The organism is Streptomyces sp. NPDC058880 (genome assembly GCF_042742535.1).
Classification (GTDB): Bacteria; Actinomycetota; Actinomycetes; order Streptomycetales; family Streptomycetaceae; genus Streptomyces.
Window position 1 is genome coordinate 55376 of sequence record NZ_JBHYMC010000015.1, and the last position, 54537, is coordinate 109912.

The following is a 54537-nucleotide window of genomic DNA, read 5'->3' on the forward strand; positions in this document are numbered from 1 at the left end:
CGGCTGCTGGTAGCCCGGTTGCTGCTGGTAGCCGGGCTGCTGCGGGTATCCGTAACCCGGCTGCTGCTGGTACGGGTTCGGCTGCGCGGGCTGTCCCGGCGGCTGCGCGTACGGGTTCTGATGCGCGTCCTGGGGGTTCTGCTCGCCCCCGGGCGGCTGCTGCTGTCCTGGCCACATGGCCGGTAACGATAGTGGGAGGCCCCCCGGGGAGCCACGGCCGCCCCCTGGGGAGCCCTGGCCAATCCTGCCTACTCGTGGGTAACATCGCGTTCTATGAGCGCAGACCAGATGAACGTGGGCGAACTGCTCGCCGCGACCGTGCCGATGGCCCGGACCCTGAACCTCGAGTTCCTGGAGACCACCCCCGAGCGTGCGGTCGTCCGGCTTCCGGATCAGCCCGACTTCCACAACCACGTCGGCGGCCCGCACGCCGGTGCCATGTTCACCCTCGCCGAGTCCGCGAGCGGCGCCATCGTCCTGGCCGCCTTCGGCGAACAGCTCTCCCGGGCCGTGCCCCTCGCCGTGAAGGCCGAGATCGGCTACAAGAAGCTCGCCAAGGGCGTCGTCACCGCCACCGCGACCCTCGGCCGCCCGGCCGCCGAGGTCGTGGCCGAGCTCGACGCGGGCGGCCGCCCCGAGTTCCCGGTCACCATCGCCATCCAGCGCGAGGACGAGGCCGTGACCGGGGAGATGACCGTCGTCTGGACCCTGCGCCCGAACGCATAGCGTCCCGTCCGGTACGTGCCCGTCGCCCATGGGGTGGCGGGCACGTACCGCTTCCGGCGCTAGAGTCCTGGCACGACGGACGATGGAGGGGGTAATCGTGGCCAAGGTCAACATCAGCCTCGACGCCGAACTCGTGGTGGAGGTGATGGTGCTCGCCGGGGTCGGCTCCCCGCAGGACGCGGTGGAGGCCGTCGTACGGGACTACATCGCGCGCGGACACCGCACCGAGGCGCGCATCCAGAGCCAGGACGAGCCCCGGCGCACCCCCGACAGCCTGCCGCCCCTGCCGGAGGGCTGAACCTCGGCGCCCCGGTGGCGCGTCTCGGCCGGGCCCGCGGACACGCGGCCCACAGTGGCTGGGGGAGCGGTCCGGCGCGGGCCGCTCCCCCCGACCCACGCCGCAGGGAGCACCCATGAGCGAGGACGTGTCACGACGTTCGGCGATGCGGCTGATCGCAGCGGCGGGCGGAGTCCTCGGAGTGGGCGGCTGCGCTCCCGCCGGGCCGCCGCCCGGGAGCCTGCGCGGGCCCACCGGCGGCGCACCGGCCGCACCCGCCGCAGGCAGCGGGACCGGTACGGGGGGCGCCGCCCGAATCGACGCCCTGCTGGAGCTGCTCACCCTCGAGGAGAAGACCGCCCTGCTGCACGGGGCCCCCGACCCCGCCCACCGGGGCGGGGCCGGCTACCTGCCCGGCGTGCCGCGACTGGGCATCCCGCCCCTGTGCTTCGCCGACGGGCCGGCCGGGGTGCGGGTCGACCGGCCCGCCACCGCGCTGCCCGCGCCGGTACTGCTCGCCTCCGCCTTCGACCCGGCTCTGGCCCGCGCGTACGGACGCGTCATCGGCCGCGAGGGCCGGGCCCTCGGCCAGGACGTCGTGCTGGCCCCCCTGGTCAACCTCATCCGCACGCCGTACGGAGGCCGGAACTTCGAGACCTTCGCCGAGGACCCGCTGCTCACCGCCGACCTGGCCGGCGAGCTCGTCCGCGGCATCCAGGACGAGGGCCTCATCGCCACCGTCAAGCACTTCGCCCTCAACAACCAGGAACACGGCCGCGACACCGTCGACGTGACCGTCGGCGAGCAGCCGCTGCACGAGACCGAGCTGCGGGGCTTCGAGGCCGCCGTAGCCGCCGGCGCGGGCGCCGTGATGGGCGCCCACAACAAGGTCGACGGAGTCCACGCCTGCGAGAGCAGGCCACTGCTCGACGAACTGCTGCGGAGCAGCTGGGGCTTCGACGGTTGGGTGGTCTCCGACTGGGGCGCCGCGCACAGCACCGTCGCCGCCATCCGCGCCGGCCTCGACATGGAGATGCCCGGCGGAACCCACTTCGGCGGGCCGCTGCGCGAGGCGGTGCGCGGCGGCTCCGTGCCGGAAGCCACCGTGGACCAGGCCGTGCGCCGAATCCTGACCACCATGGACCGCTTCGGGCTGCTCGCGGCCCGGCAGCCCGCCCGCTCCCCACGCGATGCCGCGGCAGGCGCCCGGGTCGCGCGCAAGGTGGCTGCCGCCGGTGCCGTGCTGCTCCGCAACGAACACGGCACCCTGCCGCTGACCGGGGCCGCGGCCCGCTCGATCGCGGTGATCGGCCCCACCGCCCAGATCCCGTTCACCGGCGGCGGGGGCAGTTCGCACGTGGTCCCCGACGGAGCGGCCGCCCCGCTCACCGCCATCCGGCGCCGGGCCGGGACCGGAGCGACCGTCCGCCACGCCCTCGGCGAGGACCTGTACGGGCGGCCGTTCCCCGCGGGGCTGCTCACCCCGGCCGCCGACCTGGAGGTCCGCGAGGTCGGTCCCGGTCGCATCTGGACGTACGAGGGCGATTTCCGCCTGGCGGCCGACGACGAGTGGACCCTGCTGGTCCACTACACCGGGAAGCGGCCCGGCGTACGGCTCGACGGGGAGGAGCTGTTCCCCGTCCGGCAAGGCGTGGCCGAGCACTACGCGGGCGGACTGCTCGGCTGCGCACCCGACGGCATGGCCGTGCGCCGCCGCACCCTCACGCTCAAGGCCGGCACGCACCGGCTCGCCGTGAGCGCCGCCGGCGGGGACAAGGGACAGCGCTTCCGCCTGCGGCACGTCAGCGGGGCGATCCGGGCCGCGGACGTCGCCGAGGCGGTGCGCACCGCGAAGGCGGCCCGCAGCGTGGTCCTGTTCGCCTACGAGGACTCCACCGAGGGCAGGGACCGCACCTCACTGGCGCTTCCCGGCGGGCAAGAGCGGCTGATCGAGGCGGTGGCCGCCGCGAACCCCCGTACGACGGTCGTGCTCAACACCTCCTCCGCCACCACCATGCCGTGGCTCGCGCGCACCGGGGCGGTCCTCCAGATGTACTACCCGGGGCAGGAAGGCGCCGGAGCCACCGCCGACATCCTCTTCGCGGACGTGGACCCCGGAGGGCGCCTCACCCAGACCTTCCCGGCCGACGAGCGGACCACCCCGGTCGGCCGGCACCCGGCGCGCTATCCGGGGGTGGGCGGCCGGCAGGAGTACTCCGAGGGCGTCCACGTGGGCCACCGCTGGTACGACGCCCAACGGGAGGCCCCGCTCTTCCCCTTCGGACACGGCCTGTCCTACACGAGCTGGCACTACGAGAAACTCACGGTCCGGGCGCAGCGCGGCGGGCTGCGCGTGGAGTTCACGGTCCGCAACACCGGCCGCCGCAAGGGCACGGAAGTGGCCCAGGTGTACGTGGGCCCCTCGGCGGAGCTCCGGCTCGACCAGCCGGTCCGCGCACTCGCCGGCTACCGGCGGATCACCCTGGCACCGGGCGCGGCGCAGCGCGTCACCGTCGACATCGACGCACGGACGCTGTCGTCGTGGGACCCCGAGAAGCACGGCTGGGTGCCGGGCGCCGGCCGCCGTGACGTGTTCGTGGGACGTTCCTCGCGGGAACTGCCTCTGAGGTCAAAGGCCGAACCGGGGAGCCGATAGGCTGCGCGTTCGGCGTGTCACAGGGGGCGCGCCGGGGACGACTCGGGAGGACGTACCGGTGCACATCCAGGAATGGCTGGAGACGATTCCGGCGGTCAGCATCTATCTCCTGGTGGGTCTGGTCATCGGCCTGGAGAGCCTCGGCATTCCGCTGCCGGGGGAGATCATCCTGGTCAGCTCGGCACTGCTGGCCTCCCAGCACGGGGACATCGACCCCGTCGTACTGGGGCTCTGCGCGATCACCGGCGCGATCGTGGGCGACTCGATCGGCTACGCCATCGGACGCCGGGGCGGCAAACCGCTGCTGGATCGGCTCGGCCGGCGCTTCCCGAAGCACTTCGGCCCCCAGCAGGTGGCTGTGGCGGAACGCTCCTTCGAGAAGTGGGGCATGTGGGCCGTCTTCTTCGGCCGGTTCGTGGCACTGCTGCGGATCTTCGCCGGACCGCTGGCGGGTGTGCTGCACATGCCGTACTGGCGGTTCCTCGTCGCGAACGTCCTCGGCGGGATCCTCTGGGCGGGCGGAACCACCGCCGTCATCTACTCGGTCGGCATCGTCGCGGAGCCCTGGCTGAAGCGCTTCTCCTGGCTGGCCCTGGGCCTCGCCGTGGCGTTCGGGCTCGTCGTGACCCTGGTGGTGCGCAGCCGGATGAAGAAGGCGGCCGAGTCCGCCGGGGCGGCCGGCGCGGAGATCCCCGCACAGCCGGCGGCCCGCGCCACCGTCGGCGAGTGACGGGGCCGCCCGCCCCGGCGGCTCGAAACCCCGGGCCGTGGCCCGCCGGATCGGCCCGAGGGCGTGCGCGCCGGGCGTCGCGGGCCGGGCGGGACTCCCGCGAACGCCCTAACCCCCGGGAGTGACCGAGGCGCGGTGCTGCTTGGCCAACTCCACGTACATCAGGGCATTGCCCCGGATGTGCTCGCGCTCCTCCTCGGTCAGCCGGCGGCGCACCTTCGCGGGGACGCCCGCGACCAGCGAACCGGGCGGGACGACCATGCCCTGCGGCACCAGCGCCTGCGCGGCGACCAGGGAACCGGCGCCGATCACCGCGCCGTTCAGGAGGGTGGCGCCCATCCCGATCAGGCAGTCGTCCTCGACGGTGCAGCCGTGCACGACGGCGTTGTGGCCGATGGAGACGCGCTCACCGATCGACACGGGGAAGCCCGGGTCCACGTGGAGCGTGCAGTTGTCCTGCACGTTGCTGTCGGCGCCCAGCGCGATCGGGCCGCAGTCGGCGCGCAGCACCGCCGAATACCAGATGCTGGCGCCGGCGGCGAGGGTGACCTCCCCGACCACGACCGAGGTGGGCGCGGTGAAGGCCGTGGGGTCGATGTCCGGGTTCTTCCCCCCGACACCCGCCACGAGTGCCTGGGCCGCCTGGTGCGTCATGTTCTCTTCCTCTGCCGTCCGTCGTACGCCGTCTGGGGTCTGCCGTCCTGGTGCCGCGCCAACAGCACCGTAGGGCACGGGGAGCACGGTGCCCGCGATGGGGTGAAGATCACAGGACCGTCGTCCGGACGGGGGAGGCCCGGCGCACTACCGTGGCCGAGTGCCGAAGAAACAGAACACGTTCTCATCTGTGGCCGCCCTGCGCCGCAGACTGGCGAGCCGCGCGGTCCACGCCGGCTGGCGCTGGATGCAGCAGGCCGGTGCGGTGACCGCGCAGGCTCCCGGCCGGCTGCGGTTCGGTGCGATCGGCGAGGGCACCCGCCTCGCCTTTCCGCAGGGCACGGTCTTCGGCGAGCGGTGGATCAGGCTCGGCGCGCACTGCATCATCGGCGAGCAGGTCACCCTCACCGCCGGCATGATGCCGGATCTCGACCTGGGCGCGGAACCGATGCTGGTGCTCGGTGACGGGGTGGTCATCGGCCGCGGCAGCCACGTCATCGCGGACGCCCGCATCACCATCGAGTCGAACACCTTCTGTGGTCCCGGCGTCTACATCACGTCCACCAACCACAGCTACGACGACCCGCACGAGCCCGTCGGGCGGCAGTGGCCGCGCAGCGCACCGGTGGAGATCGGACCCGGCTGCTGGCTCGGTACCGGCTCGGTGATCCTGCCCGGCGCGCGACTGGGCCGCAATGTCGTGGTGGCCGCGGGTGCGGTCGTGCGGGGCGAGGTGCCCGACCACGCGGTGGTGGCCGGTGCGCCGGCCCGGGTCGTGCGGCGCTGGCAGCCGGAGACGGGCTGGCAGCCGCCGCTGCGGACACCCGCTCCGGTGCCGATCCCCGACGGCATGACCCCGGAACAGCTGCGCGGGCTGGCCGAGCTCGCCGAGGCCGAGCGGTAGGACGCCGGGCGGCTCCGGGCTTCGGGGCTCAGCCGGCGGCCAGCAGGACCGTTCCCGCGAGGGCCAGGCCGGCGCCCGCCGCCTGGACGGTGCGCAGCCGCTCCCTGAGGACGGCGAAGGCGGCCAGCGCGGTGATCACCGGGTAGAGGGAGGAGAGCACGGCTGCCATGGTGACCGGGCCGTTCTGGGCGGCGACCGCGTACGTGCCGTTCGCCGCGACGTCTGCCAGGCCGACGAAGGCGAGTGCGGGCAGCAGCCCCCACAGGATCCGCGGGTGCGTTCCCTCCGGGAGGGCGGGGACACCGCGCCGGGTCTGCGCCCACAGGGCCGCGCCGCCGACGCTGACGTTGGTGACCCGCTGGACGAACAGGGCGAGGAAGAGCCCCGTGACGGTGGTGGAGGCCTGGGCGATCAAGGCCATCACCGCCCCGAAGCCGAAGGCCGCCACCAGGGTGAGGACCACGGCCTGCCGCTGGACGGGGGCGCCGCGCAGCTCGGGACCACCCGCGAGGACGATGCCGACGACGGCCACGGCGATGCCGGCGAACTGGCCGGGTCCGGGCCGCTCGCCCAGGAGCAGCCCGGCGGCGACGGGCACGACCACGCCGAGGGAGCCGAGCGGTGAGACCACGCCCATCGGGCCGAGGGCCAGGGCCTTGTAGAAGCTGAGCATGGCGACCGGGCCGACCACACCCGCGGCGACGGCGAACCACAGCTGGGGGCCTGCCTCGTGCCAGGCCCTCGTGCCGAGGACTACGGCACCGAGTACGACGACGGCGACGACCTGCGAGACGACCACCACGGTGAGCGCCGGTATCTTGCGGGTCAGCAGCCCGCCGCCGAAGTCGGCGAGACCCCACAGCACGGCTGTGGCCAGGGCGAAGAGGGCGGTCATCAGGGGCCTCGCAGTACAGTGCGGTGAACGCCGGAGTGCAGCATCGAATACGGAACACGGTAGTGCACCCTGTTGAACCGCAGCATCCAAAATATTGGACGGAATGGTGTCGGATCTCGAACAGCTCACCCAGGCGCTCGCCCGGAACCTCAAGAGGTGGCGCGCAGAGCGCGGCTTCACCCTGGACTCCCTGGCAGCCCGGTCCGGCGTGAGCCGCGGGATGATCATCCAGATCGAGCAGGCCCGCACGAATCCCAGCGTGGGCACGACCGTCAGGCTGGCCGACGCCCTGGGCGTCAGCATCTCCGCGCTCCTCGACCACGACCGCGGCCCCCGGGTGCGGATCGTCGCGCCGGAACAGGTGGTGCGGATCTGGTCGAGCGAGGCGGGCAGCTCGACGACCATGCTGATCGGCACGGACCAGCGCGGGCCCATGGAGCTGTGGACCTGGCACCTGGTGCCGGGGGAGGGCACGGACTCCGTCCCGCACCCCTCCGGCACCGTCGAGATGCTGCACGTCACGGCCGGTGCGCTGACCCTGGTCGTCGGCGACGAGGAGTTCCACGTCCCCGCCGGGGCCGCGGCGGCCTTCGAGGCCAACCTCCCGCACGCCTACCGCAACGAAGGTTCCGTGCCGATGGAGATGACCCTCGCGGTGTCGGTCCCTCCGGTGTCCGCCCCGGTGCCCGCGGCCACGGCGCACGCACACGGCGCCGCGACCGCGACCGGGAACGGCGAAAGCTAGAGCGCCGGGATCTCGATCGCCGGGCAGCGGTCCATCACCATCGTCAGCCCGGCCTCGCGGGTCCGTTCGAAGGCCGACTCGTCGATCACGCCGAGCTGGAACCAGACCGCCTCGGCGCCGACGGCGGCCGCCTGGTCGGCCACGGCTCCAGCCAGCCCGCTGTTGACGAAGACGTCCACCACGTCGACCTTGAACGGGATCTCCTCCAGCGAGGCGTAGCCCGGCTCGCCGTGCACGGTCTCGGCCCTGGGGTGCACGGGGACCACCCGCTTGCCGTACTGCTGGAGTACCCGGGCCACCCCGTAGGCCGCCCGGTCGCGGTTGTTCGAGAGGCCCACCACGGCCCAGGTGTCGCCGAGCTCGGTGAGGATCTTGCGAATGGCCGCCGGGTCGCCGTACACGTGCGCCGCCTCCTGATGGTGTCTTCCGTCGTCTTCCGCTGCTGCTCAGCCGGATCAACCGCACAGGCGCGCGCCCCATTCCCGCAGGGCCGACGGGGCGCCGCGCACCCCGTCGATCCGTTCGAACGCAGCGGGACGGCCACGGACTAGGGTGGAGCGGTGAAGGCAGACCAGTACGTGACGGTGGCCCGTGAGGGCGTCCACGAGTCGGAGATCAACCGCTCCCGCTTCCTGTGCGCGCTCGCGCCGGCCGCGACCGAGCCGGAGGCGCAGGAGTTCATCGCGCGGATCCGCAAGGAGCACCCCACCGCCTCGCACCACTGCTACGCCTACGTCATCGGTGCCGACGCCGCCGTCCAGAAGGCCAGCGACGACGGCGAGCCCGGCGGCACCGCCGGGGTGCCCATGCTGCAGATGCTCATGCGCCGGGACGTCCGCTACGCCGTCGCCGTCGTCACCCGCTACTACGGCGGCGTGAAACTCGGCGCCGGAGGTCTGATCCGCGCCTACGGCGGAGTCGTCGGCGAGGCCCTCGACGAGCTCGGCACCGTCACCCGGCGGCGCTACCGGCTGGCCACCGTCACCGTCGACCACCAGCGGGCCGGGAAGACGCAGAACGACCTGCGCTCCACCGGCCGGACCGTGGTGGACCTGCGCTACGGGGCCGCCGTCGAGATCGAGGTCGCCCTCCCCGAGGCGGACCTGCCCGCCTTCGAGGCCTGGCTCGCCGACACCACGGCCGGCAGCGCCGCCCTCACTCTCGGCGGGGAGACGTACGCGCCCTGAGCGCCCCGGGGACGGGTTAGCGTAGAGGGGTTCAGCGAGCGGGAGACGACCAGGGGGAGACCGTATGTGCGGCGGGGCCGGCGAGTGAAGTTCCTGCACACCTCCGACTGGCACCTCGGCCGGGCCTTCCACCGGGTGAACCTGCTCGGCGCCCAGGCCGCCTTCGTGGACCACCTCGTCGAGACGGTCCGCACGCACGAGGTGGACGCCGTCCTCGTCGCCGGAGACGTCTACGACCGTGCCGTGCCCCCGCTGCCCGCCGTCGAGCTGTACGACCGGGCGCTGCACCGGCTCGCACGGCTGGGCGTGCCCACCGTCATGATCTCCGGGAACCACGACTCCGCGCGCCGGATCGGGGTCGGGGCCGGGCTGATCGACCGCGCCGGGATCCACCTGCGCACCGACCCGGCGGGCTGCGCCGACCCGGTGGTCCTGGCCGACGCGCACGGTGACGTGGCGCTGTACGGGCTGCCGTACCTGGAGCCGGCCCTGGTCAAGGACCAGTTCGGCGCGCAGAAGGCCAGCCACGAGGCGGTCCTGGGCGCGGCCATGGACCGGATCCGGGCCGATCTCGCCGGCCGCCCGCCCGGCACCCGCTCCGTCGTCCTGGCGCACGCCTTCGTCACCGGCGGGCAGTCCAGCGACAGCGAGCGGGACATCGCCGTCGGAGGCGTTCAGGCCGTCCCCGCCTCCGTCTTCGACGGGATCGACTACACCGCCCTCGGCCACCTCCACGGCTGCCAGACGATCAGCGAACGGGTCCGCTACTCCGGCTCCCCGCTCGCCTACTCCTTCTCCGAAGCCGGCCACCGCAAGAGCATGTGGATGATCGAACTGGGCGCACAGGGAGAGATCACCGCCGCCGAGCGCGTCGACACCCCCGTACCCCGTGCCCTCGCGAGGCTGCGCGGACGGATCGACGACCTGCTCGACGACCCCGCGTACACCGTGCACGAAGAGGCCTGGGTGGAGGCCACCCTCACCGACCCGGTACGCCCCGAGGAGCCGATGGCCCGCCTCGCAGCCCGTTTCCCGCACACCCTCACTCTCGCCTTCGACCCCGAGGGCCGCCGGGAGGAGACCGGGGCCTCCTATGCCCAGCGGCTCCGCGGCCGCACCGACCAGCAGATCGCCGAGGACTTCGTCGCCCACGTGCGCGGCGGCGGCCGGCCGGACGAGGCCGAACGCGCCGTCCTGGCGGGCGCCTTCGACGACGTACGCGCCGACGACAGCCACCGGGAGATCCACCGATGAGGCTGCACAGGCTGGCCGTCACCGCCTTCGGGCCGTTCGCCGCACCCCAGGAGATCGACTTCGACGCCCTCTCCGGCGCCGGCATCTTCCTGCTGCACGGACCCACCGGTGCGGGCAAGACCTCGGTGCTCGACGCCGTCTGCTACGCCCTCTACGGTTCGGTGCCCGGCGCCCGCCAGGCCCCCGGCACCAGCCTGCGCAGCGACCACGCCGCCGCCGGCACCCCCACCGAGGTCACCCTCGAACTCACCGCGGGCGGCCGGCGCCTGGAGATCACCCGCCGCCCCGAGCAGGAGCGTCCGAAGAAGCGGGGCACGGGCACCACCAGGGACAAAGCGCAGAGTTGGCTGCGCGAGCGCACCGGCGCGGGCTGGGAGGCGCTCAGCCGATCACATCAGGAGATCGGCGAGGAGATCGAGCAGCTGCTCGGCATCAGCCGCGAGCAGTTCTGCCAGGTCGTGTTGCTGCCGCAGGGGGAGTTCGCGCGGTTCCTGCGCGCCGACGAGGCGGCCCGCGGCCGGCTTCTGGGCCGGCTCTTCGACACCCGCCGGTTCGCGGCCGTGGAGACCCTGCTCGGGGAGCGGCGCCGGGCCGCCGAGGCCCGGGTCCGGGCCGGCGACGAGAAGGTGCTGCACACCGCCCAGCGGCTCGCCCAGGCCGCCGGGGACAGCGCCGACCTGCGGGCCTGGCCACTGCCCGGACACCAGCCGGGAGACCCCGGGCTGGCCGGAGCGGTCCGTGCCTGGGCGGCCGTCGCCCGCTGCTCGGCCCGGGACCGCCTCGACGTCGCCGCGTACGCGCTCGCCGCCGTCGAAGGCCGGCACGCCGCCGCCCGGCGGGCCGCCGAGGAAGCGCGCGAGCTCGACCGGCTGCAGCGCCGGCACGCGGAGACCGTCCGCCGCGCTGCGCAGCTCGCCGAGGCCGGGCCGGAGCGGGAGCGCGTGCGCGGGCTGCTGGACGGGGCCCGGCGCGGAGCGCTGGTGGCCCCCGCCCTGGAGCTGCGCGGCGCGGCCTCCTCGGCACACCTCGCCGCCGCGCACGCCGAGACGGCCGCCCGGGCGGAACTGCCGCCCCCGCTGCGGGAGGCGGGCGCGGAGCAGCTGGCCGGCGTCGAGCAGCGGCTGCGCGAGGAACTGGGCGCGCTCGGCGCCGCGTACCGCGCCGAGCAGCGCAGCGCCGGGATCGGCCGCGAACGGGCCGACCTGGAGCGGGAGTCCCGGGCGGCGGAGGAACAGCACCAGGAGTCCGCCGAGTGGCTGGAGCGCTGGGAGGAGACCCGCACCGCCCTTCAGGAGAAGGTGGACGCCGCCCAGCAGGCCGCCACCCTGGCCGAGCAGCTGGCCGGCCGGCTGGAACCGGCCCGGATGAGCCTGAACGCCGCCCGCCGGCGGGACGGGTTCGCCGCCGAGGAGGAGCGCGCCGAGGGCGAACTGCTCGCCCTGCGCGAGGAGTCGGCGGCCGCGCGGGAGAGCTGGCTGGAGCTGAAGGAGGCCCGGCTGCGCGGAATCGCCGCCGAGCTCGCCGAGGCGCTGGTGGCCGGAGAAGCCTGCGGCGTGTGCGGATCGGCGGAGCACCCCGCTCCGGCACGCCCCGCCCCCGGCCATGTGGACCGCGCCGCCGAGGACGCCGCCCACGCCGTCCTCGAACGGGCCGAGCGGGCACGGGCCGCCGTCGAACGCCGGCTGGCCGCCGCCCGGGAGGCCCGCGCCGAGGCGGCGTCCGCCGCCGGCGACGCCACCACCGCCGAACTCCTTGGTCTCACCGCCGACCTGAGCGCCCGCCACGCCGCCGCCCACGCCGCGGCCGCCGGCCTGCACACCGCCCGCGAGCGGCTCGCCCGGGCCGAACGGGAGTACACCACGCGTAGCGCCGATCGGCTCGACGCAGAGACCCGGGCCGCCGCCAGGGCCTCCCGCCGGGAGGCCCTGGACCGGGAACAGGCCTCGCTGGAGGCCGAACTCGCCCTCGTGCGGGGCGATGCGCCCACCGTCGCGGCCCGTGCCCGAACCTTGGAGGACCGGGTCAGGACCGTCGCCGGTGCCGCGGTCTGCCTGCGCCGGGCCGAGACGGCCGCCGCCCGGCTGAAGGAGGCCGACGACCAGCTCGCCGACGCCGCCTTCAAGGCCGGCTTCGACACCGTCGAGGCCGCCGCCGACGCGGTCCTCCCCGACTACGAACGCACCGCTCTCCAGCACCGGTTGGACGCTTGGCAGGCCGAGGAGGCGCTTTTGGCGGACCGTCTCGGCGAGAGCGGCACCGCCGAGGCGGCGGCGCTGCCCCCGGCCGCGCCGGACACCGCCGAGGCCTACGCGGTCCAGGCCGCGGCGAAGCTTCGTACGGCGGCCTCCGCCTACGACGCGGCCCGGGCCCGCTGCACCGAACTGGACCGGCTCTCCCGCCAGATGGAGCAGGAACTGCGTGCGCTCGGGCCGCTGCGCGAGGAATACGGCCGGGTGGCCCGGCTGGCCGGACTGACCGCGGGCACCTCCGCCGACAACGAGCGCAAGATGCGTCTGGAGGCCTACGTGCTGGCCGCCCGTCTGGAGCAGGTGGCCGCGGCCGCCACGGTACGGCTGCTGCGGATGTCCGGCGGCCGCTACACCCTGGTCCACTCCGACGCGAGAGCGGGCGGGCGGGGGCGTTCGGGCCTCGGGCTGCACGTCGTCGACGCGTGGACGGGCAGCGAGCGGGACACCGCCACCCTGTCCGGCGGTGAGACCTTCTTCGCCTCGCTCGCACTCGCGCTCGGCCTCGCCGACGTGGTCACCGACGAGGCGGGCGGCACGCGCCTCGACACCCTCTTCATCGACGAGGGCTTCGGCAGCCTCGACGACCAGGCGCTGGACGAGGTGCTCGACGTGCTCGACTCGCTGCGCGAGCGGGACCGCAGCGTCGGCATCGTCAGCCACGTCGCCGACCTGCGGACCCGGGTCCAGACCCAGCTGGAGGTCGTCAAGGAGCGCGGCGGCTCCGTCGTGCGCCACCGCACGGCGGCCCTCACGGACTGAGCGGGCGCCGCGGCAGCGGTGAGGAGTAGACGACGCTCGTCGTCACCGGGCCGAGCCCCGAGATCCTGCCGGTGACCTCCTCCAGGTGCCTCATCGAGCGGGCCGCGACCTTGAGGACGAAGCAGTCATCGCCCGTGACGTGGTGTGCCTCCAGGACTTCGGGGGTGGTTTCCAGGAAGTCGTGGAACGGCCGGTAGTTGCCGTGCGGATAGCGCAGCCGCACCAGCGCGAGGATCGATTTGCCGAGTTTCTCCGGGTCCACCACGGCCGTGTAGCCGGTGATCACTCCGGCCTCCTCCAGCCGGCGGACCCGCTCGGTGACGGCGCTCGCGGACATGGACACGGAGCGGGCGAGCTCGGTGAAACTCGCGCGGCCGTCGCGCTGGAGCGCCTCAAGGATCCGCCAGTCGGTGACGTCAGGGGAATATCCGGTCATGCGCCAGGTCTAGCAGGGAATTCCCCGGCCGTACAGCATAAGTGCCGGGGAATCCAACTTCCCGGCGTGATCGACGGATCGTAGATTTCTGGCCATGACGACGACACAGAACGCTTCCTCCGCCCCGGCCGACATCAACCCCGTGCTCCGTGTCCCCCCGGCCTCCCCGGCAGCTGCCGCCGCGTACTTCGCTGCCGCCCTGGCCTTCCACACGGACGTCTCGGACGTCGCGAGCGCCCTCGAAGCCCCGAGCGGGTCGGGAGCCGGGCCGGGTTTCCAGCTCATCGACACCCGCTCCGCGCCCTCCTGGGACCAGGGGCACGTGCCCGGCGCGATCCACCTGCCCACCGCCCTCATCCCGGAGCAGGCCGAGCAGCTCCTGGACAAGAACGTTCCCGTGGTGACGTACTGCTGGGGTCCCGGCTGCAACGGCGCCGCCCGTTCCGCTCTCGCCCTGGCCGAACTGGGCTTCCAGGTCAAGGAGATGCTCGGCGGCATCGAGTACTGGATCCGCGAGGGCTTCGAGGTCGAGACCGGGCAGGGCACGCGGCAGCGCGGCGAGGCCGACCCGCTGACCGCGCCGACCGGCTCGGACGACTGCGGCTGCTGACGGGGCCGCCCCACGCGCCGGGGCCGCTCGTCTCCACCGGGAGACGGGCGGCCCCGGCGGCGCGCGGTGGCACGTGCCGTCAGAGCTTCGAGAGCTCGTCCAGCAGGTCGTCCAGCCCGAGCGAACCCTGCGACAGCGCCGCCATGTGCCAGGCCTTCAGGTCGAAGGAATCGCCGTGCGCGGCACGGGCGTTGTCCCGGCCCAGCAGCCAGGTGCGCTCGCCCAGCTTGTAGCCGATCGCCTGCCCCGGCATCGACAGGTAGCGGGTCAGCTCGCTCTCGATGAACTCCGCCGGGCGGCCGCTGTGCAGGCCGAAGAACTCCTGCGCGAGGTCCACGGTCCACGTCTCACCCGGGTGGAACGGCGAGTCCGCCGGAATCTCCAGGCCCAGGTGCATGCCGATGTCGACGATGACGCGCGCCGCGCGCATCATCTGGCAGTCCAGGTAGCCCAGGCGCTGCTCGGCGTCCTTGAGGTAGCCCAGCTCGTCCATCAGCCGTTCCGCGTAGAGGGCCCAGCCCTCGCAGTTGGCGCTGACCCAGCCGACGGTGGCCTGGTAGCGGGAAAGCCGGTCCGCCACGTGCGTCCACTGCGCGAGCTGCAGGTGGTGGCCCGGCACTCCCTCGTGGTACCAGGTGGACACCAGGTCGTAGACCGGGAAGCGGGTCTGGCCCATCGTGGGCAGCCAGGTGCGGCCGGGGCGGGAGAAGTCCTCCGACGGGGAGGTGTAGTACGGAGCCGCGGGGCCGCCCGGAGGCGCGATCCGGGACTCCACCTTGCGGACGCGCTCGGCCAGTTCGAAGTGGGTGCCGTCGAGGTTCTCGATGGCCTCGTCCATCAGGCCCTGCAGCCAGGCCTGGACCTCCTCCACCCCCTCGATGTGGGTGCCGTGCTCGTCCAGGTGCTTCAGCGCCTCCCAAGGGCCCACGCCCGGGAGGATCTTCGCCGCCTCGGTCTTCATCTCGGCGAGCAGCCGGTGGTACTCCGACCAGCCGTAGGCGTACGCCTCGTCCAGGTCCAGGTCGGTGCCGTTGAAGTACCGGGACCAGCGGGCGTAGCGCTCACGGCCCACGGTGTCCGGCCGGCCCTCGACGGCGGGGGCGTACACCTCGGTCATCCAGTCGCGCAGCTCGATGACTGCGGCGGTCGCGGCGGCGGCCGCCGCGTCCAGCTCGGCGCGCAGGGACTCCGGGCCGCCGGAGGCGAAGTCCTCGAAGAAGGCCGCGGCGGCGCCGTCCTGGCCGGCCCAGGTGGTCAGCTGACCGATCATGGTCCCGGTGGCGCGCGGGCCGCCGTACAGACCGCGCGCCAGACCGAGCTGGAGGGTCTCGCGGTAGCCGGTGAAGGCCGCCGGTACGGCGCGCAGCCGCTCGGCGATAGCCGCCCAGTCCTCGTCGGTGTCGGCCGGGGTCAGGGCGAAGACCTCCCGTACCGAGTGCGCGGGGCTGTGGATGTTGCTGACCGCCCGCAGGTCCTCGTCGGCCTCGTGGACCGCGAGCTCGGCGGTGAGCCGTTCACGCAGCAGACGGCCGCATCGCCGTTCGGCGTCGTCGTCGGCGCCGGGCAGCGCCTCGGCGGCGTCGAGGCGGGCGAGGGTCTCACGGGCGAGTTCGGCGGCGGCCGCACGACCGGCCGGGGAGAAGTCGGGGAGCTTGGCGGAGCTCTCGGCAACACCCAGGTAGGTGCCGGTGATCGGGTCGAGGGCGATGAGGGAGTCGACGTAGGCGTCGGCCACCTGGCGGGGCAGTTGGGGGGCGCTGCTGGTGTGGAGGGTCTCTGACATGCGGCCATCTTCGTATGCGATGCGTCCTCCCGTCATCACCGATTGCCGTCAGCCTCCTGACACGGGCTGGACTACGGCTGCCGGACCCGGCCCGGGACGAGCACCCGACGCCGGGTACAGGCGGCTTCAGGGCCTTCCGCGGAGCGTGGCCGACGAGGGGGCGGCGCGGAGTTTGGCGAAAACCTTACGGAGCCGCCCGCTCCGTCCGGAGCGGGCGGCTGCGGCCGCCGCAGCGGCCGCGGTCAGCGGGTTCAGTGCGGGCGGCGCGGAGCGCGGTGCTCGCGCGGCAGTCCGAGGGGGAGCTCGTGCGGCAGCCGCGGGCCGGCACCGGGCGCGTCCAGCCGTGCCGTGATCACCAGGGTGCCCTCCTCGATCTGGTAGTCGAGGGGGAGCCCGAGACCGCGCATCGCGGCGACCATGCCGGTGTTGGCGGCCTGGGTGACGGCGTACACGCTGTCGCACCCGGCCTCGACGGCCAGGGCGACGAGCCGGCGCAGCAGTTCGGAGCCGATGCCGCGGCGTTGCCAGTCGTCCTCGATCAGCAGGGCGATCTCCGTCTCATCCCCGTCCCATAGCAGGTGGCCGAGGGCGACGAGCTTGCCGGACGCGGTCGTGGCGGCGAGGGTGCGGCCGAAGCGGGGGCCGAGCAGGTGGCCGAGGTAACGGTCGGCGTCGGCCACGGGTCCGTGGTAGCGCAGCCCGAGGGTCCGCTCGGAGCAGCGGTCGTGCATGGCCCGGGCCGCGGGCAGGTCGGAGCCGTCGGCGCGGCGCACGGTGATCTCGTTGCCCTCGGGGAGGGTCAGGACGTCCTGGCTGCGCGGGACGCGCGGGCCGAGCCGCGCGTCGAGTTCGACCAGGGCGCGGGCCCGCGCGAACTCGGTCGGGGTGAAGGGCAGATAGGGCCGCTCCACGGTGATCGCGCCGCCCGAGGGGTCGCGCAGCCGCATGACCGTCGCCTCCAGCACTCCCTCGACCGGGGCGTCCGCGCCCGCGTTCGGGCGGCCGGAGAGGGTGGTCGCCGGGATCGAGTGGATCGTGCAGCGGCCGAGCAGCTGGCGCAGGGCGAGGGGGAGCTCGGCGGCGTCCAGTGCGGTGCGGGTGGCCAGGCCCAGCAGTCGGGTCGGGGTGTCGACGAGGTCGTGGGCGTCGGCGCGCTCGATCCAGGTGCTGTGCCCGCCGGCCCGGGAAACGGCGCGGGTGAGGTCGCCCGAGGGGAGTTGCTGCGGGGCCCGCAGCAGGAACTCGTCCACGGTGCCGCCCTCGGGCAGCGGGTGCGTCTGGAGGGTCAGGATGTCCACGCCGTTGCGGGCGAGCGCGGTGCAGAGGACGGCCAGTGAGCCGGGCTGGTCCCGTACGGTCGTGCGCATCCGCCACAGTGCGGTGGTCCCGGCCGTGCCGGAGGCGTCGGGCGGCGAACCGGCCGGGCCGTCCGGCGGTGGTGTGCCCTTCGGTGGTGTGTGCTGCGGCGGCGCATGGCTGTGGCGCCGGGCCCACCACGTGTGGAAGGCGGCGGTCAGGAGCAGTGCGATGGCTGATGCGACCAGTAGGACCGGGCCCCTGGGGCCGTGTACGACGAGATTGGCGATGGCGTCGGCGACCGTGACGGCGCAGAACAGGGCGGCCAGTTCGACGACGTCGCGGCGCCAGTGGTGGCGGTGGGGACGCTGGGCGGAGGCGTGGGCGGAGGCGTGGGCGCGGTCAGTCATGCACGACACTGTTGCCCAAGGGTGTTGCGTGATCACGAACGATCTGTGACCGACTGGTTAAGTGTCCATCTGGCCTATTTCACCCGGTTTTCGCGGGTGTTCTAGTCAACCTACTGGCCCACACGCCCGGGCTGGAGGGTCCTGGTGAAGAGAATGCCGCCGCCCTGGCGGCGCAGCCGGACGGTGAGCTCGCCGCTGCCGCCGTCGATGCCGACCTCTCCGTAGTACGGGGGGTGCTCGGACGGCGACATATTGGCGAACGGGGCCGACTGTACGAAGGCCGTATGCGGGCCGAAAGTGGCGTCGAGCCGCCCTGCAGGGAAGCCGCCGGCCCCGATGGGGCCGGAGACGAACTCCCAGAACGGTGCGAAGTCGGCGAAGGCGGCGCGCTCGGGGGCGTAGTGGTTCGCGGCCGTGTAGTGCACGTCAGCAGTGAGCCACAGGGTGCCGGTGATGCGCTGGTGCTTGATGTGCCGCAGCAGTTCGGCAATCTGCAGCTCCCGGCCCAGCGGGGCGCCGGGGTCGCCCTGGGCGACGGCCTCGAAGTCCGTCGCTCCGTCGGGGACGACGATGCCCAGGGGCATGTCGGAGGCGATGACCTTCCAGGTGGCCCGGGAACGCGAGAGCTCGCGCTTGATCCAGGCCAGCTGCTCGGGGCCGAGGATGCCGACGGGGTCCTCGGTCAGGTCGCCCGGGGAGTTCGCGTTGCGGTAGGTGCGCATGTCGAGAACGAAGACGTCGAGCAGCGGGCCGTAGCGCATCACGCGGTACATCCGGCCCTCGGCACGGCCGCCCCGTAGGTCGGTGACCGGGAAGTACTCGCCGAAGGCGCGGCGCGCACGGATGGCGAGGGTGTCGACCTCCTTGACGGTGTAGCGGGGGTCGTCGATCAACTGGCCGGGGTACCAGTTGTTGCGCACCTCGTGGTCGTCCCACTGGGCGAGGACGGGGACCTGGGCGTTGAAATCGAGGAGGTTGCGGTCGAGGAGGTTGTAGCGGAAGTTCCCGCGGAACTCGTCGAGGGTCTCGGCGACCTTCGACTTCTCCGCGGTGGTGATGTTGCGCCATACGGTGCCGTCGCGCAGCGGCACCGCCGACTTGATCGGCCCGTCGGCGTAGATGGTGTCCCCGCTGAAGAGGAAGAAGTCGGGGTCGTGCCGGCGCATCTCGTCGAAGACGCGGTAGCCGCCGATGTCGGGGTTGATGCCCCAGCCCTGGCCGGCCAGGTCGCCGGACCACACGAAGCGCACGTCGCGGCGGCGTGAGACCGGGGTGGTGCGGAAGGTGCCGTGGACGGGCTCGGCGGTGCGGCGCGGGTCGTCCGGGTCGGCCAGGACGACCCGGTAGTGGATCTGCTGTCCGGGCGGGAGGTCACGTAGGACGGTGGTTCCGGTGAAGTCGCTGGACGGACCGAGCAACGGGCCGCGGTGGCGGCGTACGGCGTAGCGGAACGCCTCGCTCGGAGAGGTCTCGACGTACATGCGCGCGAGACGGTCGGAACGGGTCCACACGGTGGCCGAGTGCGCGGTGATCTCGCCGGACTGGACGCCCCAGCGCGCGTTCGGCCGACCGGAGCGGGCGAAGGCGGGGGCGGCGAGCGGCGGAGCGGCGAGCAGCGCGGACGACAGGGCGAGGGAACCGCCGATGAGGGACCGTCGGGTGTGTGGATTCGATGCCATCGGAGCGTCTCCTGGGGGGCGGCGAGGACGGGTCGGACCAGCGTGCCGTCGCACACCGGCCCGGCCGCGTCGCCCACGCGAACCACGGATGAACAGCCGCCGGCCGCTGAACCGTTGAGCCGTGCAACCATGTGACCCCGGCTGCTCCGACGTCCTTGCGGGCTCTCCCGTGTCCTCCCGAACCGGGGTCTCCCGCGTCTTCCCGGGCCCTCTCGCGTCTTCCCGGGCCCTCTCGTCTTCCCGCGTCTTCCCGCGCCGTCCCGCGCTGTCCCGTGCCGTCCCGTGTCTTCCCGCTCCCTCACGCGACCGGGACGGCGGCGCTGCGCGCTGTGTCCAGCACCACCCGGGAGACGAGCGCCGGGTCGTCACCCATCGGGACGTGGCCGCAGCCCGGGAGGCGGACCAGCCGTGCGCCGGGGACGGTGTGCTTGGCACGGACGCCCTGTCGGCGCAGCAGCAACCGGTCGCGGGTGCCCCACGCGATGGTGACCGGCAGCCCCGGCACGTCGTCGGTGAAGCGTGCAGAGCCACCCGCGGCCAGGGTGTCGTCGAATCCGGTGGCGTGTCGCAGGGCGAGCGTCTCGGCGACCACGGCCTCCGGCGAACGGCGGTCCGGGCGGGCGTAGATGGTGCCGGTGAGTGCGGTTCGGCCGGCGGCGCTGCGAGAGAGGTGACGGACGGCGGGCAGGGGCAGCGTCCGGGCGCCCGCCCGCATCGCGCGGAGCGCGGCGAAGGCGTATCGGCGTTCCCCCTCGGTCCAGAACCCGGCGGGGGAGAGGGCCGTGACCGAGCGGACGAGACCGCTCCGGCCCATTTCGAGGGCGAGCAGGCCGCCGAGGGAGTTGCCCGCGACGTGCGGTCGTGCGACGCCGAGCGCGGTGCACAGCGCTCCGAGCACCGGGGCCACGGTGCCGAGGGAGTACGGCACGCCGCTGGGCAGCGGCTCCGAGGCGCCGAAGCCGGGCAGGTCGACGGCTATCACATCGTGCTCGGAGGCCAGGATGTCGGCCACCGGGTGCCAGGCCTGGAGGTGGTGGCCGATGCCGTGCAGCAGCAGGAGAGGTTCGCCGGCGCCTTTGCGCTCGTAGGCGACGGTGGCGGTGCGGGGGCCGAGCGGCGCGTCGATCGTGAAGGAGACCGTGGCGGTCATGCTGCTCCTCGTCGGTTGGACTGCTGCGAGACAGGCTGTCAGGAGTGCCCACCGCCATGATTACCGTCGGGTAGCCCTTGACTACAAGCCCTTGCGGCCCACGAGAACATCCCATGAACGGCTTGATACATATGCCCGATCTGCCCGCCAAAGGTATGAGCATTGGTCTTGACCAAGGGGGTGCGCCGTCCTATCGTCGCAGGGATAGTGCAGGAACCTTTAATAAACAAGGGCGCAGAACTGCCGCTGGAACACACGGCGAGTGCAGCGATGGCAGGAGGAGTCAGGGTGGGGACCACGCAGCTGGAAACGGTGCCGGAACCGAAGTACTGGCACCTCAAGACCGTCCTCAGCGAGGCGCTCGACCAGGACTTCGCCGTCGGCGAGGTGCTGCCCAACGAGCGTGAACTCGCAGCCCGCTTCGGAGTCGCCCGCGCGACCCTGCGCCAGGCGCTGGAGCAGCTGGAGCTCGAAGGCCGTCTGCAGCGCCGTCGCGGTGTCGGCACCACCGTCGCCCCGCCGCGGGTCGGCGTCGCCGTCGGCGGCGCGCACCACAGCTGGCCCGGGGAGGCCGCCGACGGTTGGGAGCCGCAGGACACCTCGGAGTCCCTGCCGCCCGCCGCGGTGCTGGGACTCCTCGGCAGCGGCGCGGCGTTCGCCGCCGACCAGCCGGTCCACACCGTACGCCGCACCAGGATGACGAACGGTCAGGCCGTCGCCGCCGAACTGCTGTACGTTCCGGCGGCTTCGGTGCCCGGACTGCCCGCCATCGAGGCCCCGTCGGGACCGGCCCGCGCGCGTGCCGTCCTGCGCGAGCTGCAGCGGCTCGTCCTCGACGGCCAGGACCGCTCGGTGGAGCTCGGCTCCGCCCGCGCCGACGACGCGAAGGAACTGGACCGGCTGCCCGGCGCACCGGTGCTCCTGGTCACCACCCGGTACTTCACCGCCGCGGGTACGGCCGCGGTCTCGGTGGCCACCTACCGCGCCGACACCTGCCGCCTCACCTTCGGAGACACGGGCGGCGTCGAGATCACGCACGAGCCCGTCGCCTCCTGACACCCCGACCGGGCCGGTACGGCCGTGGTCTCCGTCCGGTCCCGCGTCCGTGGGGCGGGCGCGGGACCACGGCCGTACCGCTTTCCGGCGGTGCGCCGGTCCCCGGGTCTGCAGGTCCCCGGGCAGGAGCGCTGCGTCCCACTGCGCGTGGCGTCAGCGGCTGCGGGCCGTGACGGTCTTCTCCACGGCGAAGAGTTCCTCCTCGACGTGGTCGAGCGCGAGCCTGAGGGCACCGGTCGCCACTGCCGCCTCGCCGAGCAGCGACAGGGCCACCCGCGGCGGGCGCAGGCAGTAGCGTGCCAGCTCCCGGCGCAGCGGCTCCAGGACCCCGTCCAGGCCGGCCGCCCAGCCGCCGACGACCACCAGCTCCGGATCCATCGCCAGGACCAGCGCCGCCACGTCGTGCACCAGGCGCTGCAGGAACCGGTCCACGGCGGCGACGGCCCGCTCGTCGCCGCGCTTGGCCTTCGCGAACACCTCGGCGACCGCCGGCTCGTCGAGCGGGTGCAACGGCTCGCCGGTCGTGGACAGCAGCCGCTCGGGCGTCGCCTCACGGCCCAGCAGGTGCAGGGCGCCGATCTCCCCGGCCGCCCCGCCGAAGCCCCGGTGGAGCCGGCCGCCGATGAGCGAGCCCGCACCGGGGCTGAGCCCCGCCATCACGAACACCATGTCCCCGGTGTCCCGCGCGGCGCCCTTCCAGTGCTCGGCGACCGCTGCCGCGTTGGCGTCGTTCTCCACCTGCACCGGGCAGCGGAACGAGCGCCGCAGCCGGTCCCCGAGGGGCAGCCCGGTCCAGCCCGGCAGAGCGGTCCCGAGACGTACCGTGCCGTCCGCCTCCACGATCCCGGGGCTGCCGACCCCGACCGCCCGCAGGGAGTCACGCGGCACGCCTGCCCGGCGCAGCAGGTCGGCGACGGCCGCACGCACCCGCTCCAGCCGCTCGTCGGCCGAGGCCGTCTCGGCGACCTCCTTGGTGCCCGCGCCGATGATGCGGCCGTCCAGCCCGGACAGCAGCACCGCGACCCGGTGCGCGCCGATCTCTATGCCGAGCAGGTGCCCCGCCTCGGCCCGGAACCGGAACCGACGGGCCGGCCGCCCCTGCCGCCGCGCGCCCTCCTCCGCTTCGGCCTCGACGACGAGCCCAGTCCCCATCAGCCCCTCCACGACCCCTTCGACGGTCGGCCGGGAGAGGCCGGTCAGCCGTGTCAGGTCGGTGAGCGTTGGCGACCCGGCCGTGCGCAGTGCCCGCAGCACCACCGCGGAATTGATCCGCCGGAGCAGAGAAGGATCCCCGCCGGTCAGCTGCCCCAACGTGTGTCCTCCCAGCTAGCGAGCTTGTCAGCCGGATCGTACTGCGCGGTGGGTACGGCGGCGAGAAGCAGCCCCCCATCAGCCGGAGCGTCGCCCTGCCGCCCGGGGTCGCTCAGGCGGGTGAGACGAACCCGGACTCGTACGCGGTGATCACCGCTTGCGTGCGGTCGCGGACCCCCAGCTTCGCCAGGATCGCACTGACATGTGACTTGACCGTCTCCGTCCCGATGATCAGCTCGGAGGCGATCTCCACATTCGTGAGCCCCCGGGCCACGAGCCGTAGGACCGCCTCCTCCCGCTCGGTCAGGGCGGCCCGCTCCAGTACCTCCCGCGCCTGCCGGTTGCCGTATTCCGCGGCCAGGGCCCGCACGGCCGCAGGGAAGAGCAGCGTCTCGCCCTCCGCGACCAGCCGTACCGCGTGCACGATCTCCGAAGGCCGGGCCCGCTTCAGGAGGAACCCGTCCGCTCCGGCCCGCAGCGCCTGGTAGACGTACTCGTCGTTCTCGAAGGTGGTCACAACGAGGATCTTCGGCGGGGAGTCCACCGTCCGCAGCACCGCGCGGGTCGCCTCGATCCCGTCGAGCAGAGGCATCCGCACGTCCATGGCCACCACGTCCGGCCGCAGCTGCCGCACGAGCGGGATCACCGAGGCGCCGTCGGCTGCCTCACCGACCACCTCGATGTCGGGTTGGGAGTCCAGGACGGCCCGCAGACCAGCGCGGACCAGGGGTTCGTCGTCGACGAGCAGTACGGTGACCGGCATCTGGTCAGCGTATTCGCTCCAGCGGAAGCCGTGCGCGCACCCGCCAGCCACCCTCGTACGGTCCGGTCTCTGCCTCCCCGCCGAGCAGGGCGGCGCGTTCCCGGATGCCGCGCAGTCCGCTGCCGCCGCCGAGCGAGAGACCGGGCCTGCCCCGCACGGCGTTCGTCACCTCCAGATCAAGCCGGTCCACGGTCACCGCCACCCGCACCCGGACCGGTACCGGCCCGCAGTGGCGCAGCACGTTGGTGAGCGACTCCTGCAGGATGCGGTAACCCTCCCGGGTGACCGGCCCCGGCAGCTGCTCCACCGGCCCGGTGAGCTTCGCGTCCACCTCGGAGCCGGAAGCACGGGCCGATTCCAGCAGCCGGTCGGCCTCGGCCAGTGTCGGCCTTCGCGACGGCGGCTGACCGGACTCCCTCAACACCCCGAGTACTCGCTCCAGGTCCTCCAGCGCGGCCCGGCCCGTCTCCTCGATGGCGCACAGCGCCCGGTCGGTGAAGGCGGCATCACCCGCGGCGCGGGCCGCCCCGGCCTGAACCACCGCCACCGTGAGCGCGTGCCCGATCGAGTCGTGCAGCTCCCGTGCGATCCGGGTGCGCTCCAGCAGCTGCTCCGTACGTGCCTCCAGTGCGCTCAGCCGCTCGGCCGCCGAAGGGCCCAGCAGCCGGGTGGCAATGGCAGTGATCAGCTCGCCGAGCAGGACCACGACGACCATAAGGGCGACGAGCGGAAGAGGTGCCAGCAGCGCGGCGACCCAGCGGCGCTCAGGCATGAAGGGCGTCAGGGGCCCGGGATCCGACGCATACCCGAGAGCGTGAGAGATGAGCTCGACGGTCAGCACGGGCAGCCAGACGGTGGAGGCCATCGCGCCCGTCGCGATGACCATCCGTGTCTCCAGCCACAGCACCGTGCGCCAGCGGTCACCCCAGCGAGCAGAAGGAGCAAGGCTTATGGCGCCGTCGGGGGACCCGCGATCGTACGGGGTGAGGAGGAACTGAGCCTGGAGGCCCTCCGCGAGCCGCACCCAGGGCACCAGCCCGAACGGCAGGACGAGCAGCAGCGGTCCCCACGGCCAGTCCGGCACCACGAACATCCACATGGCCACCAGTAGCAGCGGCACACAGAGGTGCAACCAGCGTGAATAGGTCACTGGTTGGAACGGAGCCCGCAGCAGTCGGTACATGCCTCCATGGTGGCAGCGCCCTCCTCACGGCCGTCTCCCCCACGTGGGGGAGACGGCACCCTCGCACGGGGGAGGGAGAGGATTGGGGACGGCGGCGAGCCTTGAGCCATGAACAGCCTCGAGTTCCGAGAACTGACCAAGGTATACGGCGCCCACCGTGCGGTGGACGGCCTCACCTTCGACGTCCTGCCCGGCCGGGTCACCGGCTTCCTGGGCCCCAACGGCGCCGGGAAGTCGACCACCATGCGCCTCCTGCTGGGTCTGGACCGGCCCACCTCCGGAACCGCCACGATCGGCGGCCGGCACTACCGGGACCTGCCGGACCCGCTGCACCGGGTCGGGGCCCTCCTGGACGCCCAGTCTGCGCACGGCGGCCGGACCGCCCGCGACCACCTGCGCCTCCTCGCCGCCGGCGGCCGTATCGCGCCCCGCCGGGTCGAAGAGGTCCTGGAGCAGGCCGGAATGGCCTCCGTGGCCGGGCGGCGGATCAAATCCTTCTCGCTGGGGATGCGCCAGCGCCTCGGCATCGCCGCCGCGCTGCTGGGCGAACCCGGGGTGGTCATCCTGGACGAGCCGGCCAACGGGCTCGACCCCGAGGGCATCATCTGGATCCGCGAGCTGATGCGCAGCCTCGCCGCCGAAGGGCGCATCGTTCTTGTTTCCAGCCACCTCATGTCCGAGACCTCGGCGCTCGCCGACCACTTGGTCGTCCTCGGCGGGGGCCGGCTGCTGGCCGACACGTCGATGGCCGAGTTCATCGACGCCCGCAGCACCCGCAGAGCGCGCCTGCGGACCTCCGAACCGGTGCGGCTGCGGGCCGCTCTGGCCCGGGACGGCTTCGCCCTGGCCTTGGCCGACGAGGGGCGATGGACCGTTGAAGGCATACAGGCGGAGGAGCTAGGCAACCTGGCAGCCCGAGAGGGCATCCCCGTGCTGGAACTGTCCGACGAGCGCGCCTCACTGGAGCAGGCCTACCTCGATCTCACAGCGGAACACGCACAGTTCACCGCGACTCGCTGACGTCACCGACCCTCAAGGAGGCCCCGCCGTGCGCGCCGCCCTGCCCACCGTCCCCGCCCTGCACTCGGAATGGATCAAGATACGGTCCCTGCGTGGAACGCTCGGGGGGCTTATAGCCACCTTCGTCGTCACCGTGGGAGTCCAGGCCCTGATGGCTTCCGCCACCGGCCGGTCCGAAGGCGGAGGCCTGGGTGACGATCCGCTCTTCGCCGCTTTCTCCGGCATCTCCTTCGGCCAGATCGCCGCCATGGTCTTCGGCGCCGGCGCTGTGTCCTGCGAGTTCCACAACAGGGCGCTGAGCACCTCACTGACGGCGGTGCCGAACCGAACGCGTTTCTACCTGTCGAAGATCGTGACGTTGGGCGTCCTGGCCTTGATGGCGGGTCAGGTCACCGGGCTGGCCACCTTCGTCGCGGGGCAGGCGTTCATGGGTCGGCACGCCCTCGAGCTCGGCGACCCGGGCACTTACCGCGCGGTTGTCGGCAGCGGGCTCTACCTCACACTGATGGTGCTGTTCGCGGCCGGACTGACCGCGGTCCTGCGCAGCGGGACCGTCGTCCTCAGCCTGCTCATACCCTTCGTACTGATCGTGTCCTTCGTCGTCGGTGAGGCTGCAGGGGGTGCGGCCCGCTTCCTGCCGGACCATGCCGGGCAGTTGGTGCTGCGCTCCCGGACAGAGGGCGACCTCGGCCCATGGACCGGGCTCGGCGTGACAGCCCTGTGGGCCGGGGCCGCGATGCTCAGCGGCTGGCTGGCGGTGTGCCGGAGGGACGCGTGACACCGGGCCAATTGTCAGTGCGGCTGGGGATACTGACGCCATGACCACGGCAGAGCACCTCGACACGATCGACCGGCTTCTGGCGAAGGAGTTCCCACAGGTGCCGGTCCGGACCGTCGACAGCAGCAGCGGTCCGGGATTCCATCTGGTGGGCCTGTCCCGGACGCGGGGCTTCTGGGACGACGACGGCTCGGGCCGCATCGAGGCCGCCGACCAGATCAGCGCCGAGTACGGGGCGCTCACCCAGGCCATGACCAACCGGTGGGGCGATCCGCACATCTTCAGCCTGGGGACGCTGAGAGACCGTGTGCTGGAAGGGGAGGCGATACCGGAGCCGTGGAAGGAACTGAGCTGCGGCACCGACCACGTCCACCTGTGGCGGGCCGGGGAGCGCTGGCTGGTGGCCTGCGTGACACAGTGGGACAGCGAGGACCCCTACGTGCTGACGGCAGGGGCCACGGTCGCGGATCCGCCCTAGGCACATACCTGCCGGAGCGTGGCCACATCCAGGTCTGGGGAACGGCGCGATCGGGACCGGGTTCCACTGGGCCGAGGTCCGGACGTCCTGGTCGATCGCTGCCGGGCCGACCGGCCTGCCCGGTCCGCCACACGCTCTAGTCGGCCGGGGATTCCGCGGCCTCGCGGAGGCGGGCGTACTCCTGGGCCATGGAGTCCGCGGTCCAGTGGGCGTTGAGGCCGCTGGGGTTGGGAAGGGCCCAAATGCGGGTGGAGCCGATGGTGCGCTCCTGGGGGCCGATCTGTGCCTTCTTCTCGCCGAAGGCCGTGCGATAGGCGGTCACTCCCACCACTGCCAGCCATTGGGGGCGCAGGAGTTCCACCTTGGCCGTCAGGATGCGGCCGCCCTCGCGGAACTCCTCCGCGCTCAACTCGTCGGCGCGGGCCGTGGCGCGCGCCACGACGTTGGTGATGCCGAGGCGGTAGGCGAGGAGCTCCTCCTGCTCGGCCGGTGCCAGGCGGCGAGGGGTGAAGCCCGAGAGGTGCAGGACCGGCCAGAAACGGTTGCCGGGGCGGGCGAAGTGGTGGCCCGTCGCGGCGGAGAGGAGGCCGGGGTTGATGCCGCAGAACAGCACGCGCAGACCGCCCGCGACCACGTCCGGGAGGACGCGGTCGCGGGCGGCTGCCAGTTCCTCGGGGCTCAGAGGATCGACCCCGGCGCGTACCCGGCGGCCTCCGGGTGCTGCTTGGCGATCGCCTCGATGCGAGAGAGGACCGCGGCGACCTGGTCGCCCGCGGCTCCGGTGAAGGAGAGCTTGTCCGCCATCAGTGCGTCGAGCTGGGGCCGGTCCAGCGGCATTCGCTCGTCGGTTGCCAGCTTGTCCAACAGCTCGTTGCGCTCGGCGCCCTGCTCGCGCATGGCGAGCGCGGAGGCCACGGCGTGCTCCTTGATGACCTCGTGCGCGGCCTCGCGGCCCACACCCGCACGCACCGCGCCCATCAGGACCTTCGTGGTCGCGAGGAACGGCAGGTAGCGGTCCAGCTCACGAGCAACGACCGCGGGGAATGCGCCGAACTCGTCCAGGACCGTCAGGAAGGTCTCCAGCAGGCCGTCGAAGGCGAAGAAGGCGTCGGGGAGGGCCACGCGGCGGACCACGGAGCAGGAGACGTCGCCCTCGTTCCACTGGTCGCCGGCCAGCTCGCCAGTCATCGAGGCGTAGCCGCGCAGGATGACCATGAGGCCGTTCACGCGCTCGCAGGAACGGGTGTTCATCTTGTGCGGCATCGCGGAGGAGCCGACCTGGCCGGGCTTAAAGCCCTCAGTGACCAGTTCGTGGCCTGCCATCAGGCGGATCGTCTTGGCGATCGAGGAGGGTGCTGCGGCCAGCTGGACCAGCGCGGTGACCACGTCGTAGTCGAGGGAGCGCGGGTACACCTGGCCGACCGAGGTGAAGGCGTGCGCGAAGCCGAGGTGGGCGGCGATGCGCTGCTCGAGGTCGGCGAGCTTGGTGGCGTCGCCGCCGAGCAGGTCGAGCATGTCCTGGGCGGTGCCGACCGGGCCCTTGATGCCGCGCAGGGGGTAGCGCTCGAGGAGGTTCTCCAGGCGGTCGTAGGCCACCAGCAGTTCGTCGGCCGCCGTCGCGAACCGCTTGCCCAGGGTGGTCGCCTGCGCGGCCACGTTGTGGGAGCGGCCGGCCATGACCAGCTCGGCGTGCTCGCCGGCCAGCTTGCCGAGGCGGGCGAGCACGGCGACCGTGCGGTCGCGGGCCAGCTCCAGCGAGAGGCGGATCTGTAGCTGCTCGACGTTCTCGGTCAGGTCGCGGGAGGTCATGCCCTTGTGGACGTGCTCGTGGCCGGCGAGGGCGTTGAACTCCTCGATCCGGGCCTTCACGTCGTGCCGGGTGATCTTCTCGCGCTCGGCGATGGAGGCGAGGTCGACGTCCTCCAGGACGCGCTCGTAGTCGGCGAGGGCCGCGTCCGGGACCTCGATGCCGAGGTCCTTCTGGGCGCGCAGCACGGCGAGCCACAGCCGCCGCTCCAGCGTCACCTTGTACTCGGGGGACCACAGCACGGCGAGCTCCGCGGAGGCGTAGCGGCCGGCCAGGACATTGGGGATGCGGGGCTTGGCAGTCACGTGTAGGGATTCTACTTGGGCCGCAGCTGTGTGTTTACGCAGGTCGGGCCGCCGGTCGTGATTGTGCCTTGCTACGAGAGCGGTGCGTCTCCGTAGGGCTGTAGCTCGGGGCGCTTGGCCGGCCGGCCGTCGCCGGAGGAGCGGCCCGTCAGCCGGCGGCCGATCCAGGGGAGCAGGTGCTGCCGGGCGAAGCTCAGGTCCTGGGCCCGGCGTACCGCCCAGCCGGGCGGTTTGGAGGCCGGAAGCTCGCCGCGCCAGTCGAGTGTGCCGGGCAGGCCCAGCGTCTGCCAGACGGCCTCCGCCACCCGACGGTGGCCCTCCGCCGTCAGGTGCAGCCGGTCGGCGTCCCACATCCGGGGGTCTGCGAGCACGGGAGCCCCGTAGAGGTCGACCACCAGTGCGCCATGCCGGGCCGCGAGCTCGTCGATGGTGGCGAAGAGCTGTTCCATGCGGGGGCGGAAGCGTTCCATCACCGGCCCGCTGCGTCCCGGGGAGCGCATCAGGACGAGCTGCTTGCACGAGGGCGCGAGCAGCTCCACGGCCGCCTCCAGATGGTCCCGGACCAGCCCCATGTCCACCTTGGGGCGCAGGGCGTCGTTCAGCCCGCCCACCAGGGTGACCACGTCCGCGCCCATCGCGGCCGCCACCGGGGCCTGGTCCTGCGCGATCTGCCCGATGAGCTTTCCCCGGACGGCGAGGTTCGCGTAGCGGAAGCCCGGCTCGCGCGCCGCGAGACGGGCGGCCAGCAGGTCGGCCCAGCCCCGGTAGGAGCCGTCCGGCAGGAGGTCGGACATGCCTTCGGTGAAGGAGTCGCCGACCGCGACAAGACTGGTGTAAGAGGCATTCATCTCCATGGCCGAGTGATGTTACCGCGCGGTACCCCTGCCCCGCAGGGCCGGGGACCCGTGCTCCCGCCGTGCCCTACGCGGAGGCAGGTCGTCCGAACAGCTCGCGCAGCACGTCTTCCATCGTCACCAGCCCCGTCATCGCGCCCTCCGCCCCGAGGACGGCTGCCAGGTGGGTGCGGCTGCGCCGCATGGCGGTCAGTACGTCGTCCAGCGGGGTCTCCGCCCGTACCTGCGCGATCGGGCGCAGCGCCGACGCGGGAAATGGCTCTTCGCGCGACTCCCCGTCCGCATCCAGGGCGTCCTTCACGTGCAGGTAGCCCAGGATCCCCTGCTGCGCATCGACCACCGGGAAACGGGAGTACCCGCTCTCGGCCGACAGCCGCTCCAGCCCGGCCGGCGTGACGCCCTCACGGGCCGAGATCACCCGTTCCGCCGGCAGTACCACGTCGTTCACCGGTCGGCGGCCCAGTTCCAGGGCGTCGTGCAGGCGCTCGCTGGCCCGGTCGTCGAGAAGCCCGGCGTCACTGGAGTCCTTCACCATCCGGGCCAGCTCGTCGTCGGAGAACGTCGCCGCGACCTCGTCCTTGACTTCCACCCGCAGCAGCCGCAGCAGGGCGTTGGCGAAGGCGTTGATCGTGAAGATCACCGGCCTCAGCGCCCGGGTGAGCGTGACCAGCGGCGGCCCCAGCAGGAGTGCCGTGCGCACGGGCTCCGACAGAGCCACGTTCTTCGGGAGCATCTCGCCGAAGAGCATGTGCAGATACGTCGCCAGGGCCAGTGCCACCACGAAGGAGATCACGTGCGTCAGCCCGGACGGCACCCCGACCAGGTCGAACAGCGGGGTCAGCAGATGGGCGATGGCCGGCTCGGCCACCACGCCCAGCACCAGTGTGCACAGGGTGATCCCGAGCTGCGCCGCGGCCATCAGGGCCGACACGTGTTCCAGCCCCCACAGGACGGCACGGCCCCGCAGGTCGCCCTGCTCGGCATACGGTTCGATCTGGCTGCGCCGGACCGAGATCAGCGCGAACTCCGCGCCGACGAAGAAGGCGTTCAGGACCAGCGTCGCCAGGCCGATCACCAGCTGGATCACGGTCATCGTGCGTCCTCCGTCCCGTCCGCGGACCCGGCCGACCCGGCGGGCCCGAAGGGCGCGTGCAGCAGCACCCGCGCCGCCCGGCGTCCGATGTCGTCCACTACGTCCAGCCGCCAGCCGTCGAGCTCCAGACTGTCGCCGACGGCCGGGATCCGGCCCAGCTCGGTCGCTATCAGGCCGGCCAGGGTCTCGTACGGGCCGTCCGGCACCCGCAGCCCGATCCGCCGAAGCTGGTCGGTGCGGGCGGCACCGTCGGCGGAGTACAGCCGGCGCCCGGCGGCGTCCGTACCAGCCGGGGCCAGGTCCGGGGTCTCGTGCGGGTCGTGTTCGTCGCGCACCTCGCCGACGACTTCCTCGACGATGTCCTCCAGCGTCGCCACGCCCGCCGTGCCGCCGTATTCGTCGATGACCACGGCCATGGTCTGCTTGCCGGACAGCCGGTCCAGCAGGCGGTCCACGGTCAGCGACTCCGGTACCAGGAGGGGTTCGCGCAGGAGCTGCGAGACCGGGCGGCGGCGCCGCTCCTCGGCGGGCAGGGCCAGGACGTCCTTGATGTGGACGGTGCCCACGACGGTGTCCAGGCTGCCGCGGTACACGGGGAAGCGGGAGAGGCCGGTGGCCATTGTCGCGTTCGCCACGTCCTCGGCGGTGGTCTGTACGTCGAGGGCGGTGACCTGGACGCGCGGCGTCATCACGTTCTCCGCGGTCAGGTCGGCCAGGTTCAGGGTGCGGACGAACAGCTCGGCCGTGTCCTTCTCCAGGGCGCCCTCCTTCGCGGAGTGCCTGGCCAGGGCGACCAGCTCCTGCGGGGTGCGCGCGGAGGCCAGCTCTTCGGTCGGCTCCATCCCGAAGCGGCGCACGAGGTGGTTCGCCGTGGTGTTGAGGTGGCTGATGAGCGGCCGGAACGCCCGGCTGAAGACGCGCTGGAAGGTCGCCACCCGCTTGGCGATCACCAGGGGGGAGGAGATGGCCCAGTTCTTCGGCACCAGTTCGCCGACGACCATCAGGACGACGGTGGACAGGGCCGTTCCGAGGACCAGGGCCGTGGACGAGGCGGCGCCCGCGGACAGCCCGGCGGCCTCGAAGGGGCCCTGCAGCAGGGCGGCGATCGACGGCTTGGAGATCATGCCGATGACCAGGCCGGTCACGGTGATGCCGAGCTGGGCGCCGGAGAGCTGGAAGGTGAGGGTGCGGACGGCCGCGAGGGCGCTGTCGGCACCGCGCTCACCGCGCTCAGCGGCCCGTTCGAGCTCGCTGCGCTCGACGGTCGTGAGGGAGAACTCGGCCGCGACGAAGACGCCGCAGGCAAGGCAGAGCAGCAGTGCCACGACGAGCAGGAGCACCTCGGTCATCGGTCGATCACCTCCGTCCCATGGTCGGCCAGGAGGAGGCGGATCGCGCGACGTCGCGGCGACGCGGAAGGTCGAGGACTCGGGGGCTCGCCCATGGGCGGACGCTCACACACCTTTCCGTCGAGTGGATCCGCTCCTGACGGCAAAGGAACGGCAAAGCGGATGGGGAACCCTCCCCGCGTCGTGCGGCCGGAGGGTGGGATGCGGGCATGAGCGATCTTCACATAGGCCCGGCCTCGGCCGGGGATCTCGGTGCCGTACTGGAGTTCTGGAAGACCGCGGCCCAGGGGACCAGCATCAGCGACGACCTCGCGGGCGTCGAGCAGCTCCACGAACGGGACCCGCAGGCGCTGCTGCTGGCACACCGCGACGGTGAGCTGGTCGGGACGGTGATCGCGGGCTTCGACGGCTGGCGCTGCCACCTCTACCGGCTCGCCGTGCACCCGGGGCACCGGCGGCGCGGTACAGGCCGCGCACTGCTCGCCGCCGCCGAGGAGCGGTTCGCCGCGCTCGGCGGGCGGCGGGCCGACGCGATGGTGCTCGATGGGAACGAGCGGGCGCACCCGGCGTGGGAGGCGGCCGGTTACGGGCCGCAGGAGGCGTGGACGCGGTGGGTGAAGCCGCTCGCCCCGCCGGCGGGGCCGTAGCGGTCCGGGGCCGTGTCCCCGGACCGTCCGGTGCGAGGCCGTGGTGGAGGGCTCCGCCCACCCCGCGTCGGCGGAGCGCGATGGCCGGCGCTCCGCCCCGGGCTCCGCGCCGCGCAGGCCGGCCCCGGGCTCGGGGTCCCCGGCGGTGCCGCACAGCCGGACCCGGTGCCCCGGGCCGGGCTCGGGGTCCGGAGGGCCAGCCCTTCCCCTGCGGGTGCGGCGGTCATGCGCCGGCGGTGACGAACGCCGGCGGGGACCAGGTGGTGAGGAAGGACTGCGCCGACCAGGTGCCCGAGAGGGGCGGGGCCAGCCAGGAGGGGGCCGCGGCGCGGAAGCGCTCGGGGGGCAGGGTGCCCGAACCCTCCGGGACCGCGCCCAAGAGCGGCAGCTCCGAGGACCTCGGGAGGTCCGCCAGGTTGCAGCGGGCCGCGAGGTCCGGGGAGTGCGGCCAGCTGCCGACCACCACACCCAGCGGGGTCAGACCGCGGACCCGCAGGGCTTCCGCCGTGAGGGTCGTGGAGTTGAGGGTGCCCAGACCCGCCTGGGCGACGATCAGGGTCGGGGCGTCCAGCAGGCGCGCCGCGTCGGCCAGCGTGTGGCCCGCCTCGTCGAACTGCACGAGCAATCCGCCCGCACCTTCCACCAGGACCAGGTCGTGATCCTCCGACAGCCGCCGCGCGGCCTCCGCGATCTGCGCCGGGGCCAGTGTCGGCAGCCCCGCGCGACGGGCGGCCGTGTCCGGCGCCAGGGGCTCCGGGTAGCGGGCCAGTTCCATCGCCGTCACGGAGGGGCCGGCCAGCCGTGCCACCTCCGCCGCGTCTCCCGGCTCCTGCGGACCGACACCGGTCTGTGCGGGCTTGAGCACCGCCACCGAGCGGCCGGCCGCCACGGCCGCCGCCGCCACGGCAGAGGTGACCACGGTCTTGCCGATCTCCGTGCCCGTCCCGGACACGATCAGTACGGACATCTGCGCTTTCTCAGCCTTCCTGGGCCGCCGCGCACACCGCGCGGCAGATACGGGTCACGTCCGCGTCGCCCGTGACGAACGGCGGCATCACATAGATCAGGTCCCGGAACGGCCTCAGCCACACGCCCTCGCGCACCGCCGCCCGGGTGGCCGCGACGACGTCGACCTCGTGGTCCAGCTGGACCACGCCGATGGCGCCCAGGACCCGTACGTCCCGCACACCGGGGATCCCGGCCGCGGCCGCCAGGCCCTCGCGCAGCCCCGTCTCGATCCGCTTGACGTCGAACGCCCAGTCCTGGCCGAGCAACAGTTCCACGGAGGCCAGCGCCACGGCCGTGGCCAGAGGGTTCCCCATGAAGGTCGGTCCGTGCGCCAGCACCGGGACCTCGCCCTGGGAGATCCCGTCCGCCACCCGCTCCGTGCACAAGGTCGCCGCCAGCGTGAGGTAGCCACCCGTCAGGGACTTGCCCAGGCACATCACGTCCGGGGTGACTCCGGCGTGGTCGGCCGCGAAGAGCGCGCCGGTACGGCCGAAACCGGTGGCGATCTCGTCAAGGATCAGCAGGACCCCGTATTCGTCGCACAGTTCGCGCAGCACCCGGAGGTGGGCGGGGTGGTGGAAGCGCATGCCGCCCGCGCCCTGCACCACCGGCTCCACGATCACGGCGGCCAGCTCGTCCGCGTGCGTGGCGATCATGCCGCGCAGGTGGTCGGCGTACGCGGGATCCACGGGCGTGTCGAAGCCGCCCGGCGGGGCGTCCGCGAAGACCTGCCGCGGCAGGTGGCCCTGCCACAGCTCGTGCATGCCGCCCTCCGGGTCGCACACCGCCATGGGCTGCCAGGTGTCCCCGTGGTAGCCGCCGCGCCAGGTGAGCAGCCGGGTCTTGCCGGTGCGCCCGAGCGAACGCCAGTACTGGAGGCACATCTTGACGGCGACTTCGACGGAGACCGAACCTGAGTCGGCGAGGAAGACGTGTTCCAGTCCGGGCGGGGTGATCTCGACGAGCTTCGCCGCGAGCCGGACGGCGGGCTCATGGGTGAGCCCGCCGAACATCACGTGCGACATGCGCCCGAGCTGCGCGGTCACTGCCTCGTTGAGCACCGGGTGGTTGTAGCCGTGGATGGCCGACCACCAGGAGGACATGCCGTCGACCAGCTCGTCGTGACCTTCCCCCTGGGACGGGTCGGCGAGCCTCAGCCGCACCCCCGTGGCGGAGGCGATGACCAGCGGCTCCTGCCGTCCGGGCATCGGGCCGTACGGGTGCCAGACGTGCTGCCGGTCCAGCGCGAGCAGTTCCGCACCGGCCGACCGCGGGTGGGACCGGTCAGGCATTGGGCGCGATGTCCGTCCCCGCGCCGCGGCGGCGCACCGCCACCAGGTCCGACCGCAGCTCGCCGGGCCCGGCCTGGGCCGGCTGCTCCGGCACCGGCGCGGCCTCCGCGTGCGGGTGCCCCGAACAGCCGCCGCACGCCGATCCGCAGCCCACGGCGTCGTCGGCCCCGGCCGCGCCCGAACCGCACACCGAGGCACCGCCCCGGGAACCGCAGCCGCTGGAGGGGGCCGCGTCGGCGGCGTCGGAGCGGTGCGCGGGAAGGGTCGTCGTACCGGCGCCCTCCACCTCGAAACCGGCGTCCGCGATCATGTCGAGGTCGGCCTGGCCGGCCTGCCCCTCACTGGTGAGGTAGTCACCGAGGAAGATCGAGTTGACGATGTTCAGCGCCAGCGGCTGCAGCGAGCGCAGGTGCACCTCGCGCCCGCCCGCCAGCCGGACCTCGATGTCGGGGCAGACGAACCGCGCCATCGCCAGGATCCGCAGGCAGCGCTGCGGGGTGAGGTTCCACTCCTTGGCCAGCGGCGTGCCCTCGAAGGGGATCAGGAAGTTGACCGGGACCGAGTCGGCGTCCAGCGCGCGCAGCGAGAAGACCACGTCGACGAGGTCCTCGTCGGTCTCGCCCATGCCGGCGATCAGGCCCGAGCAGGCCGACAGGCCCGCCGCGTGGGCCTTCTCCACGGTGTCCACGCGGTCGGCGTAGGTGTGGGTCTTGGTGATCTGGCCGTAGGTGGCCTCGGAGGTGTTCAGGTTGTGGTTGTAGGCGTCTGCGCCGGCCTCGCGCAGCTTCTCCGCCTGGCCGTCCGAGAGCAGACCGAGGCAGGCACAGACCTCGATGCCCTCGTTCTGTTCCTTGATCGCCTCGATCGTCTTGCCGACACGCTCCACGTCGCGGTCCGTCGGCCCGCGGCCGCTCGCCACCAGGCAGACCCGCTTGGCCCCGCCCGCAACACCCGCGGCGGCGGCCTGGGAGGCCTCCTCCGGCTTGAGCCACGTGTACTTGAGGATCCCGGCCGTCGAGCCCAGCCGCTGGGAACAGTAGGAGCAGTCCTCCGGGCACAGGCCCGACTTCAGGTTGACCAGGTAGTTCAGCTTGACCCGACGCCCGAACCACTGACGGCGCACCTTGCCGGCCGCGGCCACCACGTCGAGCAGTTCGTCGTCAGAAGTCGCCAGTACGGCGAGCGCTTCTTCGCGGGTCGGCAGCTCGCGCCGCAGCCCCTTGTCCACCAGGGTGTTCAGCAGGTCCATGGAGCTGATCCTGGACCACTCGACCCATCCCGGCCAAGGAGAGATCGCACAACATGGCCGGATGGGTGTGTGTGTATCACCACACCTGGCGGACACGTCGCGGCGGCTAGGGTCGGGCAGGCCTGTGGACTGCCGACAAAACACGAGGACATGCCGATGCCCCAGCACACTCCCGATCCCGCGGACGTCTTCGCCTGGATCGACGCCGCGGAGCGGGCACGGGAGCATGCCGGGCTGGTCCGCACCCTGCGCCCCCGGCCGCCGGTGTCGCCGCTGCTGGACCTCGCGAGCAACGACTACCTCGGCCTGTCCCGGCACCCCGAGACCGTCCGCGGGGCCCGCGAGGCGGCCGAGGGCTGGGGCGCCGGGGCCACTGGCTCCCGCCTCGTCACCGGCACCACCGAACTCCACGCGGAACTGGAACGGGAGCTCGCGGCCTTCTGCGGGTTCGAGGCCGCGCTCGTCCTGTCCTCCGGATACGCGGCCAACCTCGCCGCGGTGACGGCGCTCAGCGACCGGGGCACGCTCGTCGTCTCCGACGCCGGCAACCACGCCTCCATCGTCGACGGCTGCCGACTCTCGCGCGCCGAGACCGCGGTGGTCGCGCACGCCGACCCGGACGCCGCGCGCAAGGCGCTCGCCGCGCATGCGGGCCGGGCTCTGCTGGTCACCGACTCGGTGTTCTCCGTCGACGGCGACGCCGCCCCGCTGGGAGCCTACGCGGCCGTGTGCCGGGACGGGGGAGCGGCCCTGCTCGTGGACGACGCCCACGGACTGGGCGTATTGGGTGAGGGCGGCCGTGGTGCGCTGCACGCCGCCGGGCTGGCCGGCGCGCCCTACGTGGTGGCCACCCTGACCTTGTCGAAGTCGCTGGGCAGCCAGGGAGGTGCCGTGCTCGGCCCGGCCAAGGTGATCAGGCACCTGGTCAACACGGCGCGCACCTTCATCTTCGACACCGGGCTGGCCCCGGCCGCCGCGGGAGCGGCACTGGCGAGCCTGCGCCTTCTCCGGCGGGAGCCGGAGCGCGCCGACCGGGCTCGCGAGGTGGCCGACCGGCTGTACGGGAGGCTCACTGCCGCCGGGCTGACCGCGGCCCGGCCGGACGCGGCCGTGGTGTCGGTGCGTGCCCCGTCGGCTCCGGAGGCGCTGCGCTGGGCCGCCGACTGCCGCGAGGCGGGTCTGTCCGTGGGGTGCTTCCGCCCGCCGTCGGTGCCGGACGGCATCTCCCGGCTGAGGTTGACCGCCCGGGCCGACCTCACGGGGGAGGAGATCGATCGGGCGGTCACGACGATCGTCGCCACCGCGCCTGCCGGGGCCGCGCCGTAGGGCGGGTCGTGAACGCCGCGCCTGCCCTACGGTGCCCGGCACGCACGCCCGCCGCGTGGTCGGGATCGTCCGATTGCGCCCGGTACGGGACGGTCCTGCGCCGTGCGAGCGCACGCACCGGACGCCGCGGGGCCCGTCCCTCGGGCGGACGGCGCCACTGTCGCCACACGCCCTGAGAGGGCCGCTGCCGTGGCCGCGAAGGTCCACCGGGTCACGGCACGAGGCGGGGTCCGCGCCCCCGCTGGGACCGCCCGGCGGGTGGCCTGCGGCGCTGTGCGGTGTGCTGCCGCGGCCCGGGCCTTAGGCGGACGCGGGCGCCCCGGTCCGTACGGAGGCGAGGAAGCCGTCCCAGGCCGGGCCGGTGAAGAGTACGGCCGGGCCGTCCGTCCGCTTGGAGTCGCGGACGGCCAGCAGACCGCCGCCGAGGACGGCCGCCTCCACGCAGTTGTTCATTCCGGTGCTGCGGCTGCTGCGCCGCCACCGCGGAGCTCTGATCAGAAGTCCGCCGGTGCTTAAGGGGGTTGCGGACACGGGGGTGCCTCCTCTACGCGTCGTCAGCGAGTGAGCTGATGAGTTCACAAGAGTCCTGGGGCGGCAGGGCGTGCGCCTGGATGGTGCGGAACGCGGCGCCGTACGCCTCTAGGTCTTCCTTCCGCTCCAGATAGAGGCTACTCGTCAAATGGTCGAGTACCACCACATCCAGATCGGAGATGTTCGTAAATGAGAAAATGACGAACGGTCCGGTGAGGCCGAGATGGCCACCCACACTGAACGGCAGTACCTGGACGTTCACCTGGGGGAGCCGTGCCACCTGCGCCAGGTGCCGCAGCTGCTCCGCCATCACCCCGGGCCCGCCGATCTGGCGGCGCAGCACCGCCTCGTCCAGCACCGCGCTCAGCTCCAACGGCGGATCGGCCCGCAGTACCGCCTGCCGGGCCAGTCGTACGTCGACCAGCGCGTCCACCTTCGGTTCCGGAAGCCCGCCGAGCGCGGCCCGGGTCACGGCCCGTGCGTACTCGGGGGTCTGCAGCAGCCCGGGCACCACCGACAGTTCCACCGTACGGGCGGACCGGGCTCCCGCCTCCAGGCTGATGAAGTCCCGGTACTCCTGGGGCAGCAGCCCCCGGTAGTCGTGCCACCACTGCCGTCCCCGCCCCGTGTCGCCGCCCGTTCCGGGGCCTGCGGCCGAGGCGGACAGGGCCTCCAGTAAAGCGCGTTGCTCCGGGCTCACGACCTCCCCGTAGGCGTCGAGGAGCAGCCGGATGTCCTCCGGTTTCACGCCGCTGCGGCCCGTCTCGATGCGGCTGATTTTCGACTGGTGCCATCCCACGATCCGGGCGGCCTCACCACTGGTGAGGCCCGACCGGTCACGCAGGGCACGCAGTTCCTCGCCGAGCTTGCGTCGGCGCACCGCGGGACCGTGCTGCACGCCCGCCTCCTTCCACCGGCGCAGGTCGCACCAGTTTGCCGTCCAAATACGCTCTTCCGTAGCAGAGTTCACTGCATCGGGCGACAGATATATGCAGATCTTTGGGGAAAAGCAGATGTGGCGGCACGATGGGTGGCAGTCTGGCGTCCAGCACAGATCCGGGGCGATTCCGCTCCGGTGGGAAAGGGACGTCGCCATGGCAGACCACCAGGAAGCATCCATCACTCTGCCGAGCGATCCCGCCTCGGTGGCCGCTGCCCGACGCTATGTCGGGGAGGTGCTGGGCGCATGGGGGCTGCCCGAAGACGCCGAGGCCGCGGACAGTATCCGGCTGATCGTCTCAGAGCTCGCCACCAACGCCGTGCAGCATACTTTCGGCCAGTCGCCGACCTTCACCGTCGACCTCCGTCTGGAGCGCGAGGAGTGGCTGCGGGTCGGGGTGACCGACAGCTGTCCGCGCCGGCCCAAGCGGCTTCCTGCCGCCGTCCAGCAGGACAACGGCCGCGGGCTGGTCATCATCCGCTGGCTCGCCGTGGAGGCGGGGGGCCGGCTCTCGGTCACCCCCGCCGAGGACGGCGGCAAGACGGTCTGGATCGCGCTGCCCTGGACCGCGGCCGCGCCGGCCGCCGCCGGGGGCTGCTGACCGCAGGCCGCACCGCCGAACCCACCGCGAACGCCGGGCGGCCCTCGGGGCCCCCGGCGTCTTCCGTATACGGAAGTCCCGGCCGGCGGGCCGCCGGCTCGAACCGGGTGCCTTCCCGAAACGTGGGTTAACTCTGCGGAAAAGATCGGCCCATAGCGTGGCGGGCACGTGCGTCCGCCATTGATCACCCATCGGCCGGTAAAGCCGCGGTCGGCGCAACGGAAAGCCTTCCCCTGCGTTGGGCAAGAGACGCTTGGGTTGGAAATGCGCAGGTCAACAGAGTGTTGAACGCCTATAAGGTCACCTCGGCGCGAAGTCGATCTTGTCCCGGAAGCATGGTGATACGAGTGCAACTGACACCGCACGAACAGGAGCGACTGCTCCTCCACGTGGCCGCGGACGTGGCCGAGAAGCGGAGGGCGCGCGGAGTGCGCCTGAACCATCCCGAGGCGGTGGCGCTGATCACTTCGCACATCCTCGAAGGGGCCCGCGACGGCCGGACGGTGGCCGAGCTCATGGCCTCCGGCCGCACCGTGCTGACCCGGGCCGAGGTCATGGAGGGGATCCCCGAGATGATCCACGACGTGCAGGTCGAGGCGACCTTCCCGGACGGCACGAAACTCGTCACGGTCCACGACCCCATCGTCTGACAAGGAGTACCCCCGCATGATCCCCGGCGAAATCGCCTTCGGGGAGGGCCCGGTACTGCTCAACGAGGGCCGCCCCGTCACCCGTCTCACCGTGCTCAACTCCGCCGACCGGCCCGTCCAGGTCGGCTCCCACTACCACTTCGCCGAGGCCAACCCCGGCCTCGACTTCGACCGTGCCGCGGCCCACGGGCTGCGCCTCAACGTCCCCGCCGGTACGGCCGTCCGCTTCGAGCCGGGCATCCCGGCGGCGGTGGAACTCGTCCCGCTGGCGGGCTCGCGGACCGTACCGGGACTGCGCGGCGAGACCGGAGGGCCGCTCGATGGCTGAGATCTCCCGCCAGGTGTACGCCGACCTCTTCGGGCCGACGACCGGCGACCGGATCCGGCTCGCCGACACCGACCTCTTCGTCGAGATCGAGCAGGACCTCGGCGGCGGCCCCGGCCGCTCCGGCGACGAAGCCGTCTTCGGCGGCGGCAAGGTCATCCGCGAATCCATGGGCCAGGCCCGCACCACCCGCGCCGAGGGCGCACCCGACACGGTGATCACCGGGGTCGTGATCCTCGACCACTGGGGCATCGTCAAGGCCGACCTCGGCATCCGCGACGGTCGGATCTGCGGCATCGGCAAGGCCGGCAACCCCGACACCATGGACGGCGTCGACCCGGCACTGGTCATCGGTCCCGAGACCGAGATCATCGCGGGCAACGGGAAGATCGTCACCGCCGGGGCCATCGACGCCCACGTGCACTTCATCTCCCCGACCGTCGTCGACGAGGCCCTCGCCTCCGGGATCACCACCCTGGTCGGCGGCGGTACCGGACCGGCCGAGGGCACCAAGGCCACCACCGTCACCCCCGGCCCCTGGCACCTGGCCCGGATGTTCGCGGCGCTGGAGGCCTACCCGGTCAACATCGGCCTCCTCGGCAAGGGCAACACCACCTCGCGCGAGGCGATGCACTCCCAGCTGCGGGGCGGAGCCCTCGGATTCAAGATCCACGAGGACTGGGGAGCCACCCCCGCGGCCATCGACGCCTGCCTCGGCGTCTGCGACGAGACCGGCGCCCAGGTCGCCATCCACACCGACACGCTCAACGAGGCGGGCTTCGTCGCCGACACCCTCGCGGCCATCGCCGGGAGGACGATCCACTCCTACCACACCGAGGGCGCGGGCGGCGGGCACGCACCCGACATCATCACCGTGGTCTCCGAGCCGAACGTCCTGCCCAGCTCCACCAACCCCACCCGGCCGCACACCGTCAACACCGTCGAGGAACACCTCGACATGCTGATGGTCTGCCACCACCTCAACCCGGCCGTCCCCGAGGACCTCGCCTTCGCCGAGTCCCGCATCCGACCCTCGACGATCGCCGCCGAGGACGTGCTGCACGACCTCGGCGCCATCTCCATCATCTCCTCCGACTCCCAGGCCATGGGCCGTGTCGGCGAGGTCGTGCTGCGCACCTGGCAGACCGCCCACGTGATGAAGCGGCGACGCGGATTCCTCCCCGGCGACGGACCCGCCGACAACCACCGGGCCCGCCGCTACGTCGCCAAGTACACGATCAACCCCGCCGTGGCCCAGGGGATCGCCCGCGACGTCGGCTCGGTCGAGACCGGCAAACTCGCCGACCTGGTGCTGTGGAACCCTGCCTTCTTCGGCGTCAAGCCCGAGCTCGTCATCAAGGGCGGCCAGATCGCCTACGCGCAGATGGGCGACGCGAACGCCTCCATCCCCACCCCGCAGCCCGTCCTGCCCCGGCCGATGTTCGGCAGCCACGGCCGCGCCCCCGGCCTGAACTCGCTGAACTTCACGGCCCAGGCCGCGCTCGACGACGGCCTGCCCGAACGGCTCGGACTCGGCAAGCGGTTCACCGCCATAGAGAACACGCGGAAGGTGACCAAGGCGGACATGCGCAACAACGACGCCATGCCGCGGGTCGAGGTCGACGCCGACACCTTCACCGTCACCATCGACGGCGAAGCGATCGAACCGGCGCCCGCCGCGGAACTGCCCATGGCCCAGCGCTACTTCCTCTTCTGATGGGGTCCGCCACATGAGCCTCGCCGCGCTCCTCGTCCTCGCGGACGGCCGGTTCCCCGCAGGCGGCCACGCCCACTCCGGCGGGGCCGAGGCCGCCTGCAAGGCCGGCCGGATCCACGACGCCGCCACCCTGGAGGACTTCTGCCGCGGCCGGCTGCACACCGCCGGGCTCACCGCGGCGGCCCTCGCCGCGGCGGCCGCCGTCGGGCTCGACCCCGCCGTGCTCGACTCCGCGGCCGACGCCCGCACCCCGTCGCCCGCCTTGCGCACCGCGGCGCGGCGGCTGGGCCGCCAGCTGCTGCGGGCCGCGCGGGCCACCTGGCCCGACCCCGGCCTGGAGCAACTGGCCGCGGCGTTCCCGCGCGGCGCCCACCAGCCCGTCGTGCTCGGCCTCACCGCCCGGGCGGCCGGGCTCGGGCCGCTCGACGCCGCCCACGTGGCGGCGTACGAGAGCGTCGGCGGACCGGCGACCGCCACCGTGCGGCTGCTGGGCCTGGACCCCTTCGAGGCGAGCGGGGTGCTGGCCCGGCTCGCCCCCGAGCTCGACGCGGTCGCGGCCCGGGCCGCCGAGGCCGCCCACCAGGCCCTGCTGGACGGGCCAGGAGCCCTGCCCGCGGCCTCCTCGCCGCTGCTGGAGATCACGGCCGAGGTCCATGCCGACTGGCCGGTCCGGCTGTTCGCCTCCTGACCGACCGCCGCCCCCCTTCGACCCCCGGGAGCCCCCGATGCACCTCGACCACGCCGTCACCCCCACCCACCGGCACACCCACAGCGCCGAACCGCTGCGCGCCGACGGCACCCGGCGCGCCCTGCGCATCGGCCTCGGCGGCCCCGTCGGCTCCGGCAAGACCGCCACCGTCGCCGCCTTGTGCCGCGCCCTGCGCACCGACCTCTCCATGGCGGTCGTCACCAACGACATCTACACCCGCGAGGACGCCGAGTTCCTGCTCCGCGAGGCGGTCCTGCCACCGGAGCGGATCAGCGCCGTGGAGACCGGGGCCTGCCCCCACACCGCCATCCGGGACGACATCTCCGCCAACCTGGAGGCCGTGGAAGAACTGGAGGAGGCCTTCCGCGGACACGCCCCGCTGGATCTGATCCTCGTCGAGTCCGGCGGCGACAACCTCACGGCCACCTTCTCCCGGGGCCTCGTCGACGCCCAGATCTTCGTCATCGACGTGGCCGGCGGTGACGACATCCCGCGCAAGGGCGGGCCCGGCGTCACCACCGCCGACCTCCTCATCGTCAACAAGACCGACCTCGCCCCGCATGTCGGATCCGACCTCGGTCGGATGGCCCGCGACGCCGCCGAACAGCGCGGAGACCTGCCCGTCGCCTTCCAGTCGCTGCGCGGCCCCGAAGGCGTGGCCCCGGTCGCCGGCTGGGTCCGGGAGCGGATCGCCGCCTGGACCGTACGGTGACCACGGCGCCCCCCGCCCCCCGGCCCGCCGCCGGAGTACGGGCCACCGCCCGCATCCACGCCGTGGCCGACGGGCGGGGCGGGACCGCGCTGCCCCTGCTGGCCGGGGAGGGCCCGCTCGCCCTGCGCCGCACCCGCGGCCGGGAGGCCGAGGCGGGGGTCGTCCTCGTCGGAGCGATGAGCGCCCCGCTGGGCGGCGACCACCTCACGGTCCGCGCCACCGCAGGACCCGGGGCCCGGCTGTCCCTGGCCTCGGCGGCGGCCACCCTGGCCCTGCCCGGCCGGGACGGCGAACCCGCCCGCTACGACGTGGAGCTGGACCTGGACGACGACGCCTCGGTGCGGTGGCTGCCGGAGCCGCTCGTCTCGGTCCGCGGCAGTGACCTGCGGGTGCGCACCCAGGTCCGGCTGGCCCCTACCGCGCGCCTGCTGCTGCGCGAGGAGCAGGCGCTGGGACGCCACGGGGAGCCGCCCGGTCTGCTGCGCAGCCGCCTCACCGTCACCCACGGCGGCCGCCCGCTGCTGGACCAGGAGCTCGCCTGCGGCCCCGGCGCACCCGGCGGCTGGGACGGCCCGGCCGGCCTCGCCGGACACCGGGCCGTCGGCCAGCTCCTCGTCGTGGACCCCGCCTTCGCGCAGGACCCGCCGCCGGCCGCGGTGCTGGGAGAGTGCGCCGTCGCGACCCCGCTCGCGGGTCCGGCCGTCCTGGTGACGGCCCTGGCCGGGGACGCCCTCCGGCTGCGCGAGGTCCTCGACGCGGCCTGCCGTACCTATCACCGCTGACTCGGACGACCCGGCCACCGTCGGCCGTACCCGGCCGTTCGGCCGCCGCGGCGCAGATCCGTGAGGAGGGGCAGGCTCAGCGCGTGCTGCGCCGGGCCCTCTTGCGCGCCTGCTCCTCCTCGGCCTTCACCTCGGCCGCGTACCGGTCGACGTACTCCTGCCCGGAAAGGCCGAGGATCGCGTACATGATCTCGTCGGTGACCGCCCGCAGGACGGCGCGCTCGCCCTCCATGCCGGCGTACCGGGAGAAGTCCAGCGGCTCACCGAAGCGGATCGTCACCCGCCGGATGTTGGGGATCTTCTGGCCGGGCGGCTGGATCTCGAAGGTGCCCACCATCGCACAAGGGATGACCGGCACCCCGGCGCCCAGGGCCATCGCGGCCACCCCCACCTTGCCCTTGTACAGCCGGCCGTCGTGCGAGCGGGTGCCCTCCGGGTAGATGCCCAGCAGCTCGCCCCTGGCCAGCACCCCCAGCCCCTCGCGCAGGGCGGCCCGGCCGGCGTCCTTGCCGGACCGGTCCACCGGGATCTGCCCGGCGCTGCGGAAGAACGCCGCGGTCAGCCGGCCCTTGACTCCCGGACCGGTGAAGTACTCGGCCTTCGCGAGGAAGGTGATCCGACGCGCCAGGATCGCGGGCATGAGGAAGTGGTCGGAGAACGACAGGTGATTGCCCGCGACGATCGCGGCGCCCTGCGCGGGGACGTTCTCCAGCCCCTCGATCCGCGGCCGGAACAGCAGCCTCAGCAGAGGTCCGAGGAGCACGTGCTTGAGCAAGTGGTAGAACACCAGGCCGCTCCTGTCGGTATCCCGTCGTCACGGCCATTTTACGGACGGTGAGCTCCGGGACGAGGGGCGGCGGCGGCCTTCCTCAGGTACTGCGTGAGGCGGCCATCCCGGCGGTGAGAAGCCCCAGCACCACCCAGCCGAACCACAGCCAGCCGTTGCTGCCGAGGACCACCGAGTACGTGGCGACGGCCACCAGTGCGGCGAAGGTCATCACTGCCATCGCCTTAACGGATCCGGTCATGCCCCATGGTGGCGCGCCGGAGCGGGATCGCGCTACCGGCCACGCGCCTGAAGCGAGGCGAGATACGCGTTGTACGCCTCCAGCTCCCGGTCGCCGTTGCGGTCCGCGGCCCGGTCGGAGCGCTTCGCGGTCCGCTGCTCGGAGTGGTACCACTGGTAGATCAGGGCGATCAAGACCAGTACCGAGGGGATCTCGCTGAAGGCCCAGGCGATGCCGCCGCCCCACTGCTGGTCGAGCAGCGGATCGATGCCGAGGGATGCGGGCGGGTTCGCGTACGTCTTGATCATCGGCTGGCTCGCCATCATCAGGGCGATGCCGAAGAAGGCGTGGAAGGGCATGCCCGCGAAGAGCTCCAGCATCCGCATGACATAGCCCGGACGGTGCGGACCGGGGTCGATGCCCATGATCGGCCAGAAGAAGATCAGACCGACGGCGAAGAAGTGGACCATCATCGAGATGTGCCCGGCCCGGCTCTCCATCAGGAAGTCGAAGAGCGGGGTGAAGTACAGCGCGTAGAGGCTGGCGATGAACATCGGGATCGTGAACGCCGGATGGGTGATCACCCGCATGTACCGGCTGTGCAGCAGCGCCAGCAGGAGCTCGCGCGGCCCCTTGCGCCCGCGGGCGGCGGGCGGCAGGGCGCGCAGGGCCAGCGTCACCGGTGCGCCCAGCAGCACCAGGATCGGGGTGACCATGCTGATCACCATGTGCTGGACCATGTGCACGCTGAACATCACCATGCCGTAGTCGTTCAGCCTGGTGCACATCACGAGGAGCACGGTCAGCACGCCCAACGTGAAGGCGATGGTGCGGCCCGGCGCCCAGGAGTCCCCTCGCCGGCGCAGCCGCAGCACGCCCCACCCGTACAGAGCCAGCCCGAGCAGGGAGCCGAACAGGAAGAACGCGTCGAAGGAGAACTCCAGTCCGCGCCCGAGAGTGAACGGCGGCAAGTCCATGTGCAGGTCCATGCCGTGCCCGCTGTGGTCCATCTGTTCACTCCCTCGACTGTGCTGCCCCACCACAGTAGTGCCGCCCCCGTACGCTCGTGCGCGCGGGGGCGGTCTGTCACAAAAGGGACGTCGGGCAGGGGCGGGAGAGCCGTCAGAGAACTGTCTGGGCCTCGGCGTAGCGCTCGGCCGGGACGGTCTTGAGGGTGGAGGTCGCCTCGGCGAGCGGCACCATCTCGATGTCGGTCCCGCGCAGCGCGGTGAGCATGCCGAACTCGCCCCGGTGCGCCGCCTCCACCGCGTGCCACCCGAACCGGGTGGCGAGGACCCGGTCGTACGCGGTGGGCGTGCCGCCGCGCTGGACATGGCCCAGGATCACCGGCCGGGCCTCCTTGCCCAGGCGGTTCTCCAACTCGACGGCGAGCAGGTTGCCGATGCCTGCGAACCGCTCGTGGCCGTAGATGTCCTTGCCCCGCTCCTCGAAGGCCATCGAGCCCGGCCGGGGCTTGGCGCCCTCGGCGACGACGACGATCGCGAACCGCTTGCCCGCGGAGAAGCGCTCGCCGACGATCGCCGTCAGCTCGTCGATGTCGAAGGGGCGCTCCGGCACGACGATGGCGTGCGCGCCGGCCGCCATGCCCGAGTGCAGGGCGATCCACCCCGTGTGGCGCCCCATGACCTCGACGACCATCACGCGCTGGTGCGACTCGGCGGTGGTCTTCAGCCGGTCCAGCGCCTCCGTGGCGACCCCGACGGCGGTGTCGAAGCCGAAGGTGACGTCGGTGGAGGCGATGTCGTTGTCGATCGTCTTCGGGACGCCGACGATGGGCAGGCCGGCCTGGGAGAGCAGGTTCGCGGCCTTCAGGGTGCCCTCGCCGCCGATCGGGATGATCGCGTCGAGCCCGAGGTCGGCGACGTGCCCGCGGGCACGCTCGACGCCGTCGCGCAGGTGCGCGGGCTGGACCCGGGAGGATCCGAGGATGGTGCCGCCGCGGGCCAGGATGCCGGCGACGGCATCGAGGTCGAGCTTGCGGTAGTCCGCCTCCAGCAGGCCCTTCCAGCCGTCGTGGAAGCCGATCACCTCGTCGCCGTGATCGACGACGGCACGGTGCACGACGGAGCGGATGACGGCGTTGAGGCCGGGGCAGTCGCCACCGGAAGTGAGCACACCTATGCGCATGGCAGAAGAGACCTTTGCAACGTGGGCCGGCGACCGGACCACGTCGTCCGGTTGGAACTACGGCCACCCTACAAGCGGTTTAGCAGTGCGCTGAACCATCCTCCACATGCTGGTCGCACTCCTCGTACAAAACGACGTCGGCCCGGTCCCCCCAAGGGAAAACCGGGCCGAACACATGATGCGGGGGTCGCCCTGATGAGCGGTTCGCCCGGCTGCTACGCGGGCTGCGTGGCAGCCGCGATGCGCTCCGCGCGCAGCGCCTCGTACCACCGGTCGTCCATGGCCGGGAGCGCGTTCACGTCCAGGGCCAGCTTCAGCAGCAGGTCCGCGATCTGCGGGTTGCGGGCCATCACCGGACCGTGCATGTACGTCCCGAACACCGTGTCGTTGTAGGCGCCTTCGGTACCGTCGCCGGTGCCGTTGCCGCGGCCCATCGTCACCCGGGCGAACGGCTTCGCCGTCGGGCCGAGGTGGGTGACGCCCTGGTGGTTCTCGAAGCCGGTCAGCTGCGGCAGGCCCAGGCGCGGGTCGATGTCCGCGAGGACGTCGCCGACGCACCGCTCGCCCTCACCGCGCACGGTGACGACGTCGAGCAGGCCGAGGCCCTCCTGACGGTGGCCCTGGTCGTTGACGAACTCCTGGCCCAGGATCTGGTACCCGGCGCAGACGGAGAAGACGATCGCGCCGTTGGAGACGGCGCGCTCCAGGCCGCCGTCGCGCAGCAGCCGCTCCGCCGCCAGGCGCTGAGGCCGGTCCTCGCCGCCGCCGATCAGGTAGATGTCGCCCGAGGTGGGGATGGGCTGGTCGCTGCGCACGTCCACGCGCTGCACGTCCAGGCCGCGCTGGCGGGCCCGGCGCTCCACCACGAGGGCGTTGCCCTGGTCTCCGTACGTGCTGAGCAGGTCGGGGTAGACCCACACCAGACGCAGGCTGTTGTCGCTCATGCTCGTGTGTCCTCTGGGGGTATGAGTACTAGTTGCCGACGCGGCGGCGCACGTCCTGGAAGGCGGTGTAGTTGGCGATCAGCTCGATCTGCCCGGGCGGTGCGAGCTGCACGGCCTCGTCGATGGTCTCGCACACCCGGAAGTCCAGGCCGGCGACCTCCAGGCGGACGGCGAGGTCCAGCTTGCGGTCGCCGATCACGAAGATCGGGTGACCGGCCAGGCGCGGGTAGTCGACGTCCCACAACCAGGAGGTGTCGGTACCGTCGGCGCCGCGCGCGTTCACGGAGAGGATCACCGGGGCGGGCGGCGGGTCGATCAGCGAAAACGTTTCGAGCCAGCCCGCGGGGTTCTTCGCGAGCAGGAGGCGCAGCTCGCGGCCCTGGAAGTGGACCACGTCGTAGCGGCCGGCGACCGCCTGCACCTGGTACATCCGCTCCAGCGCGACCTGCGGCGGGACGCCGAAGACGGCGGCCACGGCGGCCGAGGTGGCGGCGTTGGCCTTGTTGGCGCGGCCGGGCAGCTGGAGGTGGATCGGCCAGGCCGAGCCGTGCGGGTCCAGCACGTGGTCGCCGGAGAGCACCCACGTCGGGGTCGGGCGGCGGAAGCCGCACTCGCCGCAGAACCAGTCGTCGCCGGGGCGCTGCATGACACCGCCGCAGGAGGGACACGACCAGGCGTCGTCCTTCCACTCCTGACCAGCCGCGACCCACACCACGTTCTGCGAGGAGGAGGCGGCCCAGACGATCAGCGGGTCGTCGCAGTTGGCGACGATGGCCGCCTTGGAGCCCTGGAGGCCCTCCCGCCACTTCTCCGCCAGCATGCGGGTCTCGGCGGCGCGGTCGAGCTGGTCGCGGGAGAGGTTGAGCAGGGCGATCACCTTGGGGGTGACGTCCCGGGCCACTCCGGCCAGGTACTTCTCGTCGACCTCGATGACGCCGTACTTGGCATCCGAGCCGCCGGCGAGTGCCGAGGTGATGCCCGCGGGCATATTGGCGCCCAGGGCGTTGGAGACGACCGGACCGCTGGCCCGCAGGGCCTCGGCGATCAGTCGGGTCGTCGTGGTCTTGCCGTTCGTCGCAGAGACGAGGACGACGTCGAGGTGTTGCGCCAGCGCGCCGAGAAGATCGGGGTCGAGCCTGAGAGCGACCTTGCCTCCGATCACCGATCCGCTTCCGCGTCCCGCGGCCCGCGACACCGCCGCCGCGGCCTTGCCCGCCGTCACGGCCAGCTTGGCCCGCGGCGAAAGCGGCTCCGTGTTGCCTGCCATCGTCCCTTGTCCTCCTAGCGTCGGTCGGCCCCAGCCTATCCAGTGCCTGTCGCAGCCTTGACCGCGGCGCCCCCGCCCCGCCGTCGATCTCCTCCCGCGACCGCCCGTCGTACGCTTACGGCCATGCGACAGCGCCTGATCCCCGGTACCACCGGCCTCGTCCGCACCATGAGCCTGCTGGGTGATCCGGTGCTCCACTCACCCTGCCCGGAGGTCACCGAGTTCGGCCCCTCCCTCGACCGGCTCGTCGAGGACATGTTCGCGACGATGTACGCCGCCGAGGGGGTCGGCCTCGCCGCGAACCAGATCGGAGTCGCCCAGCGGGTGTTCGTCTACGACTGTCCCGATGATGAAGACGTACGGCACGTTGGGCACGTCGTCAACCCGCGTCTGGTGGCGGCCGACGGGGACGAGTTCGTCGGGCCCGAGGGCTGCCTGTCCCTGCCGGGCCTGGAGGCGGGCACGGCCCGCTTCGACCACGCGGTGGTGGAGGGGGTCACCTCGGACGGCGCGCCCGTGCGGGTCTCCGGTACCGGGTTCTTCGCGCGCTGCCTCCAACACGAGTGCGACCACCTCGACGGGACGGTCTACGCGGACCGGGTGACCGGCATGCGGGCCCGCCGCCTGCGCCGGGCGATCGCGAAGGCCCCCTGGGGGGCCGATGCACAGCGCGGCTGACGGATCTTCCCCGAGGGCGGCCTGCCCCGCCACGCCCTCGGCCCCGCCAACCGGCCACCCCGTCGGCCTCGGCGGGCCCGGACGGGTCAGAAGCCGGGGCCGTCCTCGCGGTTGCCGGCGGTGGCGAGGCGGCCCCAGAGCAGGTCGGTGAGGCCCGCGACCAGGTCCGCGCGGCCGCAGGGGCGTTCACCCAGCCACCAGTCGCCGGCCGCGTGCATCATGCCGACGATGCCGTGGCCCCAGACCCGGGCCAGCTGCTCCCCGCCGGGACCGAGGTCCACCCGTTCGCTGATCACCTGGGCCAGCTCCTCCCCGAGCCTGCGCAGCAGGGGCGCCGAGTGCAGGCCGACGTCGAAGCCCCGTTCGGTGGTGTGCGAGTCCTCCGCGGGGTGCATCAGGAAGCGGTACACCTGCGGGCGGGCCTCGATGGCGGCCAGGTAGGTGTCGAGGGTCGATTCCACCCGCCGGCGCCGCTCGGCCGGGGCGTCCAGCGCCGCCCGGAGCGAGCCGAGCAGGGCGTCGGTGTGCCGGACGGCGAGTGCCTGGTAGAGGCCCGCCTTGTCCCCGAAGTGCCGGTACAGGATGGGCTTGGTGATGCCCGCCTCGGCCGCGATGGCGTTCATGGAGGCCTTGGGGCCGTCCCTGAGCACGACCCGGTCGGCGGCTTCGAGCAGCTCCCGCCGGCGGCGCTCGGCCGCTCCGGGTTCGCCGGTCTGCTGCGTGGTCTCCATGACGTGTTCTCTCCCCGCCCTTGCGATGTGCCTGACGCCCACGCAACGTAACACCCGGGGCGCCCCGGCGATCGAATCGGCGGACACGACCGGGCAGCCGTCGACCGAATCGCTCGCGCTTGACAGTGCTTACTCGCCGGTAACAGACTGTGCCCCCCGGATGGGTTACCGCTAGTAACCTCTGGAGTGACGAGTACGGACAGGTGGAGGGGACATGGCGGAGTTCACCATGGAGCTGAACGACGACCAGAAGCAGGTGCGGGACTGGATCCACGGCTTCGCGGCCGATGTGATGCGACCCGCCGCCGCCGAATGGGACGAGCGCGAAGAGACTCCGTGGCCCGTCATCCAGGAGGCCGCCAAGCTCGGCATCTACTCGCTGGACTTCTACGCCCAGCAGTACTTCGACCCGACCGGGCTCGGCATCCCGATGGCCATGGAGGAGCTCTTCTGGGGCGACGCCGGCATCGCGCTCTCCATCGTCGGCACCGGGCTCGCGGCCATCGGCGTCGTGGCCAACGGCACCGAGGAGCAGATCGGCACCTGGATCCCCCAGATGTACGGCACCCCCGACGACGTGAAGGTCGCCGCCTTCTGCTCCTCCGAGCCGGACGCAGGCTCGGACGTCGGCTCGATGCGCACCCGCGCGGTCTACGACCAGGCGAAGGACGAGTGGGTGCTCAACGGCACCAAGACCTGGGCCACCAACGGCGGGATCGCCAACGTCCACATCGTCGTGGCCGTCGTCGACCCGGAGCTGGGGACCAAGGGGCACGCGTCCTTCATCGTGCCGCCGGGCACCCCCGGGCTGTCCCAGGGGCAGAAGTTCAAGAAGCACGGCATCCGCGCCTCCCACACCGCCGAGGTGGTCCTGGAGGACGTGCGGATCCCCGGAAACTGCCTGCTCGGCGGCAAGGAGAAGCTGGACGAGCGCCTCGCCCGGGCCCGTGAGCGGGCCCGCAGCGGCGGGGGCGAGCGCGTCAAGAACGCGGCCATGGCCACCTTCGAGGCCTCCCGGCCGGCCGTCGGCGCGATGGCCGTGGGCACCGCGCGCGCCGCGTACGAGGTCGCTCTCGACTACGCGAAGACCCGTACGCAGTTCGGCCGCCCGATCATCGACAACCAGGGGGTGGCCTTCCAGCTCGCCGACATGCGCACCCAGATCGACGCCGCCCGGCTGCTGGTGTGGCGGGCGTCCTGGATGGCGGTCGCGGGCCGGCCGTTCGAATCGGCCGAGGGCTCGATGTCCAAGCTGTTCGCGAGCGAGGTCTCCAAGAAGGTCACCGCCCAGGCCGTGCAGATCCTCGGTGGCAACGGCTTCACCCGCGAGTACCCGGTCGAGCGGATGCACCGGGACAGCGCGATCTACACGATCTTCGAGGGCACCAGTGAGATCCAGCGGCTGGTGATCGCGCGCACGATCTCCGGCATGCCGATCCGCTGACGCGGGACGGGACCGGACGAAGCGGGCCGGGATACGAGGCGGGCTGGGATGAGGCGGTGCGGGTGCGGGCGGGCCCGCACCGCTGCGTCCCGGCCGCCCGGCTGCGGGCTCGGGGCCGTTGCGTTCCGGCCGCCGCGCGTCCGCCGTCGGGTGCGTGGCGGTGCGGTGATCACGCAGGCCCCGGCCGGCTCCTCAGACGGCCAGCAGCCGGGTGATGGCGCGGCCGAAGACGCGACGGCCGACGGCCGCCACCAGGGGGTCCAGGGCGCGGGGGAGGCCGCGCAGGTGCAGTTCCTCGCGCCAGTGGACCTCCGAACCACCTGCCGGTAGGGAGTGAATCTCGATCTCCGCCCAGCCCGTCACCGCCCGGCCGCGCTTCTCCAGCCGGACGAGGCCCGCCGCCTCGGACACCGGCGGCCGCCAGACCACGACCTCCATCCGGTCGTCGAACGTGATCCTTCCCACACCCGTGCGGGCCGTGAAGATCGTTCCCGCGTGCGTCGGCGGCGGACTCTCGATGATCGTCCGCGTGAGGGGGACCTGCGCCCCGTGGCGCTCCCAGTCCGTGAGCCTCGACCACGCCTCGGCGACGGGCGCGGACGTACGGTGAACGATCCGGATAACGGGCATGAGCGCATCGTAATCGGGCATACACACCGTGAACTGGACGGCGAATACGGGTTCCGTCCAGGGGTGGCGATCGGTAATACTCGCCGCCACCGTGGATCGCGGTACGACCGGGTGACCACCGGCCCTCCCGCCCCACATCGCGAGGAGGTGCGCCATGTGCTCCCACCAGCCCCCCTGCCCAGCCGCCGACAGCGCCGACCACGACGCCGCCCGCACCGTGGCCTCCCACCCCGAACAGGGATGGAGTCTGCTCTGCAACGGAGTCGTGATCTTCGACGACACCGGTGAACTGCTCCCCGACAGCCGTGCGGTGGACCCCCGCCGCCCGGCCCTGGTCTGAGCGAGGAGGCAGCATGCGCCAGCAGCTGATCCGAAAGCCCGTCCCCAAGCCCGCTCCCCGAGACCTGGACCTGCGCACACCGTCGGGCAGACCCCTCCCGTACTGACGGGAGCCCCGACGCGGTTACACAGCGCGCCGTCCACGGGCCGGGTTCAGCCCGTGGGCGCCGCCGCCCCGCCCCGGAACGCCGCCTCGAAGGCGGCGTCTCCGATCGCCGCCCGCGCCTGCCGTTCGCTCCGGTCCCGTACGGCCGTCAGCGAGGGCGAGCCCATCTGCGGTCGGCCCACCGTGCGCCACCAGGCGTGCCCGGTGCCCAGCAGGCGCGCCGCCAGCTCGCCGTCGCCCAGTCCGGCCACCGCTGCGGCCAGCAGGTCCAGGCCGAGCGCGATGCCCAGCCGGTCGCCGAGGAGCCGCTTCCCGGAAAGCATGGCCCGTACGTGGCGTGCGGCCTCCCCGTGGTCG

At 72.8% G+C, this 54537-nt stretch carries 57 protein-coding genes (2 of these 57 only partly in view); 26 read left to right on the forward strand and 31 right to left on the reverse strand.

The window, feature by feature from the left end; genetic code table 11:
* On the reverse strand, positions 1–177 hold the start of the coding sequence (locus ACFW2G_RS11870; RefSeq protein ID WP_384582105.1) for a hypothetical protein. It extends 861 nt beyond the left edge of the window; 177 of the gene's 1038 nt are visible here — the first part of the coding sequence; its start codon is at positions 175–177; the stop codon falls past the left edge of the window.
* Between the two features lie 96 nt (positions 178–273).
* On the opposite strand from ACFW2G_RS11870, the gene ACFW2G_RS11875 reads away from it, so the two are divergent.
* From ACFW2G_RS11875 to ACFW2G_RS11890, 4 genes are all read left to right on the forward strand, one after another.
* Entirely contained in the window at positions 274–726 is a 453-nt protein-coding gene (locus ACFW2G_RS11875) for a DUF4442 domain-containing protein (protein ID WP_172671416.1), read from the forward strand.
* Between the two features lie 97 nt (positions 727–823).
* Positions 824–1024 carry a type II toxin-antitoxin system VapB family antitoxin gene (locus tag ACFW2G_RS11880; protein WP_037929162.1) on the forward strand — a complete coding sequence of 67 codons (201 nt, stop codon included), beginning with the start codon at positions 824–826 and terminating at the stop codon, positions 1022–1024.
* Between the two features lie 115 nt (positions 1025–1139).
* The gene (locus tag ACFW2G_RS11885; RefSeq protein ID WP_384582103.1) at positions 1140–3659 is read left to right on the forward strand and encodes a glycoside hydrolase family 3 C-terminal domain-containing protein; all 2520 of its coding nucleotides are present in this window, start codon (positions 1140–1142) and stop codon (positions 3657–3659) included.
* Between the two features lie 58 nt (positions 3660–3717).
* A complete protein-coding gene (locus tag ACFW2G_RS11890; protein ID WP_037929161.1) occupies positions 3718–4389 on the forward strand; it encodes a DedA family protein in 672 nt (223 codons plus the stop codon).
* A 108-nt stretch (positions 4390–4497) separates the two neighbouring features.
* On the opposite strand, the gene ACFW2G_RS11895 is transcribed toward ACFW2G_RS11890, so the two are convergent.
* A complete protein-coding gene (locus tag ACFW2G_RS11895; protein ID WP_037929160.1) occupies positions 4498–5043 on the reverse strand; it encodes a gamma carbonic anhydrase family protein in 546 nt (181 codons plus the stop codon).
* Between the two features lie 160 nt (positions 5044–5203).
* On the opposite strand from ACFW2G_RS11895, the gene ACFW2G_RS11900 reads away from it, so the two are divergent.
* Positions 5204–5947 carry an acyltransferase gene (locus ACFW2G_RS11900; RefSeq protein ID WP_384449469.1) on the forward strand — a complete coding sequence of 248 codons (744 nt, stop codon included), beginning with the start codon at positions 5204–5206 and terminating at the stop codon, positions 5945–5947.
* Between the two features lie 28 nt (positions 5948–5975).
* Here the strand turns inward: ACFW2G_RS11900 and ACFW2G_RS11905 are convergent, their stop codons facing one another.
* Positions 5976–6842, reverse strand: coding sequence for a DMT family transporter (locus ACFW2G_RS11905; protein ID WP_037929153.1), 867 nt, complete (start codon positions 6840–6842; stop codon positions 5976–5978).
* A 106-nt stretch (positions 6843–6948) separates the two neighbouring features.
* On the opposite strand from ACFW2G_RS11905, the gene ACFW2G_RS11910 reads away from it, so the two are divergent.
* Positions 6949–7587, forward strand: coding sequence for a helix-turn-helix domain-containing protein (locus tag ACFW2G_RS11910; RefSeq protein ID WP_384449610.1), 639 nt, complete (start codon positions 6949–6951; stop codon positions 7585–7587).
* Here the strand turns inward: ACFW2G_RS11910 and ACFW2G_RS11915 are convergent.
* A complete protein-coding gene (locus ACFW2G_RS11915) occupies positions 7584–7988 on the reverse strand; it encodes a CoA-binding protein (protein ID WP_384449473.1) in 405 nt (134 codons plus the stop codon). The genes ACFW2G_RS11910 and ACFW2G_RS11915 overlap by 4 nt on opposite strands.
* A gap of 159 nt (positions 7989–8147) precedes the next feature.
* On the opposite strand from ACFW2G_RS11915, the gene ACFW2G_RS11920 reads away from it, so the two are divergent.
* From ACFW2G_RS11920 to ACFW2G_RS11930, 3 genes are all read left to right on the forward strand, one after another.
* On the forward strand, positions 8148–8774 hold the full coding sequence (locus ACFW2G_RS11920) for a YigZ family protein (RefSeq protein ID WP_037929150.1): 627 nt from the start codon (positions 8148–8150) through the stop codon (positions 8772–8774).
* Between the two features lie 84 nt (positions 8775–8858).
* Positions 8859–10028, forward strand: coding sequence for an exonuclease SbcCD subunit D (locus ACFW2G_RS11925; protein WP_384449479.1), 1170 nt, complete (start codon positions 8859–8861; stop codon positions 10026–10028).
* Complete coding sequence (locus ACFW2G_RS11930; RefSeq protein WP_384582100.1) at positions 10025–13036, forward strand: AAA family ATPase; 3012 nt, start codon at positions 10025–10027, stop codon at positions 13034–13036. The genes ACFW2G_RS11925 and ACFW2G_RS11930 overlap by 4 nt, the downstream gene beginning before the upstream one ends.
* Here ACFW2G_RS11930 and ACFW2G_RS11935 read toward each other — a convergent pair.
* A complete protein-coding gene (locus ACFW2G_RS11935; RefSeq protein WP_037929144.1) occupies positions 13026–13472 on the reverse strand; it encodes an Lrp/AsnC family transcriptional regulator in 447 nt (148 codons plus the stop codon). The two genes, ACFW2G_RS11930 and ACFW2G_RS11935, sit on opposite strands and share 11 nt — an antisense overlap.
* 94 nt (positions 13473–13566) lie before the next feature.
* Here ACFW2G_RS11935 and ACFW2G_RS11940 point away from each other — a divergent pair, with 94 nt between their 5' ends.
* A complete protein-coding gene (locus tag ACFW2G_RS11940; RefSeq protein ID WP_384449485.1) occupies positions 13567–14082 on the forward strand; it encodes a rhodanese-like domain-containing protein in 516 nt (171 codons plus the stop codon).
* A 79-nt stretch (positions 14083–14161) separates the two neighbouring features.
* Here ACFW2G_RS11940 and ACFW2G_RS11945 read toward each other — a convergent pair whose 3' ends face one another.
* From ACFW2G_RS11945 to ACFW2G_RS11960, 4 genes are all read right to left on the reverse strand, one after another.
* Positions 14162–15865, reverse strand: a complete 1704-nt coding sequence (locus ACFW2G_RS11945) for a DUF885 domain-containing protein (RefSeq protein ID WP_304949923.1) — start codon at positions 15863–15865, stop codon at positions 14162–14164.
* Between the two features lie 251 nt (positions 15866–16116).
* Positions 16117–17571 carry a GNAT family N-acetyltransferase gene (locus ACFW2G_RS11950; protein WP_037929138.1) on the reverse strand — a complete coding sequence of 485 codons (1455 nt, stop codon included), beginning with the start codon at positions 17569–17571 and terminating at the stop codon, positions 16117–16119.
* 110 nt (positions 17572–17681) lie between these two features.
* Positions 17682–19250 carry an alkaline phosphatase D family protein gene (locus ACFW2G_RS11955; RefSeq protein ID WP_384582098.1) on the reverse strand — a complete coding sequence of 523 codons (1569 nt, stop codon included), beginning with the start codon at positions 19248–19250 and terminating at the stop codon, positions 17682–17684.
* A 298-nt stretch (positions 19251–19548) separates the two neighbouring features.
* On the reverse strand, positions 19549–20400 hold the full coding sequence (locus tag ACFW2G_RS11960) for an alpha/beta fold hydrolase (protein WP_384582096.1): 852 nt from the start codon (positions 20398–20400) through the stop codon (positions 19549–19551).
* A gap of 288 nt (positions 20401–20688) precedes the next feature.
* Between ACFW2G_RS11960 and ACFW2G_RS11965 the strand changes: the two genes are divergently transcribed.
* Entirely contained in the window at positions 20689–21456 is a 768-nt protein-coding gene (locus ACFW2G_RS11965; protein ID WP_384449497.1) for a GntR family transcriptional regulator, read from the forward strand.
* A gap of 153 nt (positions 21457–21609) precedes the next feature.
* Here ACFW2G_RS11965 and ACFW2G_RS11970 read toward each other — a convergent pair whose 3' ends face one another.
* The 3 genes from ACFW2G_RS11970 to ACFW2G_RS11980 form a co-directional block, all read right to left on the reverse strand.
* On the reverse strand, positions 21610–22767 hold the full coding sequence (locus ACFW2G_RS11970) for an ROK family transcriptional regulator (protein ID WP_037929123.1): 1158 nt from the start codon (positions 22765–22767) through the stop codon (positions 21610–21612).
* Positions 22768–22879: 112 nt separating this feature from the next.
* Positions 22880–23530, reverse strand: coding sequence for a response regulator transcription factor (locus tag ACFW2G_RS11975; RefSeq protein WP_037929111.1), 651 nt, complete (start codon positions 23528–23530; stop codon positions 22880–22882).
* A 4-nt stretch (positions 23531–23534) separates the two neighbouring features.
* Positions 23535–24713 carry a sensor histidine kinase gene (locus ACFW2G_RS11980; protein ID WP_384582094.1) on the reverse strand — a complete coding sequence of 393 codons (1179 nt, stop codon included), beginning with the start codon at positions 24711–24713 and terminating at the stop codon, positions 23535–23537.
* Positions 24714–24821: 108 nt separating this feature from the next.
* Between ACFW2G_RS11980 and ACFW2G_RS11985 the strand changes: the two genes are divergently transcribed.
* From ACFW2G_RS11985 to ACFW2G_RS11995, 3 genes are read left to right on the forward strand one after another with little or no spacing between them, the layout of a single operon-like run.
* Complete coding sequence (locus tag ACFW2G_RS11985) at positions 24822–25733, forward strand: ABC transporter ATP-binding protein (protein ID WP_384582092.1); 912 nt, start codon at positions 24822–24824, stop codon at positions 25731–25733.
* 28 nt (positions 25734–25761) lie between these two features.
* Complete coding sequence (locus ACFW2G_RS11990; protein WP_384449508.1) at positions 25762–26511, forward strand: ABC transporter permease; 750 nt, start codon at positions 25762–25764, stop codon at positions 26509–26511.
* 40 nt (positions 26512–26551) lie between these two features.
* On the forward strand, positions 26552–26989 hold the full coding sequence (locus ACFW2G_RS11995; RefSeq protein WP_384582090.1) for a hypothetical protein: 438 nt from the start codon (positions 26552–26554) through the stop codon (positions 26987–26989).
* A gap of 136 nt (positions 26990–27125) precedes the next feature.
* Here ACFW2G_RS11995 and mug read toward each other — a convergent pair whose 3' ends face one another.
* From mug to ACFW2G_RS12020, 5 genes are all read right to left on the reverse strand, one after another.
* Positions 27126–27671, reverse strand: coding sequence for a G/U mismatch-specific DNA glycosylase (gene mug, locus ACFW2G_RS12000; protein ID WP_037929097.1), 546 nt, complete (start codon positions 27669–27671; stop codon positions 27126–27128).
* Positions 27668–29101 (reverse strand): adenylosuccinate lyase, encoded by a 1434-nt coding sequence (gene purB, locus ACFW2G_RS12005; protein ID WP_037929094.1) that lies wholly within the window; start codon positions 29099–29101, stop codon positions 27668–27670. Before purB ends, mug begins: the two co-directional genes overlap by 4 nt.
* Before the next feature lie 71 nt (positions 29102–29172).
* Positions 29173–29955, reverse strand: a complete 783-nt coding sequence (locus tag ACFW2G_RS12010) for an SGNH/GDSL hydrolase family protein (protein WP_384582087.1) — start codon at positions 29953–29955, stop codon at positions 29173–29175.
* A 67-nt stretch (positions 29956–30022) separates the two neighbouring features.
* Positions 30023–31048 (reverse strand): hemolysin family protein, encoded by a 1026-nt coding sequence (locus ACFW2G_RS12015; RefSeq protein ID WP_384449519.1) that lies wholly within the window; start codon positions 31046–31048, stop codon positions 30023–30025.
* A complete protein-coding gene (locus tag ACFW2G_RS12020) occupies positions 31045–32397 on the reverse strand; it encodes a hemolysin family protein (RefSeq protein WP_384449521.1) in 1353 nt (450 codons plus the stop codon). Before ACFW2G_RS12020 ends, ACFW2G_RS12015 begins: the two co-directional genes overlap by 4 nt.
* Before the next feature lie 209 nt (positions 32398–32606).
* Here ACFW2G_RS12020 and ACFW2G_RS12025 point away from each other — a divergent pair, with 209 nt between their 5' ends.
* A complete protein-coding gene (locus tag ACFW2G_RS12025; RefSeq protein WP_037929084.1) occupies positions 32607–33044 on the forward strand; it encodes a GNAT family N-acetyltransferase in 438 nt (145 codons plus the stop codon).
* 223 nt (positions 33045–33267) lie between these two features.
* Here ACFW2G_RS12025 and bioD read toward each other — a convergent pair whose 3' ends face one another.
* From bioD to bioB, 3 genes are read right to left on the reverse strand one after another with little or no spacing between them, the layout of a single operon-like run.
* Complete coding sequence (bioD, locus tag ACFW2G_RS12030) at positions 33268–34011, reverse strand: dethiobiotin synthase (protein WP_384449524.1); 744 nt, start codon at positions 34009–34011, stop codon at positions 33268–33270.
* Positions 34012–34021: 10 nt separating this feature from the next.
* Positions 34022–35344: an adenosylmethionine--8-amino-7-oxononanoate transaminase gene (locus ACFW2G_RS12035; protein ID WP_037929078.1), complete on the reverse strand. Its 1323-nt coding sequence runs from the start codon at positions 35342–35344 to the stop codon at positions 34022–34024.
* The gene (gene bioB, locus ACFW2G_RS12040) at positions 35337–36593 is read right to left on the reverse strand and encodes a biotin synthase BioB (RefSeq protein WP_384582085.1); all 1257 of its coding nucleotides are present in this window, start codon (positions 36591–36593) and stop codon (positions 35337–35339) included. Before bioB ends, ACFW2G_RS12035 begins: the two co-directional genes overlap by 8 nt.
* A gap of 156 nt (positions 36594–36749) precedes the next feature.
* On the opposite strand from bioB, the gene ACFW2G_RS12045 reads away from it, so the two are divergent.
* Positions 36750–37919, forward strand: a complete 1170-nt coding sequence (locus ACFW2G_RS12045; protein ID WP_384449530.1) for an 8-amino-7-oxononanoate synthase — start codon at positions 36750–36752, stop codon at positions 37917–37919.
* 300 nt (positions 37920–38219) lie between these two features.
* Here the strand turns inward: ACFW2G_RS12045 and ACFW2G_RS12050 are convergent, their stop codons facing one another.
* Positions 38220–38450: a DUF397 domain-containing protein gene (locus ACFW2G_RS12050; protein ID WP_037929070.1), complete on the reverse strand. Its 231-nt coding sequence runs from the start codon at positions 38448–38450 to the stop codon at positions 38220–38222.
* A gap of 13 nt (positions 38451–38463) precedes the next feature.
* On the reverse strand, positions 38464–39348 hold the full coding sequence (locus tag ACFW2G_RS12055; protein WP_384449533.1) for a helix-turn-helix domain-containing protein: 885 nt from the start codon (positions 39346–39348) through the stop codon (positions 38464–38466).
* A gap of 196 nt (positions 39349–39544) precedes the next feature.
* Between ACFW2G_RS12055 and ACFW2G_RS12060 the strand changes: the two genes are divergently transcribed.
* The 7 genes from ACFW2G_RS12060 (at position 39545) to ACFW2G_RS12090 (ending at position 44886) form a co-directional block, all read left to right on the forward strand.
* The gene (locus ACFW2G_RS12060; protein WP_384582084.1) at positions 39545–39991 is read left to right on the forward strand and encodes an ATP-binding protein; all 447 of its coding nucleotides are present in this window, start codon (positions 39545–39547) and stop codon (positions 39989–39991) included.
* 347 nt (positions 39992–40338) lie between these two features.
* A complete protein-coding gene (locus ACFW2G_RS12065) occupies positions 40339–40641 on the forward strand; it encodes an urease subunit gamma (protein WP_037929061.1) in 303 nt (100 codons plus the stop codon).
* A gap of 16 nt (positions 40642–40657) precedes the next feature.
* On the forward strand, positions 40658–40969 hold the full coding sequence (locus ACFW2G_RS12070) for an urease subunit beta (protein ID WP_037929059.1): 312 nt from the start codon (positions 40658–40660) through the stop codon (positions 40967–40969).
* Positions 40962–42683 carry an urease subunit alpha gene (locus ACFW2G_RS12075; protein WP_037929057.1) on the forward strand — a complete coding sequence of 574 codons (1722 nt, stop codon included), beginning with the start codon at positions 40962–40964 and terminating at the stop codon, positions 42681–42683. Before ACFW2G_RS12070 ends, ACFW2G_RS12075 begins: the two co-directional genes overlap by 8 nt.
* 13 nt (positions 42684–42696) lie before the next feature.
* Entirely contained in the window at positions 42697–43371 is a 675-nt protein-coding gene (locus ACFW2G_RS12080; protein WP_384449541.1) for an urease accessory protein UreF, read from the forward strand.
* Between the two features lie 37 nt (positions 43372–43408).
* A complete protein-coding gene (gene ureG, locus ACFW2G_RS12085) occupies positions 43409–44104 on the forward strand; it encodes an urease accessory protein UreG (RefSeq protein WP_384449544.1) in 696 nt (231 codons plus the stop codon).
* Complete coding sequence (locus ACFW2G_RS12090) at positions 44101–44886, forward strand: urease accessory protein UreD (protein ID WP_037929463.1); 786 nt, start codon at positions 44101–44103, stop codon at positions 44884–44886. The genes ureG and ACFW2G_RS12090 overlap by 4 nt, the downstream gene beginning before the upstream one ends.
* Positions 44887–44962: 76 nt before the next feature.
* Here ACFW2G_RS12090 and ACFW2G_RS12095 read toward each other — a convergent pair whose 3' ends face one another.
* The 6 genes from ACFW2G_RS12095 to ACFW2G_RS12120 all read right to left on the reverse strand — a co-directional run bounded on the left by ACFW2G_RS12095 (position 44963) and on the right by ACFW2G_RS12120 (position 50252).
* Positions 44963–45673, reverse strand: a complete 711-nt coding sequence (locus ACFW2G_RS12095) for a lysophospholipid acyltransferase family protein (protein WP_384449550.1) — start codon at positions 45671–45673, stop codon at positions 44963–44965.
* Positions 45674–45755: 82 nt separating this feature from the next.
* The gene (locus tag ACFW2G_RS12100) at positions 45756–45914 is read right to left on the reverse strand and encodes a hypothetical protein (protein WP_037929045.1); all 159 of its coding nucleotides are present in this window, start codon (positions 45912–45914) and stop codon (positions 45756–45758) included.
* A gap of 32 nt (positions 45915–45946) precedes the next feature.
* Positions 45947–46903 (reverse strand): cytochrome c oxidase assembly protein, encoded by a 957-nt coding sequence (locus ACFW2G_RS12105; protein ID WP_037929043.1) that lies wholly within the window; start codon positions 46901–46903, stop codon positions 45947–45949.
* Between the two features lie 112 nt (positions 46904–47015).
* The gene (locus tag ACFW2G_RS12110) at positions 47016–48041 is read right to left on the reverse strand and encodes a 6-phosphofructokinase (protein ID WP_384449555.1); all 1026 of its coding nucleotides are present in this window, start codon (positions 48039–48041) and stop codon (positions 47016–47018) included.
* A 215-nt stretch (positions 48042–48256) separates the two neighbouring features.
* Positions 48257–48985, reverse strand: a complete 729-nt coding sequence (locus ACFW2G_RS12115; protein ID WP_037929037.1) for a type 1 glutamine amidotransferase — start codon at positions 48983–48985, stop codon at positions 48257–48259.
* A 28-nt stretch (positions 48986–49013) separates the two neighbouring features.
* Positions 49014–50252, reverse strand: coding sequence for a MurT ligase domain-containing protein (locus ACFW2G_RS12120; protein WP_037929035.1), 1239 nt, complete (start codon positions 50250–50252; stop codon positions 49014–49016).
* A gap of 123 nt (positions 50253–50375) precedes the next feature.
* On the opposite strand from ACFW2G_RS12120, the gene def reads away from it, so the two are divergent.
* Positions 50376–50930, forward strand: coding sequence for a peptide deformylase (gene def, locus ACFW2G_RS12125; protein ID WP_037929033.1), 555 nt, complete (start codon positions 50376–50378; stop codon positions 50928–50930).
* Positions 50931–51016: 86 nt separating this feature from the next.
* Here the strand turns inward: def and ACFW2G_RS12130 are convergent, their stop codons facing one another.
* Positions 51017–51661, reverse strand: a complete 645-nt coding sequence (locus tag ACFW2G_RS12130; RefSeq protein ID WP_037929031.1) for a TetR family transcriptional regulator — start codon at positions 51659–51661, stop codon at positions 51017–51019.
* Positions 51662–51875: 214 nt separating this feature from the next.
* Between ACFW2G_RS12130 and ACFW2G_RS12135 the strand changes: the two genes are divergently transcribed.
* Entirely contained in the window at positions 51876–53105 is a 1230-nt protein-coding gene (locus tag ACFW2G_RS12135; RefSeq protein WP_384449563.1) for an acyl-CoA dehydrogenase family protein, read from the forward strand.
* A 192-nt stretch (positions 53106–53297) separates the two neighbouring features.
* On the opposite strand, the gene ACFW2G_RS12140 is transcribed toward ACFW2G_RS12135, so the two are convergent.
* On the reverse strand, positions 53298–53735 hold the full coding sequence (locus tag ACFW2G_RS12140; protein ID WP_037929461.1) for an SRPBCC family protein: 438 nt from the start codon (positions 53733–53735) through the stop codon (positions 53298–53300).
* A 154-nt stretch (positions 53736–53889) separates the two neighbouring features.
* Between ACFW2G_RS12140 and ACFW2G_RS12145 the strand changes: the two genes are divergently transcribed.
* Complete coding sequence (locus ACFW2G_RS12145; RefSeq protein WP_037929027.1) at positions 53890–54075, forward strand: DUF5999 family protein; 186 nt, start codon at positions 53890–53892, stop codon at positions 54073–54075.
* A 152-nt stretch (positions 54076–54227) separates the two neighbouring features.
* Here ACFW2G_RS12145 and ACFW2G_RS12150 read toward each other — a convergent pair whose 3' ends face one another.
* Positions 54228–54537 carry the 3' portion of an ATP-binding protein gene (locus tag ACFW2G_RS12150; protein WP_384582081.1) on the reverse strand. It continues 1787 nt past the right edge of the window, so 310 of the gene's 2097 nt are visible here — the last part of the coding sequence; its start codon lies off the right edge, out of view; the stop codon is at positions 54228–54230.

Coding starts and splice junctions, on each gene's coding strand:
- ACFW2G_RS11875 (WP_172671416.1), top strand. CDS start 274: ATGAGCGCAGACCAGATGAACGTGGGCGAACTGCTCGCCGCGACCGTG.
- ACFW2G_RS11885 (WP_384582103.1), top strand. CDS start 1,140: ATGAGCGAGGACGTGTCACGACGTTCGGCGATGCGGCTGATCGCAGCG.
- ACFW2G_RS11895 (WP_037929160.1), bottom strand. CDS start 5,043: ATGACGCACCAGGCGGCCCAGGCACTCGTGGCGGGTGTCGGGGGGAAG.
- ACFW2G_RS11905 (WP_037929153.1), bottom strand. CDS start 6,842: ATGACCGCCCTCTTCGCCCTGGCCACAGCCGTGCTGTGGGGTCTCGCC.
- ACFW2G_RS11930 (WP_384582100.1), top strand. CDS start 10,025: ATGAGGCTGCACAGGCTGGCCGTCACCGCCTTCGGGCCGTTCGCCGCA.
- ACFW2G_RS11935 (WP_037929144.1), bottom strand. CDS start 13,472: ATGACCGGATATTCCCCTGACGTCACCGACTGGCGGATCCTTGAGGCG.
- ACFW2G_RS11940 (WP_384449485.1), top strand. CDS start 13,567: ATGACGACGACACAGAACGCTTCCTCCGCCCCGGCCGACATCAACCCC.
- ACFW2G_RS11945 (WP_304949923.1), bottom strand. CDS start 15,865: ATGTCAGAGACCCTCCACACCAGCAGCGCCCCCCAACTGCCCCGCCAG.
- ACFW2G_RS11950 (WP_037929138.1), bottom strand. CDS start 17,571: ATGACTGACCGCGCCCACGCCTCCGCCCACGCCTCCGCCCAGCGTCCC.
- ACFW2G_RS11955 (WP_384582098.1), bottom strand. CDS start 19,250: ATGGCATCGAATCCACACACCCGACGGTCCCTCATCGGCGGTTCCCTC.
- ACFW2G_RS11960 (WP_384582096.1), bottom strand. CDS start 20,400: ATGACCGCCACGGTCTCCTTCACGATCGACGCGCCGCTCGGCCCCCGC.
- ACFW2G_RS11975 (WP_037929111.1), bottom strand. CDS start 23,530: ATGCCGGTCACCGTACTGCTCGTCGACGACGAACCCCTGGTCCGCGCT.
- ACFW2G_RS11980 (WP_384582094.1), bottom strand. CDS start 24,713: ATGTACCGACTGCTGCGGGCTCCGTTCCAACCAGTGACCTATTCACGC.
- ACFW2G_RS11985 (WP_384582092.1), top strand. CDS start 24,822: ATGAACAGCCTCGAGTTCCGAGAACTGACCAAGGTATACGGCGCCCAC.
- ACFW2G_RS11995 (WP_384582090.1), top strand. CDS start 26,552: ATGACCACGGCAGAGCACCTCGACACGATCGACCGGCTTCTGGCGAAG.
- ACFW2G_RS12010 (WP_384582087.1), bottom strand. CDS start 29,955: ATGGAGATGAATGCCTCTTACACCAGTCTTGTCGCGGTCGGCGACTCC.
- ACFW2G_RS12015 (WP_384449519.1), bottom strand. CDS start 31,048: ATGACCGTGATCCAGCTGGTGATCGGCCTGGCGACGCTGGTCCTGAAC.
- ACFW2G_RS12020 (WP_384449521.1), bottom strand. CDS start 32,397: ATGACCGAGGTGCTCCTGCTCGTCGTGGCACTGCTGCTCTGCCTTGCC.
- ACFW2G_RS12025 (WP_037929084.1), top strand. CDS start 32,607: ATGAGCGATCTTCACATAGGCCCGGCCTCGGCCGGGGATCTCGGTGCC.
- bioD (WP_384449524.1), bottom strand. CDS start 34,011: ATGTCCGTACTGATCGTGTCCGGGACGGGCACGGAGATCGGCAAGACC.
- ACFW2G_RS12035 (WP_037929078.1), bottom strand. CDS start 35,344: ATGCCTGACCGGTCCCACCCGCGGTCGGCCGGTGCGGAACTGCTCGCG.
- bioB (WP_384582085.1), bottom strand. CDS start 36,593: ATGGACCTGCTGAACACCCTGGTGGACAAGGGGCTGCGGCGCGAGCTG.
- ACFW2G_RS12045 (WP_384449530.1), top strand. CDS start 36,750: ATGCCCCAGCACACTCCCGATCCCGCGGACGTCTTCGCCTGGATCGAC.
- ACFW2G_RS12060 (WP_384582084.1), top strand. CDS start 39,545: ATGGCAGACCACCAGGAAGCATCCATCACTCTGCCGAGCGATCCCGCC.
- ACFW2G_RS12070 (WP_037929059.1), top strand. CDS start 40,658: ATGATCCCCGGCGAAATCGCCTTCGGGGAGGGCCCGGTACTGCTCAAC.
- ACFW2G_RS12075 (WP_037929057.1), top strand. CDS start 40,962: ATGGCTGAGATCTCCCGCCAGGTGTACGCCGACCTCTTCGGGCCGACG.
- ACFW2G_RS12080 (WP_384449541.1), top strand. CDS start 42,697: ATGAGCCTCGCCGCGCTCCTCGTCCTCGCGGACGGCCGGTTCCCCGCA.
- ureG (WP_384449544.1), top strand. CDS start 43,409: ATGCACCTCGACCACGCCGTCACCCCCACCCACCGGCACACCCACAGC.
- ACFW2G_RS12100 (WP_037929045.1), bottom strand. CDS start 45,914: ATGACCGGATCCGTTAAGGCGATGGCAGTGATGACCTTCGCCGCACTG.
- ACFW2G_RS12105 (WP_037929043.1), bottom strand. CDS start 46,903: ATGGACCACAGCGGGCACGGCATGGACCTGCACATGGACTTGCCGCCG.
- ACFW2G_RS12110 (WP_384449555.1), bottom strand. CDS start 48,041: ATGCGCATAGGTGTGCTCACTTCCGGTGGCGACTGCCCCGGCCTCAAC.
- ACFW2G_RS12115 (WP_037929037.1), bottom strand. CDS start 48,985: ATGAGCGACAACAGCCTGCGTCTGGTGTGGGTCTACCCCGACCTGCTC.
- ACFW2G_RS12120 (WP_037929035.1), bottom strand. CDS start 50,252: ATGGCAGGCAACACGGAGCCGCTTTCGCCGCGGGCCAAGCTGGCCGTG.
- def (WP_037929033.1), top strand. CDS start 50,376: ATGCGACAGCGCCTGATCCCCGGTACCACCGGCCTCGTCCGCACCATG.
- ACFW2G_RS12130 (WP_037929031.1), bottom strand. CDS start 51,661: ATGGAGACCACGCAGCAGACCGGCGAACCCGGAGCGGCCGAGCGCCGC.
- ACFW2G_RS12135 (WP_384449563.1), top strand. CDS start 51,876: ATGGCGGAGTTCACCATGGAGCTGAACGACGACCAGAAGCAGGTGCGG.
- ACFW2G_RS12140 (WP_037929461.1), bottom strand. CDS start 53,735: ATGCCCGTTATCCGGATCGTTCACCGTACGTCCGCGCCCGTCGCCGAG.
- ACFW2G_RS12145 (WP_037929027.1), top strand. CDS start 53,890: ATGTGCTCCCACCAGCCCCCCTGCCCAGCCGCCGACAGCGCCGACCAC.